Raw genomic sequence first — 57,671 nt, forward strand, 5'->3', positions numbered from 1 at the left:
GCCTTGTCCCTCACCCGCACGCCGATCGCGCAGATGGACGATCCATGCGCCGCACGATAGGCGCTGGCAAAGCCCTTGGGCTCGGCATTGACGACCAGGTTGACGCCGTCCTGACGCCATCGTGTCACCTTCTTCTGACGATGCTCGCCGGCAAGGCTGAAGCCCAGCGTCGCCAGCGTGCGGCCCAGCCGCGCGGAATCGGAGCTGGCGGCGGTGAATTCCACGAACTCGGCGCCCAGCACCGGCTCCGGCGCGGGCATGGTCGACGGGCGTCCCAACTGCCGCAGCGCCGCGTCGCGCACATAGTCGAGCGAACGATGCCCGTCCTCCGCCACCAGCGTCGCCGCATTGGAGCGGAACCGGTCGTTGAAGATTTCCAGCGACAACGGCCCGTCATAGCCAGTGGCCAATATCTCCGCGACGAAGCCGGCGACATCCAGCCCGCCCTGCCCCGGCAGGTTGCGGAAATGGCGGCTCCAATAGAGCAGGTCCATGTCGAGCAGCGGCGCATCGGCCAGCTGGACGAAGACGATCTTGTCGCCGCGTATCGCCCGGATGCTGTCGCTCGGAATCTTGCGCGACAGCGAATGGAAGCTGTCGAGGATGATGCCGATATGGGGATGGTCGACCTGCTCTACGATCGACCAGACATCGCGATGATCGAACACATGCCGGCCCCAGGCCAGCGCCTCATAGCCCACCAATATGCCGCGCCTGGCGGCCCGCTCGCCCAGGTCCCGGAAATCGTCGACGATCCGTTCCCGCTCCCCCAGCGAGGCGGGCGAGCAGTTGGAACAGACCAGGATGCGATCGGTGCCCAGTTCGCCCATCAGATCGAACTTTCGCTCGGCCCGGTCGAAGGCGCGCTGGCGCAGCGCGCCCGGCATCCCCTCGAAATCGCGGAAGGGCTGGTAGAGCATGCAGGCCAGGCCCAGATCGTCCAGCATGCGCCGCACGTCCCGCGGCGCCAGTTCCGACCCGATCAGGTCATTCTCGAATATCTCGACCCCGGCGAAGCCGGCCGCGGCAGCGGCGCGCAATTTCTCTTCGAGCGTGCCGCGCAGCGAGACGGTGGCGATGGCGTTGGACATGGGGGATCTCCTTGAAGCCCCCTTATCCCACAGCCCGGCACCGCCATTTAACCGCTCAAGACCGACTATCCCATAGCATGGAGTTATAGGATGGCCGCCCGGATCAGGACGGGATCAGTCCCTTGCCCGCCAGCCGGCCGCGCTCGGCCGCGACCTGCGCCGCGGTCTGCTTGCCGCCGGCGCGCACCTTGGCGACCTCCGCCGCGGTGAAGGGCGCGGCGGGCTTTGCCGCCTTCTTGAGCGACACCGCATGGTTCAGCACATCGGCAATATCCTGGTCGGACATGGTGCCCATGCCCGGCATCAGGCCGGTGATCTTCCTGTCGTCCACGGTGATCGGGCCATAGATGCCATAGAGCAGCACCATGGCGAGATAGCGCCGCCCCTCCGGACTGGTCGCGATCTGTGCCACCCGACCATTGAGGCGTGGAAACTGGCCCGGCAGGCCCGCGCCCGAGGGCTGATGGCACATGGAGCAGCGATTGGCGAAGGTCTGTGGACCAGTCGCCTGCGCCGCCCCCGGCAAACCTACCGCCGCAACCGCCAGCAGAGAGAATATGACGCGCTTGATACCCTGAATCATCGCCTGAAATGTCCCCGCACATATGGACGTTTGCCGCGGAAGCCGCTCCCGCCAGGGTGCCGCACCGGATTTCACGCCTCTTCCCAAGATTATGTGGATGCGCGAATACTGGACAGTCTTCAAATATTCGTCAAGCCCGCAGTTGCGAGCGATGCGCAAAGGGTGGCGAACCGCGCCGCGCCGTGGTAGGAGGACCGTCAAGGCAGATGTGATATGATACTCGCTCCCTCACGGCCCGGCATCTATGCCCGCGGGTCCGAAACGGTGGACCAGATCCTCAAGGCGGCGCTGGACGTGCTGATCGACGAGGGTGCCGATGCCTTCACGCTGCGCCGCATCGCCGCGCGCTGCGACATGAAGGTCGGCAATGTCAGCTATCATTTCCCGCGCAAGGAAATGCTGATCCAGGTGATGCTGGACGAGATGCTGGAATCCTATGACAAGCTGCTGGAGGAGATGGTGCGCAAGCCCGGCCTGACCGCCGAGGAACGGCTCAAGCTGGTCATCATCCTGTGCCTGGAGGATATCCAGACCAAGCGCACCACCCATTTGTTCACCGAACTCTGGGCGCTCGCCAACCAGAGCGAGTTCGTCGCCGACCGGGTGCGCCTGTTCTACAGCAAGGTGCATGAGGTGATCGGCGAATATGTGGCGCAGATCAATCCCGCCCTGTCCCCGGACGAGGTGCATAGCGTCGCCCTGTTCATCAGCGCGTCGATGGAAGGATCGACGCCGTTCCTGGGGCATCAGAAGCCCTGGGCGGCCAAGATGCCGGTCTTTACCGCGCTCGCCGCAATGTCGTTCGTGCATCTTGCCAAGACGGTGACTTCGCGCGATCTTGCAGGGCTGATGACAGAAGCGGCCTGACGCCGCCCCAAGGGGGAGAGATGGTCTGAACGGCAGGGGCGCCACCGGCGCTCGTTCATGCTGTGGGGGCCATCATGACGCAAAGCCGTATATTGCCCGGATGGGCGCCGGACCGGACCATCGCCTGCATCGCCGCCGCCGCGCTCGCGCTGCTGCAGCCCGGCATCGATCCCGTCTTCCTGACCCTGCTGACCGCCGCCACCGGGCTTGATCCGTCCGATCATGGCTGGATCGTCGGCGCGACCCAGGGCGGCATGGCGCTCGGCGCGATCCTGGTCTGGCGCGGCGCGCACCTGCCTGCCGGCGCGCCTGCTCTTGCTGCGCTGATCGCGCTGGCCGCCAGCCTGATCACCCCGGCGCTCGACGAACTGGCAACGCTGGTCGTCGCGCGCGGCCTGTTCGGCGTCGGCATGGGCGTCGCCTATACCCATGCGATGAGCGCCGCCGCCTCGCAGCGCCCGACCGGCGCCTATGCCGCCGTCTTCCTGGTCCAGTTGCTGCTGTCCACCCTGGTCGCGCTGGCACTACCGGCGATCGGCGACAGCGCCGGGCCGGCCGCTGCGCTGCGCCTGCTGGCGCTCGCACCGATCGGCGTGCTGCTGCTCAGCCTGCTGATGCCGGCCGCCGATCCGGCGCAGACGCCCACCGGCGACGCCAATGAACGCGCGCCCACCCCGCCGCGCGCCTGGGCACTGGCCGTTGCCCTGTTCTGCTTCATCGCCGCCACCATGATGATCTGGAGCTTTTCCGGCGCGCTGGCGCTGGCCGCCGGCATCGACGACAGCGTGATCGGCGAGGCGGTGGCGATCGGGTCGGTGATCGGCGCGCTGACTGCGATCGCGCTGATGCGCGAACAGAGCATCGTGCCGCTGCCGATGACCGGCCTGCTGTGCGCCTTCTGCCTGCTCGCCCCGCTCGCCCTCACTCGCCCTGGCGCACCGACCCTGTTCATCCTGGCGATCGGCCTGCTCAATATCGGGTCGACCGCCACCATCATCCGCTTTTCCGGCCTTGCCACGGCAGCGGGTGGCGGCAGCCCGCTGTTCCGCCGCTTCGTCGCCTGCGTCCATAGCCTGGGCATGATCGCCGGGCCGGTGGCGGGATCGCTGCTGTCCGATGGGTTAGGGCAGCAGGGGCTGGTCGATGGCGCGCTGGTCGCGCTCACCGGCGGCTGTTTCGCGCTGCTGGTCGCTGCCGCACCCGACAGGCTGCGCCTGCCCCGGATCGAGGGCGTTCACGAGATTATCGCTTAGCTTTGCTGCGGCGCAAAAATATTTTGCGGGAAGCCTCTCCACCCTCTTGACCAATCCTTGACACTTGTCCAGCCTTCATTCCAGCGGCGAAACGCGGACCAGATGAGTCCAGCGCCGCCGCACCGATCAAGGGGGATCACGCCAGATGTCGAGCGCCGCCGTCAGGGGATTTTTCGCCACCGCCGCCATGGGTTTCGCCCTGTGCGCAGCCATCACCGCCCAAGCCGCGCCCGCCGACACCACGGCCGCGCTGGAGCCGGAAACGTCCGATGTCGTGACGATGGAGCCGCCCAAGCCCAACTGGTTCTTCGTCGACGGCGGATGGGACATGCCGGGCACCAGCATCTTCGACGGCGAGACCGGCAAGATGGTGGGCATGGTCGAAACCCGGCGCCTCGCTGACATGGCGATCGATCCGGCCGGCCAATATTATTATGTCGCCGAAACCATCTGGTCGAAGGGCGATCGCGGCACGCGGCAGGACATGGTGTCGGTCTATGACACGCGCGAGCTGAAACTGGTCACCGAAATCACCATTCCCGACCGTATCCTGATCGGATCGCGCAAGAACAACTTCATCATCAGCGACGATGGCAAGACCGGCTTCGTCTATAATCTCAGCCCCGCCTCCTCGGTGAACATCGTCGACCTGGTGAAGCGCAAGTTCGTCGCCAATGTCGAACTGCCCGGCTGCGCCAGCATGATGCCCAATCCGGGCGTCGGCTTTTCCGCGCTGTGCGCCGACGGGTCACTCGCCACCGTGAAGCTGACTGGCAGCAAGGCCGATATCACCCATAGCGCGCCCTTCTTCTCGGCCACCGACGATCCGATCTTCGACAATTTCACCTATGACCGGAAGAAGAAGGAAACGACCTTCCTCAGCTACACCGGCCAGATCTGGACCGCGAAGCTTGGCCCGGCGCCGACCATCTCCGCGCCCTTCTCGATCCAGGCCGCCGCCGGCATCCGCCCCGGCGAAACCAAGCCGCTGGAGTTGAACTGGTATCCGGGCGGGCGCCAGCCGATGGCGCTGCACCGCGCGACCGGCCATTTGTTCGTGCTGATGCACATGGGCGAATATTGGTCGCACAAGGCGTCCGGCACGGAAGTCTGGGAAGTCGATCTCGCCACGCAGAAGGTGGTGAAGCGCCGCCCGCTGGAAGAGCCCATGAACAATATCGAGGTCACCCAGTCGGACAAGCCGCTGCTCATCATGGACGGCGAGAAGGGCACCGCCCTCGTCATCGACCTCGCCACCTGGGAAGAAAAGCACAAGATAGAGAAGGCCGGCGGCAGCACCATCACGGTCGCGGACCCGTCCTGACCATGGCGCAGGGCCTGGCGATCGCCGCGCTGGCGGCTGCCATCGGGATCGGCCTCATCCTGTTGCAGGCGGGCGTATCGAAGCTGCGCCACCGCATCCTGCTGCCCGGCGTGATCGCCAATTACCGGCTGCTGCCGCCCGCGCTGGTCGCGCCTGCCGCGACCCTGCTGCCACTGGCGGAGATCGCCATCGGCGCCACGCTGATCGCCGGCCTTGCCCCGGTGCCGGTGCTGCTCGCCATGCTGCTGCTTAGCCTCTTTGCCGGAGCGATGGCGATCAACATCGCGCGCGGGCGCAGCCATATCGACTGCGGCTGTGGACGTTCACAGTTACGCCATCCGATCGGCTGGCCGCTGGTGATCCGCAACCTGCTGCTGGTCGCGCTGGTCGCGCCGCGCCTGCTGCCCGCCCCGCCGCTGTCCGCGCTGGACATTGCCACCGCGGCCGCTGGCGGCATCGCCCTGTTCCTCGCCTTCCATCTGCTCGGCGCCATCCTGGCGCTGATCGCCACGCCCGCCGCCGCCTACCGGAGATAGAAGACCTATGCTGACCTCGCTCATCATCGCGCAGATCCTGTCCTGGGTCGCAATCTTCGCGCTCGGCATCGCCCTGCTGGCGGTCGCGCGGCAGGTCGGCGTGCTGCATATCCGCGTCGCGCCCGCCGGCGCGCTCGCCACCAGCGGCGGCCCAGCGGTGGGCGACGCCATCGTCAAGATCGATACCCGCACCATCGACGGCGCGCCCGTCACGATCGGCGGCCATGCCCATGGCACGGCGCTGCGCCTCTTGATGTTCGTCTCCGCCCAATGCCCACTGTGCAAGAATATCATCCCGATGGCCAAATCCTTCGCGCGGGACGAGCGGGTCGCGCTGACCTTCGTGGGCGACGATGATGTCGCCGCCCAGCGCGCGATGATCGCCCAGCACGGGCTGGAGGGCTATGCCTTCGTCAACGGGCCGGAGGCGGGCCAGGCCTATGGCGTCGCCAAGCTGCCTTTCGCCGTGCTGCTCGATGCCGAGGGCACCATCCTGTCCAAGGGGCTGGTCAACAGCCGCGAGCATCTCGAAAGCCTGGTCGTCGCCCATGAAATGGGAATCGCCACGGTGCAGGATTATATCGGTTCGCTCAAAGCCCAGGCGGCCTGATCGCAAGTTCAAAGGGGGTCCGTGACATGAAGAAGTTCGACGCCGACGCCATGGGGGAAAAGCTGCTGCGGCGCCTCGCCGGGGGGACATCCCGCCGCTCGATGCTCTCGCGCCTGGGGGCCGCCCTGGTCGCCGCGCCCGCCTTCCCGCTGCTGCCGGTCAGCCGCGCCGAAGCGGCCAAGCCCGACCGCTCGCCCGAGGCCAAGACCGCCTTTGCCCGCACTGCGCAGAGCAAGGACGAGACCAAGTGCGACTATTGGCGCTATTGCGCGATCGACGGCGCGCTGTGCACCTGCTGCGGCGGCGGCATCCACAGCTGCCCGGCGGGCGCGGAGCCCTCGCCCGTTTCCTGGGTTGGCACCTGCATCAACCCGGACGACGGCAAGGCCTATCTGATCGCCTATCGCGACTGTTGCGGCAAGCCAGCCTGCGGCCAGTGCGGCTGCGACAATACCGACCGCGAAACCCAGCTCTACATGCCCCAGCTCAACAATGACGTGATCTGGTGCTTCGGCACCAGCAGCATGGAATATCATTGTTCGACCGCCGTGCTGGTCGGCGCGGCCAGCTGAGGCCGGCAGGGCATGCGGCATGCGCTGCTGATCGGATCGCTGGCGCTGCTCGGCGCGGTCGGCATCGGCCGCGCCGCGCTGCCGCCGATGGGGCTGCTGCCCAGCGCGATCACCGATCCCGATCTCGCCCGGTCCGACTATGTCGAAAATTGCGGCGGCTGCCACGGGGTGCAGGGCAGTGCCGCGCCCGCAGCCCTGCCCGAACTGCGCGGCCGGGTCGGCTGGTTCCTCTGCACCCCCCAGACCCGCGCCTATCTCATCCGCCTGCCCAATGTCGCGCTCAGCCGGATCAAGGATAATCAGCAACTGGCCGACATGATGAACTTCGTCGTCTTCGGCCTGGGCGGCGGTAGCGTGCCGCAGGGCAGCACGCCCTTCACCGCCGAGGAAGTCGCCCATGAACGCCGCTTCGCCCTGTCCGCCGCCTCGCTGACCGCCGAACGTGCCCGCCATGTCGAAACCGCGATCCGCAAATGCCATGCACCCGCCTCGCTCCGGCAGATGTTTCCGTCGGCGGGGCGATAACGCTGCCACGGGCATCGCTGTCCTACACGCCGCTTTTTTGATCTGTCCCTCGCCATGCGACAAAGGCTGTTCCCCCTCGCCCAACCCGGCCGCCCGGCGCGTGGCAGGCGCCTATGTGGCGCGCGGCTGTCGCGTCATGGGCGCGCGACAGGGGCAAGGGCGACGCGCTTCCATGCCCCTCCCCCCATTACCCCCAGCGCGGCACAGGCGCGTTACCGACGCCTCGCAGGTGCGCGACAGGCGCAAACACCCCCAATAGGCCGTTTACACTGTGAACTTCGGCAGACGCGCGCCCGATCGCGGGCGCCACCATGCTTCAGAATTTCGCCTTCACCCCGGCATACCAGCGGCGCGGCGCCCCCGCGCCATAGGCCCTGGGATCGCTCGCTCCCGGCGCCTCCTCCAGTTCGATCTCGTCCACCTCGGTAAAGGTGCCGAAGGTCGCATAATGGCGGTCGAACAGGTTGCGAACCTCGCCAAACAGGGTGACGCCGGGGATGATGTCGATGCCGGCGCGAATATTGGCGATCAGATAGCCGGGCACTTTTGCATTCTGGTTGGCCTCGTCCCCGACCAGATATTGGCCCGACCGGGCGATCAGGTCGCCGCCGATCGACCAACGGCGCTGACCGCCCAAGGTGCCAGCATAATCCAGCGTGAGGGTCGCACTATGGCGAGGGATACCGGGCAGCCGATCGCCCTTCCCGACGTCGATCGTGCCGTCCTCATTCGCCTCCGGATTGGCCGGGCTGCTCAGTGTCAGCGCGCTGCGATAGGTCGCATCGGTAAAGGCATAGCTCAACCCCGCGCTGAAACCGCCCCGCGCCGCCTTGACCGACGCCTCGACACCCTGGCGCCGGGTCTTGCCGATATTCTGGAAATAGGCCCGACCGCGAATGTCCGACGCGATATATTGGATGTCGTCATGATTGCCGGTGCGATAGGCGGAGAGCAGCCAATCGGCGGTCCAGCCACCGACAGCGAAGCGGCCCGAACCGCCCGCCTCCCAGCTTTTCGCCACCACCTGCTTGAGCGGCGGATCGGCGATGAAGAAATTGGTCAGGCTGCACGGCGCATTCTCGTCGGCGCAGGACAGTTCGGCCGGGGTCGGCGCGCGGTTGGTCTCGGCATAGCCGACCCGCAGCGACAGCCCGTCCGAAACCCGATAGTCCAGCTCCGCGCCGGGATTGAGCCGCTGGAAATTGTGCCGCCCGTTCAGCGCCGTGCCGATCTGGTCGACCAATTCGATCCGCGCATGGTTCCAGCGCAGCCCCAGTTCCGCCGTCAGCCCCGGCGCCAGCGGCAACCGGTCCTGCACGAAGACGCCCCAATAATCGGTGTGTGCGACCAGCCCGACCGGCGCGATCGCGCCGTCCGGCTGGACGATGATCGACCCCAGCCCCTCGACGCTGCGCTCGTCCGTCATCGCCCCCAATTCGGTCGATGTGTCGAACCGGGTGCGGCTGGTGTCGTAACTCATGCCGATCGCAAAATGATTGATCCCGCCCATCAGCGCCCGATCGTCGATCAACTGCACCAGCGCGCCCATTGCATCGGTCCGCGTCCGCCCCCGGTTAAGCACGCCATAACCCTCGCCGCCCAGGCTGTCGGCAATGGCGTTGCCGTTCGCGTCGGTCAGGACCGCCTGCGCCTCGTCCCCGTCATCATCGCTCCCCACCGTCTCCAGGCAGAGCAGCCCGGCGTCATCCTCATCCTCGCACCCCTCGATATCGGCGGCGTCGCCATTGACCGTGCGCAAGGTCAGCCGCTGGGCATAGAGCGTCCCTTCGATCCGGGTCGTGTCGGACAGCGCGACCCAGGGGTGCAGGCTGATCCGGCCATAGCTGCTGCGGCTATTGTCGGGCCAGGTGAAGACGGCGCGCCGGTCCGCTGCCAGCAGTTCGACCGGCGATACGCCATTGCCGGTCAGGTCGGTCTTTGCCCCGACCAGCTTCATGTGCAGCCCGCCCTTCTCCGTGTCGAAACCCAGGTCGGCATAGCCATTATAGAGATGCGACGGGCTATGATCCCGCCAACCATCGTCATGGCTATACTGGAACGCCCCGAACGCACTGAAATTGCCACGCGCAAAACCGCCAGCGATGCTCGCCTCGGCATAGCCGAAACGGCCGCCGGTCGCGCTCGCCTCCAGCCCCGGATCGCTGCGCCCGTCCTTCGTCTCCAGCAGGATCGCCCCGCCCAGCGCATTAAGGCCATAGACCGGGCTGGCGTCGAGCAGGCTCAATTTACGGATCGCTGCCTCGGGGATCAGGTCGAACTGGACGGTATCGCCGAACGGCTGGTTGAAACGGGCGCCGTCCATATAGACGGCCAGCCCCTGCGCCTGCCCCTGCAGCGGCGAGGCAACGAAGCCGCGATAGAGAAGATTGGGCTGCCAGGGATTATTCTGCGCGTCCTGCAGCGTGATGCCGGCAATATTGCGGGTCAGCGCGCCGAGCAGATCGGGCGTGCCGCCGACGCCGATATCCCGCCTGGAAATGGACAGTGCATCATCGACATCGATCGCCCCGCCCGGCGCCGTGACGATGATCGTCTGTGCCGGGCCAGCATCGGGCTCTTCCGCCCATGCCAGCGCCGGTATCAGCGCCACGCCCGCCAGACCCGCGCAAAGCCAGCCCTTGCCCCGCATATCCCACTCCCATCTCTGTTTATGGAAAGGACGCTAGGGAGGGCCGGCGATCGCCTCCATTATACCTTGGGTCGCATGCGAAAATCAGGCGGCAACCCCGGCGCGGCTGCGCACCAGGTCCGCGACCACGCTGGGATCGGCCAGCGTGCTGACATCGCCCAGCGCCTGTGCCGACACCTCCCCCTCGGCGATCTTGCGCAGGATGCGGCGCATGATCTTGCCCGATCGCGTCTTGGGCAGGCCCGGCGCGAACTGGATCACGTCCGGCGTGGCGATCGGCCCGATCTCGCTGCGCACCCATTGGGTCAGGGCACGGCGCAGATCCTCGCTCGGTTCCTCGCCAACATTCAGCGTGACATAGGCATAGATGCCCTGCCCCTTGATGTCGTGCGGCATACCAACAACCGCCGCCTCCGCCACGGTCGCATGCAGCACCAGCGCGCTCTCGACCTCGGCCGTGCCCATGCGATGGCCCGACACGTTGATGACATCGTCGACCCGGCCGGTGATCCAATAATAGCCGTCCTCGTCCCGCCGTGCGCCGTCGCCGGTGGTATATTTCCCGGAAAAAGTGGTGAAATAGGTCTGGAAGAAACGCTCATGATCGTTCCAGACGGTGCGCATCTGGCCGGGCCAGGACCGGGCGATCACCAGATTGCCTTCGCTCGCGCCATCCTGCACCACGCCATCGCCATCGACGATCTGCGCCTCGACACCGGGCATGGGAAAGGTCGCGCTGCCGGGCTTCAGGTCCGTGGCGCCCGGCATCGGCGCGATCATCGCACCGCCGGTCTCGGTCTGCCACCAGGTGTCGATGATCGGGCAGCGCCCCTCGCCCGCGACGCCATGATACCAGCGCCAGGCTTCGGGATTGATCGGCTCGCCGACGCTGCCCAGCAATTGGAGCGACGCGCGGCTGGTCTTCGTGACATGATGGTCGCCCTCCTTCATCAGCGCGCGCAGCACGGTCGGCGCGGTGAACAGCGTATGGACCTGATGCCGGTCGACCACCTCCCAGATGCGGCTGGGCGTCGGCCAGCTCGGCAGGCCTTCATACATCAGCGTCGTCGCGCCATTGGCCAGCGGACCATAGACGATATAGCTGTGCCCCGTGACCCAGCCGACATCGGCGGCGCACCACCAGACGTCACCGGGCCGATAATCGAAGCAGAGCGCATGGGTGAGGCTGGCCCAGAGCAGATAACCGCCGCTCGAATGGACCACGCCCTTGGGCTTGCCGGTGGAGCCGGAGGTGTAGAGCAGGAACAGCGGGTCTTCCGCCTTCATCACCTCGGCCGGGCAATCGGGCGCGACGCCGGCCATCGCCTCGTCATACCAGCTGTCGCGGCCCGGCTGCATCGCCACCGCCCCGCCGGTTGCGCGCACCACCAATACGCGGCGCACGCTGGTGCAATGGTCGAGCGCCAGCGCCGCGTCGACATTGGCCTTGAGCGGCACGCGCTTGCCGCCGCGCCGGCCCTCGTCGGCAGTGACGACGATGCTGGAATCGCAATCGGTGATGCGGCCTGCCAGCGCCTCGGGCGAAAAGCCGCCGAACACGACGCTGTGGATCGCGCCGATCCGGGCGCAGGCGAGCAGCGCCACCGCCGCCTCCGGGATCATCGGCATATAGATGGTGATGCGGTCGCCCCGGCGTGCGCCAGCATCCTTGAGCACATTGGCGAACCGGCAGACCTCGGCATGCAATTCACGATAGGTCAGGCTACGCGGCGCTTCAGACGGATCATCGGGTTCCCAGAGGATCGCGGTAACGTCGCCCCGCTCGGCCAGATGCCGGTCGAGACAATTGGCCGACACGTTGAGCGTGCCGTCGGCGAACCATTGGATACCGAAATCCGCTTCGTCGAAGCTGCTGTCCGACGCGCGGGTCGGCGGCGTGATCCAGTCCAGCCGCTGCGCCTGCTCCAGCCAATAGGCATCACCGTCATCAAGCGACCGGCGATAATCGGCGGCGCGCGCCGCCTGGTTCATGCGGGCATGGGCCGCCCAGTCGGCAGGTATCGGAAACAGGTCTTCGGACATGATGGCTCCCTTCATTGGCCGATCCGCACGCCGATCCAGAGCGTCCTGGGCGTGCCCAGGTCGATCGATCCACCGGCATTGCGGGTGACGACATCCTCGTCGAACAGATTTTCCCCGCGCGCGACCAGGCTGATACCATGGCCGATCGGCAGCCGGGCAAGGGCGTCGAGCGTCAGCGCATCGGGCAGCACATCGCTCTGCAGATCATCCTCATATTGCTTGGCCGTGTAGCGCAGCGTCGCCGAAAGCTCCGGTCCGGCCTTGGGCGCCCAGGCCAGCGTCGCGCTGGCCGAGTGACGCGGCACCTGCGCCGGGGCGAAGCCATCGAACGCCATGCCCGGCGCATCGACCTTGCTGTGGCTGTAGGCATAGGAAGCGAGCAGCGAGAAATCGGCCGGCAGCTGCGCGCTGGCAGTCAGCTCCACGCCCTTCGCCACGATCGTATTCACATTCTGGCGCTGGCGGGTGTTGGTGGCGATGGTGACGTTCGCGATCGCATCGTCTAGCCGGTTGTAGAAGAGGGTGGCCGAAAGCTGCACGCCCGACGCCGGGGTCAGGTCGATGCCACCCTCCACGCCCTTGAGCTTCTCGGGCTTGAGTGCCGCATTGGCCTGGGTGGTGATCGGGAAGACGACGAAGGGGCGATACAGCTCGTTGAGCGTCGGCAGGCGGAAGCCGCTATAGGCCGCGCCGCGCAACGCCACCGCATCGCTGATATGGTAGAGCGCGCCGGCCCGGCCGGAAAATTCCCAGTCGGAGCGATTGGCATAGCTGCTGTCCTGCGTCACCGTCCCAGCCGCACTGACCGCCTTGTAGAAGCCGTTGCGGATCGACCAGCGATCGGCCCGCACCCCGCCGGTCAGGACAAGATTGCCAATCGTCCAGTCATCCTCGGCAAAGATGCCGCTGGTGATCTGGTCGCCACCGGCATGGCGGCGCGCTGTCAGCGGGTTGCTGGCGATGCCGGCATTATAGGCATCTTCAAACATGTCGCCGGTGGCAAAGCGGCTATCCACGCCGATGCGCAGCACATGATCCGCGCCCACCGGCGGGCGCAGCTCGATCTTGCCGCCGATCCCGGTCGAGGGGGTGTTGCGCTGGTCGAGCGACTTGCGGAAGCTGGTGGAGGAGATGACGATGTTCGAGAAATTGCGCGCCTGGAGATAGGCGAGCGCATCGACCTGCCAGCGGCCGCGCGAAATATAGCGGATGCTGGCGTCCTGGCCCTGGCTCATGCTGTCGGCGCCGGCAAAGCGCAGGGTGCGATTGTCCTGGAACAGGGTGCCGCGAAACTGGATTTCCGAGGTGGCGTCGATCGGCGCGACCGCGCGCAAATTGGTCGACCAGCTATCATAGGCGGCGGGCACGGTGGCGGCGACACGCTGGTCGCGGGGCGTGGTCTGGAAACCGTCGCCCCGGTCCCAGCGACCGGACAGCGACACGTAACCGCTGCCCAGATCCGGCGCGATGCTGGCGGACAATTCGGTCGCATCCCTGCTGCCGTAGAAGGCGCTGGCACCGAAGGCCGGCATCTGGTCGCGGGTGGCGCTGGCCAGTTCGATCGTGCCGGCGACCGCGCCCGCGCCGAACGCGCCACTGCCGCCGCCGCGCGTCACCCGGACCAGTGCCAGCCGGTCGGGCACCAAAGCCGAAAAGGGGATATAGCCGAAAAAGGGATCGGCCACCGGCACGCCATCAAGCAGCACCAGCGTCCGGCTCGACGCATTGCCGCCCAGCGCGCGCAGCGTGGCGCCCTGGTTCGACGGATTGGACGCGCGACTGTCAGATCGGCGGAACTGCTGGAAACCCGCGACATCGGCCAGCACGCTCTCGATCCGACCCGACGCCGCATCCTCAAGCCGATCCCGGTCTATCACCACAGACCCATAGGCCGGCGTCCCAGGCGGCAGGGCGAGGCCCGTGCCCGTCACCACGATCGACGCGGCGGCCATCGCTTCGCCAGCACCATCGGGTGTTTCCGCCTGCGCCGCGAAGGGCGCCATTGCCATGCCGAGCGCGAGCCATTTTGTTCTGCGCATATATCCTCCCCTGCCGCCCCGTCATGCGAAGGGGCGGCATCCCTTCGATAGGATGCCGCCCCTTGCCGGAACATTGGCCTTTGGGCCGATGGCCCTTCTCCCGCTCAGAAGAAGAGGATGGCGCCGGCGGCGATCGTGTCGCCCTCCGCCTCATTGCCGTTATGCGCCTTGGACGTGCTGTGGATATATTCGCCGATCAGCGTCACCCAGCTGGTCAGGCCATAACGGCCCTGCCCCACCCAGCTGCTATTCTTGCGGATAAGCGTCGGGTTGGCGAGCGCATCGGCGGCATTGGCATAATGGAGATTGCTCTCGCCATAGCTGCCGCCGACCGAGAATTTGCCGAAGGTCGCCAGCCCCTGAAGATAGAAGCCGTCGCTGTCGCGCTTGTTACCCACTGCATCCGTGTCGAACAGGTTGAGCGCCGTCGTGCCCAGCCCCGAGCCATTATAATAATAGCCGGTGAGGACGATCGGGCCGTAGCCGATCTTGGCGCCGGTATCGAAACCGCTGCCGGTATAGGAAATGCCGTCGACGCGATTATGCCGCTGGGTGATGCCTGACAGCCAGGCGCGGGCCGAGAAATCGCCGAACTTGCCATCATAGACGATCTTGCCCTGGAAGCCGGGCGACTTGTTGCTTTCACCCGGTCCCGTCAGCGATTCGAGCGGCTGGAAGACGCCGACCGAAACCTGGAAGCCCGAGAGGCTGGGCGAGGTGTAAGTGATCTGCGGCTGGAAGTCGGTATAGATATAGCCGATGCCGATGCGGCCCAGCGAAGTGTTGGACGGCGCGACATTGCCGCCGCTCGACCCGACCGACAGCAAAGTGATGTCGTTCAATATGCCTTCCGAGCCGAACAGGCCGATGTCGCGACCCAGCTTGAACTCGCCCAGGCCGGAATGGCCGATGGTCATGTAGGTCTGGCGGAAATCGATGCCGGCGGTCTGCAGCGCGACCGGCCGGCCGCCGGCATTGGCGCCGCCGCCGACCGAATAATCCGCGCTGTTGATACCGGGATACATGCCGAAATGAGCGCCGACGTCCCAGCCGCCCTGATTGGTCGTGACGTCGAACTTCAGGTAGCCGGGCAGCAGGCCGTTGCGGATCGCCGAACTATTGCCGCCAACCGGCACCACGCCGCCGACGACATCGGTATTCGGCCCGGCCGCCTGGCCATTTTCATGGGTGTAGAAACCATTGACCGATCCGGAAATCTTGACCGTGACATCGCCCACCTCAAATCCGACGCCGCTGTCGGCGACGCGCACCACGGGCCTGCCGCCCGAGGCGGCGGGCGCAGCGGCAGCGGCCGGCGCGGCGGCGTCTTCCTTTGCCAGCTGGGCATATTCCTCGTCGGTGAGGATCCCCTTCTCATGAAGCCTTTTCAGCAGTTCGCTCGTCGTCCCGGCGCTCGCCGGCGTTGCCCCTGCGACGAACAGCAACGCCATGGCGGCGCTGCCGAGGAATGTTCCCCGTGCCATCTCATCCTCCCTCTTGTGCGCCGGTCGTGCCGGCTGTCGGGAAGAGTGGGCGGCGGCGATGGCGGCCGAAATTGGACTTTGGTTCTCGTCCTCCTCCCGCGCACCTCGCTATACTTTTGGTCAGGGCGCGACGGCGATGCCCCACGGCCCGGCGCCGACCGCCACCGTGCCGACGACCTTGCCGGCGGCCAGATCGATCACCGAAACATTGTCCGAAAGGCCATTGGCGGCAAAAGCACGCGCGCCGTCCGGGCTGACTGCCACATGCCAGACCCGCTTGCCGACCGGCACATAGGCGCGGACCTTGCGGGTGGCGACATCGACCAGCGCGACATGATTGGCACGGCCGAGCGCCACGACCGCCGACTTGCCGTCCGGCGTGAAACGGATGCCGCAGGGCAATAGCTGATAATCCTGCACGCCGGGAATGGCAAAATGCAGCGTCTCGACAATCTTGCGCGTGGCCGGATCGGCAATCTGCACCGTGCCGCCTATCTCCGCCGCGATCCACAGCTCCTTGCCATCGGCGGTAAATTCCACATGGCGCGGGCGCTGATCCGTCTCGGTCGCATCGACCATCGTCTTGCTCGTCAGGTCGATCCAGTTGACGACGCCATCATCCTCCGATGTCACCACCACCCATTTGCCGTCGGGGCTCTGCGCCACGCCCTCGGGCTCCTTGCCGACGTCGACCTGGAAGGCGACCTTGCGGCTGTCGAGGTCGATCGCGGTCAGCGCGGCATTATCCTCATTGGCGACGAACAAGGTCCGGCCATCGCGCGACAGGAAGAATTGCTCGGGATCCTGCCCCGATGGCAGGTCCGCGACGACCTTGCCGGTCGCGCGGTCGATCATCTGCACCGCATGGTCGTTGCTGGCGCAGAGCAGGATATATTTGCCGTCCTTGGTGAGGGTGATGCCGCGCGGCCGTCCGCCCACCGGCCAGGTCGCGACCGTCTGCATCGTGGCGGCATCGATGACGCTGACGCTATTGCCCCGCTCGTTGGAGACATAGAGCGTCTCGGCCCGGACCGACGGGATCGCCACCGTCAGCGCAAGCCCCGCAATCACGCCCTTCATCATGCCCGCATCCTCTCGTTCTTTTGGCCTGATAGCGGATTAGCCCCCGGCCCGTCGCGGCGGGATTGTACCAATGGCCAATGGGGGCCGCCCCCGCCCTCCCCTACAGTCATCAGCGACAGGGACGACATGCGGCCAGCACAGGCACGCGGCACAGACGAGGGTTTGGGATGAGGAATTACGGACGGATCGCATTGTTCGGCGCGGCCTGCCTGGCGGGCGCATCGATCACATCGGCACTGATGGCGCATGGCAATGTCACGCCGCAGGCGGTCGACACATCGGCCCTGCCGGAAATCGGCGCCGACTGGGTGCAGCACAACCCCTATCGCGGCAATGCCACGGCGGCGAAGATCGGCGAATCCGCCTATGGCCAGAATTGCGCCCGCTGCCACGGGCTGGACGCGGAAAGCGGCGGCATCGCGCCGGACCTGCGCTATCTGGAAGTCGGCGACAGCGGCGACGAATGGTTCATCCAGCGTTACCAGCATGGCTCCAGCCATGACGGCAAGGTCTATATGCCGCCCTTCGGCGACGTGCTGGGACAGAAGGCCGGATGGGCGATCCGCGCCTGGCTCGAAACCAAGCATCAGGAGTGATCGCGATGGATCGCCGCGCCTTCTTGAGCAGCGCGGTGGCCGCCGCGCTGGTTGGCTATATTTCGAGCGGGCAGGCGGCAAAGGCCGCACCGCTCGGCAAGGTCAGGGAATTGGGTGTCCTTCGGGTCGCAGTCTATAAGGACAACCGCCCCTGGTCCTGGCGCAAGGACGGCAAGCTGACCGGGATCGACGTCGACCTGGCCCAGGCGCTGGCCAAGGGGCTGGGCGTGCGCGCCGACATTGCCGAACTGGTCGCGGACGAAAGCGCCGACGACGACCTGCGCAACGGGGTGTGGAAGGGCGGCCTTTTGGGCTTCCAGCCGGCCGACATCATGCTCCATGTGCCGTTCGACCGGACTTTCGCCGCACGCAATGATCAGGTCGCGATCATCGCGCCTTATTATCGCGAGAGCTTCCAGTTTGCGGCGGTGAAGGGCGAGATCGACGTCAACGCGCCGCCGACCCAATATCGGGGGAAGCGGCTGGCGGTCGAGATCGACTCCATTCCCGATTTCTACCTGATCGGCACATTCGGCGGCATATTGGCCAGGGATGTCGTCCATTTCCCCGGCGGGACGGAAGCCGTTACCGCGCTGACCGATGGCCGGGCCGATGGCGCGCTCGCCAGCCGGGCGCAGATCGAGGCGGTGCTGCACGACAGCGGCGCCACCAACATCGTCCGCCGCACCAGCCCCCTGCCCGCCTTCACCTCGGCCGGATGGGACATCGGCATGGCGGTGAAGGAGAATAGCCGGAACCTGGGCGATGCGGTCGAAACGATCCTGGCCGACATGACGAAAACGGGTGCGCTTAAGGCGATCTTCGAGCGCCATGGCGTCGCCTATGCGCCGGCCGTCGCGGCAGGCTGAACGGGCGACCCAAGGTCCAATTGGCACGGCCGCCGTGCCCCATAAGGTGCTGCATCGACGGCGTTGATCACGCCGGAAAACAAGGGAGGATGACTATGACGGGACGTTTCACGCGTTCGTTCCTGGGGGCAGCCGCGATCGCGCTGGTGGCCGGGGCTGCGCCACTGCTGGCGGCCGATGCGGCAGGCGGGCCGACCGATGCCGACCTGATGAACGATGCCGCATCGACCGGCGACGTGCTGACCTATGGCATGGGACCGCAGGCGCAGCGTTTCAGCACGCTCAACCAGATCAACACCGATACCGTCAGCAAGCTGGTGCCCGCCTTCGCCTCGTCGCTGGGTGGCGAGAAGCAGCGCGGCCAGGAGGCCCAGCCTCTGGTCTATGACGGCACCATCTATGTCACCGGTTCCTATTCGCGGCTCTATGCCTTCGACTCCCGCACCGGCGAGGAGAAATGGGAATATAATGCCCGCCTGCCCGATGACATCATGCCCTGCTGCGACGTCGTCAATCGCGGTGCGGCGATCCATGGCGACAAGATCATTTTCGCCACGCTCGACGCGCGGCTGGTGGCGCTCAATCGCCATACCGGCAAGGTGGTGTGGAACAAGCAGATTGCCGACTACAAGGCCGGCTACAGCGCGACCGCCGCGCCGCTGATCGTCAAGGGCATGGTCATCACTGGCAATTCGGGCGGCGAGTTCGGCATCGTCGGCGCAGTCGAGGCCCGCGACGTCGATACCGGCGAGCTGATCTGGCACCGTCCGGTGATCGAAGGCAACATGGGCACCTTGCGCGGCAAGGATAATGGCATCACCGGCAAGCTCAATGCCACCTGGCAGGGCGATCTCTACAAGACCGGCGGCGGCGCGACCTGGCTGGGTGGCACCTATGATCCGGAAACCAATCTTCTCTATTTCGGCACCGGCAACCCGGCCCCCTGGAACAGCCATTTGCGGCCCGGCGACAATCTCTACACCGCGTCGACGCTGGCGATCGATCCCGAAACCGGCGTGATCAAATGGCATTACCAGACCACCCCGCATGACGGCTGGGATTTCGACGGGGTCAACGAGTTCATCCCGTTCGACGCGACGATCAACGGCAAGCCGATGAAGCTGGGCGCCAAGGCGGACCGCAACGGCTATTTCTTCGTGCTCGACCGGACCAACGGCAAGTTCGTCAGCGCCAACCGCTTCGTCATGCAGACCACCTGGGCCAGCGGCTATGACAAGAATGGCAAGCCGATCGTGATCCCGGCCGGTCGCCCCGGCGCGCCGAGCGCGACCGAAAAGGGCACCACCGTTTTCTCGTCACCCAGCTTCCTGGGCGGCAAGAACTGGATGCCGATGGCCTATAGCAAGGACACCGGCCTGTTCTACATCCCGTCCAATGACTGGGGCATGGACATCTGGAACGAGCCGATCGCCTACAAGAAAGGCGCCGCCTATCTGGGCGCGGGCTTCACCATCAAGCCGATCGCCGAGGATCATATCGGCGCGCTGCGGGCGATGGACCCCAAGACCGGCAAGATCGTCTGGGAATATAAGAACAAGGCGCCGCTGTGGGGCGGCGTGCTGTCGACCGCCGGCAATCTGGTCTTCACCGGCACGCCCGAAGGCTATCTGAAGGCCTTCGACGCCAAGACCGGCAAGGAATTGTGGAAGTTCCAGACCGGGTCGGGCGTGGTCGGATCGCCGGTCACCTGGGAACAGGATGGCGAGCAATATGTCGCCGTCATGTCCGGCTGGGGCGGCGCGGTGCCGCTGTGGGGCGGCGAAGTGGCCAAGTCCTTCAAGGACATCAATCAGGGCGGTTCGCTCTGGGTGTTCAAGCTGGCCAAATAAGGAGGCGAGGACGATGATCGTCATGGGGCGCGGACAGACTATGCACGGCGGAAATCGCGGGCAATTTGCCGCGCCCCCGCCTATGATCCATCATCATGGCCAGGGGGCGGACATGCAGGTCGAAGATAATGACGCGATGATGGAAAGGGTGCTGATCGTCGACGATCACCCGCTGGTGCGCGACGGGCTGCGCAGCGTGATCGCGGTCAGTTTCGACGGCTGCGAGATTTTCGAGGCGGCCAGCCTGGAGGAAGCGCTGGCGACGCTGGAGAAACAGTCCAATTTCGACCTGGTGCTGCTCGACCTCAATATCCCCGACGTGAAGCGGCTCGATGGCCTGAAACTGCTGCGCAGCCGCCACCCGATCCTGCCGGTGGTGATGGTGTCAGGCGCGTTCGACCGGGGAATCGTGCGCGAGGCGCTGGGCGCCGGCGCGGCCGGATTCATCCCCAAGTCGATGAAGCGCAGCGCCATCGTCGATGCGCTGCACCGGGTGGTGTCCGGTGAAATCTACATGCCCGACGCGATCGACGAGGCGCCGCAGGAAAGCGCCGAGGAAGCCGATATCCTGACCCGGATCGGCAGCCTGACGCCGCAGCAGCGGATCGTGCTGACGCATCTGGTCCATGGCCGGCTGAACAAGCAGATCGCCCATGACCTGAGCGTGTCAATGACGACGGTCAAGGCGCATGTCTCCGCGATCCTGCAGAAGCTCAACGTCTTCAGCCGGACGCAGGCGGTGATCCTGGCCAACCGGGTCCATTTCGACGGCGACAACTGACCGCGGAAAATAGGAAATCCCGCGCTTAACTTCGCATATTTCCCGCACATTTCGACATTTTGATGCCGATGTTGGAAATCATGTTGCGCGCCCCATCCCTGTCGTCCCCTGTTCCCGACTAGCATGGAACAGGGGCTGTAGGACAGGCAGGGACGGGTCAGAAGCTGGCCTTCAGCCCGTCGATCACGAACTGCGCCGCGAGCGCGGCGAGCAGCACGCCGAGCAGGCGGGTAATCACCGCCTCGATCTTGGTGCCCAGGATCGCCATCAGCGGCCCGGCCGCCAGCAAGGCGCCCAGCATCAGCACCAAAGTCACCGCCACCGCGACCAGCACGACCAGCCGGTCGACCATGCCGTCGGCGCGCGACATCAGCAGCATGACGGTCGCGATCGAACCCGGCCCGGCGATCATCGGCATCGCCATCGGGAAGACGGAGACATCCTCCACTTCGGGCGTCTCGGCGATCTTCTGCGCCCGGTCCTCGCGCCGCTGGGTGCGCTTTTCGAACACCATGTCCATCGCGATCATGAACAGCATGATGCCGCCGGCGATGCGGAAACTGTCCAGTTCGATGCCGAGCACGCCCAGCAGCTGCTTGCCCCACAGGGCGAAGACCAGCAGGATGGCGGCGGCGATGCCGACCGCGCGGATCGCCATCGACCGGCGCTGGGCGATGCTCGCCCCGCTGGTCAGGCTGGCATAGATGGGCGCGCAGCCCGGCGGATCGATCACCACGAACAGGGTGACGAAAGCGGATATGAACAATTCCATCATGACGGCGCCCCCACCTTGTCGTCGATCACCACATCATAGCCGGTCCCGTTCCACATGCGGACGGTGACCCGGCGGCTGCCATCGGTCGCGACATCGGCGGACCAGATCAGGCTGTCATCCTGCGGCACCGGCGGCGCCTCCCCCTTTGCCGGGGGCGGGCCTTCGGGCCGCGCACCGCGCTTGCAGGTCGCAACCTTGCCGGTCAGAAATTCCGGCGCCTCCCGTTCGGTCGCCAGACGATCGCCATGATCGAGGATCCACTGCCAGCGGCCCTTCTTGTCGCGCCGCCACAGGGTGGTGAAATAGCCGACCGATCCGTCCGGCCGTTTCCAGTTGCCGGTGCTGGCGGCGAGCAGGCCGTCGCAGGAGACATAGACGATCGAGGGCGACCAGCTGACCGAGGCCGGCGGGTCCGCCTGCTTCTTCAGCCAGTCCTTCGCCACCACCCGCTGCGGCACGAACATCACCGCATCGTCCGCCGCCGTTTCGCGAAAGGCAGTCCATTGCCCCTTTTGCTGGGCAAGCCGGTTGAAGGCGATTTCGGCCGCGATCACCGAGCTGGGATCGGGCTGGTAACGCATCGGCGGCTTGGCCGCGACCAGCATCACCAGGCTGAGGGCGAGGAGCGCGCCGCGCGCCTTCACAGCCCCTCCGGCTTGGCGAGGCCCGCGCGCGCATGGGCGGCGACCAGCGTGTTGCGCAGCAGCACCGCGATCGTCATCGGGCCGACGCCGCCGGGAACCGGGGTGATGGCGCGGACATGCGACAGCGCTTCGGCCGTGGCGACATCGCCGACGATCCGGCCCTTGCCATCTTCGGTATCGACCACGCGGTTGATGCCGACGTCGATCACCGTCGCGCCCGGCTTGATCCATTCGCCCTTCACCATTTCGGCGCGGCCGACAGCGGCAACCACGATGTCGGCGCGGTGAACGATGCTGGCGATGTCGCGGGTGCGGCTATGGGCGATGGTGACGGTGCAATTTTCGGCCAGCAGCAGCGCCGCCATCGGCTTGCCGACGATGTTGGAACGACCGACCACGACCGCCTCCATGCCCGACAGGTCGCCCAGTTCATCCTTCAGCAGCATGATACAGCCCAGCGGCGTGCAGGGCACCAGCGCGTCCTGTCCCGTGGCGAGGCGCCCCGTATTGACGACATGGAAGCCGTCGACATCCTTGGCCGGGTCGATCGCGGCGATCACCGCCGCCTCGTCGATATGCTTGGGCAGCGGCAGCTGGACCAGGATGCCGTCGACCCGGTCGTCATGGTTCAGTTCCTCGATCAGGTCGAGCAGATCATCTTCGCCGATGCTGTCGGGGCGCTTGAACTCCAGGCTTTCCATGCCGGCGGCGACCGTCATCTTGCCCTTGTTGCGGACATAGACGCTGCTCGCGGGATCTTCGCCCACCAGCACCACGGCCAGGCCCGGCTTGCGGCCCGTCTGTTCCACGAAGGCGGCGACGCCATCGGCCACCTTGTCCCGCAGTCCGGCCGCAAAAGCCTTGCCGTCGATAATCTTGCCGATCGTCATGTCGCGTCTATCCATGTCTCGATGATGGCGGTCAGCCGGTCCAACGCCTGCGCCCCGCCCTGTATCCGCAATCGCTTTAGCCGGTTGGTATCACCCGATTCCAGCAAAATCGCGCCCCTGGGCCAATCCAGCCGCTTGGCCAGCAGCGCGATCAGCGCCGCATTGGCCTTTCCCTTTTCCGGCACGGCGCGCACGCGGGCGGACAGCCAGTGCGCGCCATGTTCGTCGGTCCAGCGCCCGCCGACATCCTCGCGCGTGGCGCCGGGCGTCAGGCGGACCGCCAGAATGAGGTCACCCCCGTCCCGGCGCCAGCCGGTCAGAGACTGTTTGAGAAAGCCGGTACCAGCCCGCTCCCCCGCCCAACCACCCGATCCAGTGTCATCCTGTCGGGTGGTTGGGCGGGGGAGCGGGCTGGTACCGCGCTGAAAAATCGCTCTTTCGCGATTTTTCAAACAGCCGGTCACATCAGGCTGGAGAAGAGCGGCGGCAGGATCGCCTGACGGATGATGAGGATGCCCAGCAGGACGACCATCGGCGTCAGGTCGAGCGCGCCGAGGTCGGGCATGACCCGGCGGATCGGATTATAGATGGGCGCGGTCATCCGATCGAGCGCGACCATCACGGTGCGCACGAAATCGCTGCCCATGTTGACGACGTTGAAGGCGATCAGCCAGCTCATGACGGCCTGGATGATGATGATCCACCACAGCACGTCGAGCAGGATGACGATGGTCTGATAGAGGGCGTAGGCCATGCGGTCTCCGAAAGAGCGGTTGGCGCTCGCTCTAGCCGAGGCATGGGGCCGGCCACAAGTCGAGACAGTCCCTTATTCCACCAAAGGACGCCATAGTTCTGCAAAAGCCGGTTCGGCAGGAAGGGGTAGCAGGACCAGCCTGTCGCGCTATAGCTGGGCCATGGATTTTCGTGACGCCTCCCCCGCCGACGCCCCGCTGATCGCCGCCATGCATGTGGAAAGCTGGCGCATCGCCTATGCTCATATCATGGACCCGGCCTATCTGGCGGGCGGGATCGAGGCCGAGCGGCTGGCCACCTGGACGCAGCGGCTCGAACATCCGGCGCCGGGCCAGCGCATCATCATCGCCGAACGGGACGGGCAGCCGATGGGCTTCACCTGCATCATCGGCGGGGCCGATGATCGCTGGGGCACGCTGGTCGACAATCTCCACGCCCTGCCCGCCGCGCGCGGCACGGGCCTTGGCACCGCATTGTTGGCGCGCGGGGCGCAATGGGCGATCGAGGGCTGGCCCCAGACCGGCCTGTTCCTGTGGTGCTACAGCGACAATTTGGCCGCGCGCGGCTTCTATGCCTCGCGCGGCGGGATCGAGGTCGAGGATTGGGACAAGCCCGGCCCGGACGGCCGGACCCTGCCGGAAAAGCGCATCTACTGGGCTGATCCGGCGATCCTGCTCCGGTAAATCGGCGCTTATTTGCGGATCAGCGTGCCCGCACCGCGATCGGTGAAGATTTCCAGCAGCATGGCGTGCGGCACCCGGCCATCCAGGATGACGGCGGCGTCGACGCCGCTCTCGACCGCCTTGACGCAGGTTTCCAGCTTCGGGATCATGCCGCCGGTGATGGTGCCGTCGACCTGCAGCGCATGGATCGCCGCCGGATCGAGATCGGTCAGCAACTCCTTGTCCTTGTTGAGCACGCCCGGCACGTCGGTCAGCAGGAAGAAGCGCGACGCCTGCAACTCGGCGGCGATCGCGCCGGCCATGGTGTCGGCGTTGACATTATAGGTATGGCCGTCGGCACCGATGCCCACGGGCGCGACCACCGGGATGATGCCGTCCTGGGTCAGCGTGTCGAGGATGCGGCGATCGACCGAGACCGGATCGCCGACGAAGCCCAGATCGACATGGCGCTCGATGCCCGAATTGGGATCGGGCGCGCGGCTGTGGCCGACCTTCTCGCACAGGACGAGGCCGCCATCCTTGCCCGAGATGCCGACCGCGCGGCCGCCCGCGCCGCTGATCCAGCCGACGATTTCCTTGTTGATGGAGCCGGCCAGCACCATTTCGGCGATCTGGGCGGTTTCCTTGTCGGTGACGCGCAGGCCGTTCACGAACTGCGATTCGACGCCCAGCTTCTTGAGCATCGCGCCAATCTGCGGCCCGCCGCCATGGACGACGACGACATTGATGCCGACCGCCTTCATCAGGACGACGTCCTCGGCGAAGTCGCGTGCAGCCTCCGGATCGCCCATGGCGTGGCCGCCATATTTCACGACGAAGGTCTTGCCCGCATAGCGCTGCATATAGGGCAGCGCCTCGACAAGGGTTTCGGCCTTCGCGAGGAGCGCGGGATCGGGGGCGTAGTTGCTGGTCATGCGCGCGCGCATAAGCCCATATGCGCGCTACGGCAAGTTATCGATCGAGGCGACGGCCCAATGCGACCGCCGTGGAGATGAGCGGCGGCACCAGGATGATCGACAGCAGCACCTTGGTAATCATCTGCCCGACCATCAGGTCCATGATCGGCCGCTCGCCATAAAAGGAGATGGTGATGAACAGCAGGGTGTCGACGATCTGCGACACGACGCTGGCCACCATGCCGCGCAGCCAGACCAGACGGCCCTCGCCCCCGGCCAGGCGCGAGAAGATGAAGACGTTGAGCGTCTGCGACGTGCCATAGGAAATGAGGCCCGCCAGCATCATGCGCGATCCCTGTCCCACGACGATCGGGAAGGCATCGACGGCGGGCGGATACATGCCCGGATCATGCGGCAGGGCGATGACGATATGGATCAGCGCGGCCGACACCAGCAGCGGCACGAAGCCCAGGCGCACCAGCGCGGTCGCCGTCTTCTGGCCGTGCAGTTCCGACACGGCGCTGGAAATGATGACCAGCAGCAGGAAGGCGAAGATGCCGGCCTCCACCGCGAGCGGCCCCAGCGCGACCTGTTTCACCCCCAGCACGCCGGCCATGCAGACCATGCCGCCATAAAGGATGGAAAAGACGAAGAGGGAGCGGGTCAGCGGCGCGGGCGATGAAGTCATCGCCAGCCCTTACCGGGATTCGGCCTGCGGGGGAAGATGGCGCGGCACGCCTTGTCCCGTCCCCTTTCAGGCCAGCATGGTCCGCAGCAGCGCGCGCAGCTGGGCGGGCTTTACCGGCTTGTTGAGCAGGGGAATGTTGGCGGCGGCGAGCTGGGTCTTGAGCGGTTCGCCGCGATCGGCCGAGATCATGACGGCGGGGATGCGGACGCCGAAATGATCGTGCAGGCGGGTGATGACCGTGTCGCCAGTCTCCCCGTCCTTCAGATGATAGTCGACCAGGATGATGTCGGGCCGGCGGCCATCGGCGAACAGGGCAGCCGCCTGGTCATAGCCGTCGGCGGTGACGACGCTGCACCCCCAGCCGGTGAGCAGGGTGCGCATGCCCGACTGGATCTGCTTTTCATTGTCGACCACCAGCACCGACAGGTCGCGCATCGACCGGTCGCGGGTCGGCTGGCCGGTGTCGCCATCCTCCTCGCGCTGGGGCTGGCCGATGGGCAGGGTGATGGCGAAGGTCGCCCCCTGCCCCGGCTGCGAGCGCAAGGTGATGGGGTGGCCCAGCATGTCGCTGGCCCGCTTGACGATGGCGAGGCCCAGCCCCTTGCCCTGGCTGCGGGTGTCGAGCCGGCGAAACTCCTCGAAGATCAGCGCCTGTTGCTCGGGCGCGATGCCGGGGCCACTGTCGGTCACGCTGATCTCCACCCGGTCGTCATGCTGGATACAGGCGACCGAAACCGTGCCGCGCGGCGTGTAGCGGATGGCGTTGGAGATGAAATTCTGGAGGATGCGGCGCAGCAGGCGCAGGTCGGTTTCGACCCAGAGCGGCTGCGCCTCGATCCGGAAGGAAAGGCCGGCCGATCGGGCCATGGGGGCGAATTCGACATTCAGCGTCTGGAGCAGCCGGTCGATACGGAACGGGCCGATTTCCGGCTGGATCGCACCGGCATCCAGGCGCGAAATTTCCAGCAGCGCCTCCAGCAGATCCTCGACCGAGTCGAGCGCGGTCGAGGTCTGGTTGACCAGTGCGCGGGTCGGCAGCGCCAGCCGCCGATCGCCCAGCGCCGCGACGAACAGCCGCGCGGCATTGAGCGGCTGGAGCAGATCATGGCTGGCGGCGGCGAGGAAGCGGGTCTTGGACAGGTTCGCCTTTTCCGCGACGATCTTGGCATCGATCAGCGCCGCCTCGATCGCGCGGCGCTCGGCCACTTCCCCTTCCAGCTTGCGGTTGAGGTCGACCAGTTCGCCGGTGCGTTCCGACACGCGCCGTTCCAGCGTCTCGGCGGTTTCCTGAAGGCTGGCCTGGGCGCGCAGCATGTCGGTGACGTCGGTGAAGCCGAACACCTGGCCACCATCGGCCATGGCGTTGCTGCGCAATTCGAAATGCCGTTCTCCGGCGGTGCAGAGGCAGACCATCGCCTGCTGACCCGCGCCGCCGCCGCGCCAGTCGAGACAGCCCTGATCGTCCATCGCCAGCGTCTCGCGGCACCAGCGCTGCAATTCGGCATGGCTGCCAAGCGCGCCGGCGAAATTTTCCGGCAAAGCGAGCAACCGGCGCAGCGCGTCGTTCCAGGCGGCCAGCTGTCCACTGCCGTCGAACACGCAGACCCCCTCCGACAGATTGTCGAGCGTGGATTGCAGCACGACGTTGCGTTCGGCCAGTTCGCGGGCACGGGCGCGGGCATCCTCCGCCTTCGCCTCGGTAATGTCGGTATAGATGCCGACGATGCCGCCTTCGCTGGTGCGCAGTTCGTTGATCTGTATCCAGCGGCCATCGGCCAGCCGCTGCACCTGGCCGCCATCGGCAATGCCGTGCTTGGCCAGGCGATCCGACACCCAGCGATCGGGCGCGACCTGTGCCCCGGCCGGCCCCTGACTATGGGCGGCGATGCGGGCGATGTCGTGGAAGGTCAGATTCTGGTCCAGCCGCTCGGCGACCTGCGGCCAGAAGCCGAGATAGGCTTCATTGTAGAGGATCAGCCGGTCTTCGGCATCGAACAGGACGAAGCCTTCGTTGATCGATTCGATCGCATCGCGCAGGCGCACCTGCGCGGCGTCCGCATCGGCATGGGCCTCGGCCAGATCTGCATTGGCCTTGGCGAGGCGGCCCAGCGCATCCTCCAGCTGGAGCGTCCGGTCGCGCACCTTGGCTTCGAGCGAGATGGCGGTTTCGAACATGGAAAAGGCGTTGGCCGACATGTCGGTCGAGCGTTCCACCCGGTCCATCAGCGCGCCGTTGATCTTGCGCAGCTTGCGCACCTCCTCGCGCAGGGCATCCAGCTCCGCGTCGTTTTCCAGGGCGGTGCGCAGCTCGCTCATCGGCCGATCGCCAATCCGCTGAAGGTCTGGTTGACGTGCAACGCATGATATTGCTCGCCATAGGTGTTGAAGCCGATGACCCGGTTGCCGGCATAGAGGGCTGAAACATCGCGCGAAATCTGGCGCTGTTCGGCATCGATGCGGTTGAGCACGCAGTCGAAAGCGATGATCCGGTCCACCTCGCCCACGCGGGCGTGCAGGTCGGAGAAGAGCTGCCGCATGCCGGCGATCCGATCCACCGGCTCGCCGATATTGAGGACGATCCCCTCGTCGATCGCGCAATAGAAGGTCAGGCTGCCGTCCGCATTGGCGCTCTGGATCGAGCGGACATGATATTCGCCGCCGGCCCGGACCATCGGCGGATGCGCCGCGAAAAATTCCATCCCCAGTTCCTCGCCGGCATGGCCGGCCAGGCGCAGATATTCGGCCGCGGCCGGCTCTGCATTGATCTCCGTCACGATGCGTTCGTGCGGGATCGCGCCGGTAATCACCATCTTGGCGGCGCCAGGCTGATAATGCTGCGCCTTGAAGACGTGCATCGGCCGGGTCGAGGACAGGATCGCCACCACGGCGGCGCGGGCATGGAAGCGGCCGCCATCGAAGATCGCGGTCTGGCGGAAGGCAAGATCGTCGCCGGATGATCCGCCGATCAGCGGAATATCGCCCAGCGCATCCTGGATCGTCATGGTCAGCAGCTCCTCCCGGTGCGAGAGGCCGTCGACCAGGAACAGCGCGACATGATTGACCAGCCCGCCCAGCCGGCGGCTGTCCCGTTCCGCCTGCGCCGCCAGCGCCCGCACGACTTCGCGCGCGGCGACCGGATCGAAATTGTCGATGTCGTCGAAGCAATGGGACGTCATGCAGAAATCGGCCGCAGGAAAGCCGATCACGGTCAGGCTGTCATGATCATAGCCCGCATCGGTCAGTTCGCCCGAGCTGGTGCAGCCGATCACGGTGGTGCATTCGCTATGCAGGTTGATCGCCCGCTCCAGGCTGTCCCGGTCATAATGCTGGGAACAGAAGATCACGGCGCCGGCCAGCGGCTCCGTGCCGAGTTGATCCACCAGATCCGCCATCGCCTCGAACGGATCGTCGGCATGGGAGGACGCAAATCCTATCCCTGCCCTTACCCCTGCGCCTGTCGCCATTGTCTCTCCCCATCGCCCATTTTCTTATGCTTTGGGGCATTATCATGTAGCGGGTTCCGCTGGCCTGTCACGCGAAACAAGCCGGCTTTTGGCGCCGTGGATCAGGTGGAAGACCAGCAATGCGACGAATGGCATGGCAAGACCCAGCAGCAGCGTCGCGGACAGGCGCGGCCAGTGCTTTTCCACGGCCTTGAGCGGATAGGAGAGCAGGCCAAGCGCATAATAGCTAACGGCAACCGTCGACAGCCCCTCAACCAGTTGCTGAAGCTGGAGCTGCATCCGCGCGCTGCGGTCCATCGAGGCGAGCAGGCGGCCATTCTGGTTCTCGATATGGGTTTCGATCCGGGTGCGCAGCAGGGCGGTGAACTGCGCCGCGCGGCCGTTGAGCAGCGCCAGCCGATCGGTCAGCGCCGCGCAGGTGCGCACGGCAGGCCAGAGCCGCCTTTCGGTGAAGTCGGCGAGCGAGCGATGACCGGCGATCGGCACGACATCCAGTTCAGCGAGGCGACTGGCGACGATCCGGCCATAGGCGGCGGTCGCGCTCATCCGATAGGCGCAGCCGCTGTCGATCGACAATATGTCGGCGGACAACTGGATCAGTCGGCCCAGCAGCACATCGTCGCGCACCTCGCCGGCGGCCAGCGCCCGGCCGACCTGCTCCAGCGCCTGTTCCAGCCAGTCGAGATCGGTCCAGGCCGTGCGCGCGGGCGGCAGGCCAAGCAGCGCCAGATTGCGATAATTGCCCAGTTCCTGCAGCCGCTGGACGCAGCGGGCAAGATCGCCGGGCAGCAGGCCGTTGGCGGCCACCACCATCCGGCCATAGCCATCATCATGGATACGGAAATCGGTCCAGATGCGCGCGCCGCCGCCGACATGGCAGGTGACGAGCTGGCCCGCCGGGAAACCGGCGCTGGCCACCAGTTCCGCGGCGGCGCCTTCATCCGCGACGATCGCCAGCCGCACGGCGCGGATCACCGCACCCGGCAGATATTCGGCCCAGGCGATCGCGGCGCGCGCGTCGGCCGCGTCGGGGAAATCCCAGCCGACCGGGTCGCTGCCGCCGCGCACCAGGGTGACCGTGCTGGCCTCGCTATGCTGTTCCCAGTGGAGATGGATGTCGGCGCCCAGCCGGGTTTCGCGATGGCGGCTGTCATGCCCTGGACGCAGATCGCCCGGCATGGCGGGCAAGGCCGCAAGCTCTGCCGTGCGCGCGTCCGCATCGAGCAGGCGGACAAGCTGGATCATCCGTGCCGGGACCGTCAGCGCGGGCTCGCGGCGTAGTTGCATCTCGCCCACCAGCAGCGGGCGCAGCGCATGTTCGGTGAAGCGCCGCTCAGCCACCACGCGCCGGCTCTCCAGCGGCTTCCAGCAGATCCGCCTCCGCATCGGTGAAGACGCGCGAGCGGACGATGAAGCGCTGCCCCTCCGGGCTTTCGAGCGACATGCCGGCGCCCCGCCCCGGCACCACGTCGATCGTCACTTGGGTATGGCGCCAATATTCGAACTGGGCTGCGCCGATCCACACCGGCACATCGCCCGCGACATGGCCCAGCAGCACATCCTGCGGGCCGACCCTGAACTCACCGCGCGGGAAGCACATCGGCGCGGAACCGTCGCAGCAGCCGCCCGACTGGTGGAACATCAGCGGGCCATGCTGGTCGGTCAGGCGCGCGATCAGCGCGTCGGCCGCGGGCGTGGCGAGAATGCGGGCAGGACAATCGGTCATCGATCCGATCCTTCAGAACCAAAACCGCCAAAGGCAAAACTGGCAGAAGCAAAGCTGGCGGGCATCCGGGGGAGGATGCCCGCCAAAGGTGCGGAGCGCCAAGAAAGGAGAGAGAAGGGGCGCTCCGCGGTGGATCCGTCAGAAGAAGCCCAGCGCCTTGGGGCTGTAGCTGACCAGCAGATTCTTGGTCTGCTGATAATGGTCCAGCATCATCTTGTGATTTTCGCGGCCGATGCCCGACTGCTTGTAGCCGCCAAAGGCCGCATGGGCCGGATAGGCGTGGTAGCAGTTGGTCCAGACGCGACCGGCCTGAATGCCCCGGCCCATGCGATAGGCACGGGCGCCGTCGCGGGTCCACACGCCCGCGCCCAGGCCGTAGAGCGTGTCATTGGCGATCGCGAGTGCCTCCGCCTCGTCCTTGAAGGTGGTGACGGCCAGCACCGGGCCGAAAATCTCCTCCTGGAAGATCCGCATCTTGTTATGGCCCTTGAGCACGGTGGGCGTCACATAGAAGCCATCGGCCAGTTCGCCGTCATGGGTGGCGCGATCGCCGCCGGTCAGCACTTGTGCGCCCTCTTCCTTGCCGATCGCGATGTAGGAGAGGATCTTTTCGAGCTGGTCGTTCGACGCCTGGGCGCCGATCATCGTCGAAGGATCGAGCGGACTGCCCTGCTTGATCGCCTTTACCCGCGCGATCGCCCGCTCGATGAACTTCTCGTAGATCGATTCCTGGATCAGCGCACGGCTGGGGCAGGTGCAGACCTCGCCCTGGTTGAGGGCGAACATGGCGAAGCCTTCGAGGCATTTGTCGAAATAATCATCGTCCGCATCCATCACATCCTCGAAGAAGATGTTGGGCGACTTGCCGCCCAGTTCCAGCGTGACGGGGATCAGGTTTTCCGACGCATATTGCATGATCAGGCGGCCGGTCGTGGTCTCGCCGGTGAAGGCGATCTTGGCTATCCGCTTGTTCGACGCCAGCGGCTTGCCCGCTTCCACGCCGAAACCGTTGACGATGTTGAGCACGCCCGGTGGCAGCAGGTCGCCGATGATCTCGGCCAGCACCAGCACCGACATCGGCGTCTGCTCGGCAGGCTTGAGCACGATGCAGTTGCCGGCGGCGAGCGCGGGCGCCAGCTTCCACACCGCCATCAGGATCGGGAAGTTCCAGGGAATGATCTGGCCGACGACGCCCAACGGCTCGTGGAAATGATAGGCGATGGTGTCATGGTCGATCTCGCTGATCGATCCTTCCTGGGCGCGGGCGCAGCCGGCGAAATAGCGGAAATGATCGATGGCGAGGGGAATGTCGGCATGGGTGGTCTCGCGGATCGGCTTGCCATTGTCGATCGTCTCGGCGAGCGCGATGAGGTCGAGATTGGCCTCCATGCGATCGGCCATCTTGAGCAGGATGTTGGACCGCTCGGTCGACGACATCTTGCCCCAGGCATCCTTGGCGGCATGGGCGGCGTCGAGCGCGGCCTCGATATCCTCCGCCGTGCCGCGCGCGACCTGACACACGACCTGGCCGGTGACCGGCGAGATATTGTCGAAATACTGGCCCTTGGCCGGTGCCGTCCACTGCCCGCCGATATAATTGTCGTAGCGGTCGCGGATCAGGGTCTGGCCGGCGAATTTATCCAGCGCCTGTTGCAGCATCATCTTGTCTCCTGGGTCGATTTTGTGATCGTCTTTCAGCCTTCAGAAGATGGCAAAGCAGGCCGCCGGTGCAATTGGACCTTCGGTCGGATCGCCCCGTCTGCGGGACGAGGCGGGCATGAGACGCGACCTGTGCCGCCCACTCGACAGCGACCCGACGGGCTGCTCTATCTGGCAGGCCCCTTCCCTGCCCGGAGAGATTTCCCCCATGTTCCAAGTTTCCCACCTGGTCATCGTCGGTGGCGGGTTCAGCGGCACGCTGCTGGCGATCAACCTGCTGCGCTACGGGACGATGCGGGTGACATTGGTCGAGCGGCGGCCCGAACGGCTGGGCAAGGGTGTCGCGTTCGGCAGCGCCCTGCCCGATCATATCCTCAACGTCCGCGCCGGCAACATGAGCGCCTTTCCCGACCAGCCGGGCCATTTCGCGCAATGGCTGGCGGAGACGAGCGGCGGATCGGACGCCAGCTTCGCGACACGGGCGACCTATGGCCGCTATCTTTCCGCGCTGCTGGACAAGACCCGCGCCGAGGCGGGCGACCGGCTGGACGTGATCGATGATGCGGCGGTCGATATCCGCATGACCGGCGATGGCTGTGTCGTCGAACTGGCGTCGGGCAAGACGCTGGCGGCCGATGCGGTGGCGCTGGCGCCGGGCAATCTGCCGCCGCATGACCTGCCGCCATTTCGAGACAAGGCGGCGCCGCTCTATGTGTCCGAACCCTGGGGCACGGACATTGCCGAGGGGCTGACGCCGAGCGACAAGATACTGCTATTGGGCACGGGCCTGACCGCGGTGGATTGCGCGCAGACGCTGGACAGCGCGGGTTTTCGCGGATCGATCCTGGCGCTGTCGCGGCGCGGGCTGGTGCCGCACAGCCATGCGCCGGCCATGCCCTTCCCCGCCCTGCGCGAACGGCCGGCCGCCCATTGCGCCAGGCTGGTCCGCACCATCCGCCAGCGGGCCGATGCGGTCGGCTGGCGCCGCGCGGTCGATGAGCTGCGCCCCTTCACCCAGGATATATGGCGGGCGGCCTCCCCGGTCGAACGGGCGCGCTTCCTGCGCCATGCCCGGCCCTATTGGGACGTGCATCGCCACCGCATCGCGCCGCAGGTGGCCGAGCGGATCGCCGCGATGCAGGCGAGCGGGCGGCTGCGGATCGCGGCGGGCCGGATCATCGGCGCGCACGACGCCGACCAGGGACTGATCGTGCAATGGCGGCCGCGCGGCGGCGAACAGGTGCAGGAAATCCGGGTGGCGCGGGTGGTCAATTGCACCGGGCCGCTGGCCGACCTTGGCCGGACCGACGACGTGCTGCTGCGCCGGCTGGCGGATCGCGGCGCGATCCGGCCCGATGCGCTGGCGATCGGTATCGACACCAACCGGCAGGGCCATGCCATCGCACGCGACGGCAGCGCGCAGGAACGGCTGCTGGTGGTCGGGCCGATGACGCGCGGCGCCCATTGGGAAATCGTCGCCGTGCCCGATATCCGCCGCCATAGCTGGGACATGGCGCGCGCGCTGACCGGCGCGCAATGGGTGGAGGCGGAAGGGCTCTAGAGCAAATTCCGATCCGACTGCGTCAGATCGGTTGCTCTAAGCTTTTGGTTTAACGCGTTGTCCGAGTCATCAGGTGATTCCACCTGATTAGAAAACGCTCTAAACCGGCAGCTCAACCTGCGCGCGCAGCCCGCCATCGGGAGTGCGCGCCAGCAGTACCCGGCCGTGATGCGCCTGCGCCGCCGACTGGACGATCGACAGGCCGAGGCCGACGCCGCCGGTGCTGCGGTTGCGGGAGGGTTCGCCGCGATAGAAGGGCTCGAAGGCGCGGGCGATATCGGCCTGCTCCATGCCCGGCCCGTCATCCTCGATCGTGACGATCGCCCGCCCCTCGTCGCGCATCACCCGCACCCGCGCGCGGTCGCCATATTTGATCGCATTGTCGATCAGGTTGGTGAACAACCGCTTGAGCAGGATCATGTCACCCGCGATGATGACAGGCTCCGCGCCCAGCAGGGTCACGTCGCGGCCCATATCGGCAAAATCGTCGACCAGCCCCTCGACCAGCAGGCCAAGGTCGAGCGGTTCCTTGAGGCGGGGGCGGTTTTCATTGTCGACGAAATCCAGCGTCGTGCCGATCAGCGCCTCCATCTGGCGAATTTCCTCCTCGGCCGCGATGCGCACCGGCGCGGGCGCGGCGGTGAGGTGGAAATGGAGGCGCGACAGCGGCGTGCGCAGATCATGCGCGATCGCGCCGACGACCGAGGTGCGCTCGCGCACATAGCGGGCGATGCGCGCCTGCATCTCGTTGATCGATTGCGCCGCCAGCCGGATCTCGCTCGGCCCGTCGAGCGGGATCGGCTGTTCCTCCTGCCCTGCCCCCATCCGCTCGGCCGAGGCGGCGAAGGCGCGGATCGGGCGGGTCAGCCGCGCGCTGAACCAGAGGCTGAGCGGCACCACCAGCAGGATGCCGACGAGGAAGGCATATTGGCCGAGCAGCCGCCAGAGCGACCGCCCGCCCCGCGCCTCGCGCGTGATCATCCGCCACTGACCATCGGGCTGGCGAATCGCGGCGGTGAAGGTACCCAGGATGAAGGGATCGGCGACGCCATCGGGGCCATAGAGCTGCATTTCCGCCACGAACTGACCGATGCGCTCGCGATCGCCGGGGTCGAGGCGGATGCGCACATCGGCGGCCGGCAGTGCAAGGCGTCGGGCCAGCAGCGCGGCGATCAGCCGATCGGCCGGGTCGGTCGACGCCGGCGGCGCGGCGGCCTGCCGCACCTCATGCACCACCGGCTCGTCGCGCAGCAGGGGCTGGCCATGGACGATGCGGGCAATCTCATAGACCGACAGCGGCACCCGTTCGGGCGGAATGAAATAGAGCAGCAAAGTGAGGCTGAAGGCGGTCAGCGTCAGGATCACGACCAGGGCCAGCGCCAGCAGATGGGCGTGGATCGAATTGGCCCAGCGCAGGAAGCCCGCCTTCATCCGCGCTGCACCGGCGCCTGGAAGATATAGCCTTCGGACCGGACGGTGTGGATCAGTTCGCCGCGCGCGCGGGTGCCGAGCTTGCGGCGCAAGCGGCTGACCTGGGTGTCGATCGCCCGGTCGAACACATCGGCATCCTCGCCGCGCGCCAGTTCGACCAGCGCGTCGCGGTTCAATATCTGCTGGGGATGCTCGATGAAGGCGAGCAGCAGGGCGAACTCCCCCTCCGACAGGCTGATGATGATGCCGGCGGGATCACGCAGCACCCGGCGCACCGGATCGAGCTGCCACCCTTCGAAATGATAATGGGCCAGCACCGGCTGGCGGGTGTCGGCGACCGGGCGGCGGCGGCGCTGCAGCGCGCGGATGCGGGCGAGCAGCTCGCGCGGCGACAGCGGCTTTGGCAGATAATCGTCGGCGCCCATTTCCAGGCCGGTGATCCGATCCCCCTCCGTCCCCAGCGCCGACACCATGATGATGCCGGCATCCTGCTGTCCCGCCAGCGAACGGGCGATCGACAGCCCATCCTCGCCCGGCATCATGACGTCGAGGACGATGATGTCGACCGGCTGATGGGCGAGGATGGCCCGCATCGCCGGGCCATCGGCCGCTTCGCTGACGACATAGCCTTCCTGCATCAGGAAAGCGCGGACCAGGGCGCGCAGCGACGGATCGTCATCGACGATCAGGATATGCGTGTCGCCCGGCGCGCTGTCGCCTGTCAGCTTCGCTGTCACCCTTATCTCTCCTCTTCCCATTCCGCCCCTTCTAGCCGCCGGCCCGCGCCGGATTTTGTCAGGCTCGACACAAAGGGCGGAATAAGCGCCTGCATTCTGCGCCGATTTTGTCGGCGCTGACAAATTAATCCGCCGCCCCCCTGCTAGAAGGATCGCACAAGAGGACCGGAGCAACCGGGCCGGCAGGGAAGAGGAGTGGGCCGCATGGCGGCAAGCCATCATCATGTCCGTCACTGGAGCCGCCGATCGGCGCTGGGCCTGATCGCCTGCGTACCGCTGGGGATGGCAAGCATCGCAAATGCCGCCGAATGCATCGATCCGGCCAGCCTGTCCGCCGCGCAGAAGAGCATGCGCAAGTCGCTGGGCTTTCGCACCTCGAGCGATGCGACCAAGCGCTGCGGCCTGTGCGCCTTCTTCACCGCCGCCCAGCCGGGCTGCGGCAAATGCGCGCTGCTGAGCGGCGGCATCGTGCCGGCCGAGGGCGTGTGCGACAGCTGGGCGAAGAAGAGCTGATGGCGAACCCCGCGCGCCAATATGTCTGGGATCTGCCCATCCGCCTGTTTCACTGGGCGCTGGTCGGCCTGATCGGCTTTTCCTGGTGGAGCGCGGAAACCTATCACATGGACTGGCATCGCCTGTCGGGTCAGGCCGTGCTGTTCCTGATCGCCTTTCGCCTGATCTGGGGCCTGATCGGGTCCGGGCCGGCGCGCTTTGCCCAGTTCCTGCGCGGGCCGCGCGCGATCTTCGCCTATCTGACCGGCCGTGCGCCGGCCGCGCCGGGCCATAATCCGCTCGGTGGCTGGAGCGTGGTGGCGATGCTGCTGGCGCTGTCGGTGCAGGTCGGCACCGGCCTGTTCGCGGTCGATATCGACGGCATCGAATCCGGGCCGCTGTCGCATCTGGTCGATTTCGATCAGGGCCGGCTCGCCTCCGACATGCACGGCATCAGCTTCACCATCCTGCAGGTGCTGATCGGCCTGCATGTCGCGGCGGTGCTGTTCTACCTGCTGGTGCGGCGGCGCAACCTGATCGGACCGATGGTCAGCGGCCGGGCGAAAGTGAGCGGCGAACCGGTGGCGGTGCGGCGCGCGTCGCCTGTCGCCTTTGCCGTCGCGATCCTGCTGGCGGGCACGCTTGCTTGGTGGGCCTTCGCCGATCCGATGCTGTGACAGACATGAAAGGGACGAGGATGAGGATGCACGATACAGCCCGGATGAAGCGGCCGATCGCGATGCTGGCACTGCTCTGCGCGGCACCGCTGGCGGCCGCGCCCGGCGATATCGTCACCACCCGGATCGCGGGTTTTCGCGAGGTCGGCGCGGCGTTCAAGAATATCAATGACGAGCTGAAATCGGCCACGCCGCAAACCTATGTGATTCAGATTTCGGCGCGGCAGATCCGCGACTATGCGCGCCAGCAGCAGGGCTGGTTCCCGGCCGGCAGCGGCCCGAAGCCCGGCGTCAAGACGGCGGCCAAGCCGGAAATCTGGAGCCAGCCGGCCGCATTCAAGGCGGCGCAGGACGGCTTCACCACGCAGGCCAACAGCTTTGCCACCGTGGCGGCGAGCGGCGACGTGGCGAAGATGCGGGCGGCGGCCAAGACGCTGGGCCAGAGCTGTGGCACCTGCCACCGCAGCTTCCGCGTCGAGGAGAAACGCTGATGTGGCGCCGGGCGGCCGCGATCCTGTGGCTGGCGCAGCCCGCCGCGCTCTGGGCGCAGGCCGCCGACCTGCCGCCCGAGGCAGCGAGCGGCGAGCCGCTGCCGGCGGGGGTCAGCGTCCGCAAGGTCGGCGCGCAGAGCATCTATGTCGATGCCCATGGCCGCACCCTCTATGGCATGGATATGCGCGCGGTGACGGGGCGGACCGGGCATCAGCCGCTCTGGTGTTCGGGCGATTGCCTGACCCAATGGACGCCGCTGGCCGCGCCCGCCAAGGCGGAGATCGTGCCTGCTCCGCCCGAGTTCGGCGGCGATCGCAAGGCGCCCCGGCTGAAGCAGGACGGCCCCGACTGGATCGTGATGCAGGGACCGAGCGGACCGCAATGGGTCTACAAGCGGGTCAATCTGGTCTTCACCCATGTTGGTGAGCGACCGGGCACGATCGGGCATGAGGGCGAGGACGCTCTGGTCTGGAACAGCCTGAAATATGTGCCGGCCGCGCCCAAGATCGACGCGCCGGCCGATGTGACGGCGCGGCTGGTGGACGGGCGCTATCTGCTGGTCGATGGCCAGGGCAATTTGCTGGTGACGCATAAGGGCAAGGCCTGTGGCACGACCTGCGCCGACTGGCGCGTCTTCCCGGCGGGCATGGCGCGACGGGGCATGGGCGCCTGGACCGTGCGGCCCGATGGCGACCGCGCCCAATGGGCCTATCGCGACCGGCCGGTCTTCACAATCGCGGGCGACGACCCGGCGGACATTCCGGCCGATGCCGAACCGCTGATCCCATGACATTTCGCAAGGAGAAGATGATCGTGCAGAATCATCGCAAACTGATCCTGCTGCTGGGCGCGCTGCCGCTGGCGGCGTCGGTGCCGGCATCGGTGTCAGCGCAGGGGGATGCCCCCACCAAACCCGCAGCACTGCCCGCCCCGCCGGCCAATGGCGAGATGGGTTTCGTCGTCAGCCATTTCGCGCCCGCCATCTATCAGGGGAAGGAGGATTGCCCGCAGGGCCTGGCCGCGACCCTGCGCGAAAATTACCTGCAGACCCAGCCGGTGGGGGAACGCACGCGGCTGCTGGAAAAGGCGAACGAGAAGGAGCTGACCGCGCGCTGGACCGGCTATGCCTTCGGTCCCGACAACATCAACATCTGCACCCATCCCGACAAGTTCGACCGGCCGCCCCAGCGCATGGTGCAGGGCAAGGTCGCACAGGGGCTGAACCTGGACGATGATGCGGGTGGCGCGGCGGCAGACGACAGCTGCGGCCATGCCAATTTTACCGGGCCAGCCGGCGAGCCGGGCGTCGACAACCAGATGTGGCGGGCGATGGGCTGCGTGCGGACCTGGCGCGGGGTCGACGGCACGGGCGGCGATATCGTCAAGGGCCTGACCCAGTTCCTGGTGAGCGGCGAACATAGCCAGCTGCTGTTGCTGACCGGCGTCGACAGTCTGGAAAATGACCCCGACGTGACGGTGATCTACGCCAATACCGAGGATCGGGCGGTGGTGGATTCGCGCCAGAATTTCATCCCCGGTGCCAGCTACAGCGTCACCGCCAATGCCGATCATCGCAATGTGCTGAAAGGGCGGATCGTCAACGGCGTGCTGACCACCGAACCGGCCCATATCCGTCTGAAGCAGAATTGGGGCCAGGGATCGGAGCGGGACATTCGTGGTCGGCGCAACGAATATGATTTCACCAAAGCGCGGCTGCGCTTCACCTTCCAGCCGGACGGATCGATCAAGGGCATTGTCGGCGGCTATCAGCCGATCTGGAACGTGATGGCCAGCGCCTCGGTCGGTGGCGAGGGCGCGGCGACTACGGCCGGCTACGACTGCGCCGCCATGTATGCGGCGTTGAAGGCGATGGCCGATGGCGATCGCGATCCGGCGACCGGCCAATGCCGCCGCATTTCCAGCGGTATGGAGGCCTGGGCCGTGCCCGCCTTCGTCTCCGACCGCCTGCCCCAGACCAAGGTGGCGCAGCGATGAGCGGACCATTTCGCCAGAGGGCGCGCTGGACGCTGCTCGCCGGGTTGCTGCTGAGCGCCTGCACGGTCGAGAAGACGCCGCAGACCGCCGCTACGCCCGAAACCAGCTTCGCGCCCTTGAAGACGCCGCTGGGCCAGGTGGCGGGGATGCGCCGCCTGACCGAAGCGCAATATCGCAATAGCATCGCCGATATCTTCGGCGCGGACATCAAGGTGGCAGGCCGGTTCGAGCCGATCGTGCGGCCGGTGCATGAGCTGATCGCGACCGGCGCCAGCGCATCGACCATCTCACCCGCCGGACTGGAGCAGTTCGATGCGATGGCGCGCAATATCGCCGCGCAGGTGTTTGCGCCGGATCGCCGCGCCCAGTTCATGCCCTGCGCCCCGCGCGACGCGGCCGCGCCCGACGCCGATTGCGCCGCACGGACGCTGATGCCGATCGGCCGCTACCTGTTTCGCCGGCCGATGACTCAGGAGGAGATCGGCGCCTTCGTCATGATGGCCGGCAAGGGCGCTGGCGATGGCCAGGGCTTCTATGACGGGATGCAGCTGGCGCTCGCCGCCATGCTGGTATCGCCACAATTCCTCTACATCATCGAGAGCGCAGAGCCCGACCCCGAAGCGCCCGGCAGCCTGCGGCTCGACAACCATGCCCGCGCCGCGCGGCTGAGCTATCTGCTGTGGAACACGACGCCCAATGAGGCGCTGCTGCGCGCGGCCGACGAGGGCAAGCTGACCGATCCGGCCCAGCTTGCGGCGATCGCGCAGAAGATGGTGCGTTCGCCCCGGCTGGAGGATGGCGTGCGCGCCTTCTTCGCCGACATGCTGTTGTTCGAGAAGTTCGACGAAATGGCCAAGGACCAGATCGTCTACCCCCGCTTCAACCCCGATGTTGCGTCGGCCCTGTCCGAACAGATGCTGCGCATGATCGTCGACCAGCTGGTGACGCGGCAGGGCGATTATCGCGACCTGTTCACCACCCGGCGGACCTTCATCAACCGGGCGCTGGGGCCGCTCTATCAGGCCAAGGTATCCAGCATGCAGGGCTGGGTGCCCTATGAATTTGCCGATGGCGACGATCGTGCCGGACTGCTGGGCCAGGCCGGTTTCCTGGCGCTCTATTCCCACTCGGGCCGCAGTTCGCCGACCCTGCGCGGCCGGGCGATCCGCGAACTGCTGCTGTGCCAGCCGGTGCCCAATCCGCCTGGCAACGTCAATTTCACCGCCGTGCAGGATGTCGGCAACAAGGCGATGCCGACCGCGCGCATTCGCCTGAACGCCCATAACAGCGACCCGGTCTGTGCCGCCTGCCACAAGATCACCGACCCGCTGGGCCTGCCGCTGGAGCGGTTCGACGGCATCGGCGCCTTCCGCCGGACCGAGAATGACGCGCCGATCGATACCGCCGGCGTGTTCGAGGGCACGGCCTTCCAGGGCAATGTCGGCCTGGGCCAGGCGCTGGCGGCGAGCAAGTCGACCACCGAATGCGTTGCCGGCCGCGCCTACCAATATGCGACGGGGCGCATGCCGGAGGATGAGGAGGCGACGGCCATGGCGCTGGAACAGGGCTTCGCCGCCGACGGCTATCGCATCCAGGCGCTGTTCCTGCGCGTCGCGACCATGGCCGATGCCTATCGCGTCAGCACGCCGCCGCTGGCCAAGCCGCAGGTCGCGATGATGACCAGCCCGCATATCCGTGAAGGAGACCGTCCATGAGCTTCACCCTCGATCGCCGCACCGCGCTGCGCGGCATGGTCAACGGCATGGCCGTGGCCGTCGGCCTGCCGCTGCTCGACATCTTCCTCGACGGCAACGGCACCGCCATGGCGGCGACCGGCGCGCCGATGCCGATCCGTTTCGGCACCTGGTTCTGGGGGTTGGGCGTCAATCCGCCGCGCTGGTTCCCCAGCGCCGCCGGCAAGGATTATGAGTTGAAGGTCGAGCTGGCCTCGATCGAGGCGCTCAAGCACAAGGTCAATATCCTGGGCGATTTCACCCTGCCGCTCGACGGCAAGCCCAACCTGCCGCACATCAGCGGCGGCATCGGCATCCGCACCGGCATGGCGATCGATTCCGACCGGGGCCTGCCGGGACCGTCCTTCGACGTGTCGATCGGCGATGTGATCGGCACCCGCACCCGCTTCCGCTCGATCGAGCTGTCGGCGACCGGCGATCCGCGCAATTCGCTGTCGGGGCGCGGCAATGGCAATCTCAACCCGGCGGAAGTGTCGCCCGCCGCCCTGTATACAAGGCTGTTCGGCGCGGGCTTCCATGATCCCAACAGCGCGACCTTCACCCCCGATCCGGCGGTCATGGCGCGGCGCAGTGTCCTGTCCGGCGTGTCCGACCAGCGTCAGGCACTGGAGGCGCGGCTGGGCGCGGCCGACAGGCAGCGGCTCGACCAATATTTCACCTCGCTGCGGCAGCTCGAAAACCAGCTCGACGTGCAACTGACCAAGCCGGCGCCGATGCAGGCCTGTGTCGTGCCGCCCAAGGTGCCCGACCTGCCGGTCAATGCCGAGATCGAGAATGTCATGCGCAATCACGAGATCATGACCGACCTGCTGGTAATGGCGATGGCGTGCGACAATGTCCGGCTGTTCAACATGAACTTCAACAATGGCGCATCGTCGCTGACGCGGGTGGGCAGCACCATCACCCATCATCAGCTGACCCATGAAGAAGTGCTGGACAATCGGCTGGGCTATCAGCCCGAAGTCACCTTCTATGTCGACAAGTGCATGGAAGCCTGGACCTATTTCATCAAGGCGATGGACGCGGTGAAGGAAGGCGACCGCACCCTGCTGGATAACAGCCTGGTCTTTGCCCATAGCGAGACCGAGTTCGCCAAATTCCACACCATCGACAATATCCCGATGATGACGGCGGGGTCGGCCGGCGGACGCATCCATACCGGCCAATATATCACCGGCGACGGATCGCCGGTCAGCCGGGTCGGCCTGACCCTGCAACAGGCGATGGGCGTGCCGGTCGACCGTTGGGGCACGGGCAGTCTGGAGACGAACAAGATCATCCCCGGACTGATAGTTTGATCCCCTATTCCACCCGCGCCGCGTAAAGGCCGTGGTGCGACAGCATGAACAGGGTCTTGCCGTCCGGGCCGCCGAACAGCAGCTGTAGCGGCCGTTCGGGCACGTCGATCCGGCCGATCGACTTGCCGTCGGGCGCGTAGACGAAGACCTGGCCATTGGCGACATAGACCCGGCCCTGCGCGTCGCTCACCACGCCCTCGCCACCACGATCGGCGAAGGGCTTGAGGTCGATCAGCGTACCGTTGCCGGCGACCAGCGCGCTGTAAGTGCGGTTTTCCGATCCGTTGGTGACATAGATGCGCTGGCCCGGCTTGCCCTGAACGAAGCCATAGCTGTCGAGCGTGTGGGAGAAGCGCAGGCCGCGATGGTCGACCGGTCCCTGGGCAAAGACGCGCCAAGCCGGCAGCGCGATGCTGCCGTCGGGCGAGACATATTGCTGGGCCTTGGGCTGCGCCACATCCTGCGCAAACATCTCGGCCAAAGTGGTGAACGCATAGGTCTTGGGATCGATCTGGTCCCTGAATTCGCCATTCACCCACCAGTTGACCGGGAAGATGGTGGCGGCAGCGCCCTGTGCCGCAGGCGTCGCCGGGATGACGCTGACCTGCGTGTCCGGCGCGCCGGGGGTGACGCTGTAGACCGTGCCGTTGCGGCCATAGGAGGAGAGGACGAGCAGATTGCCCGACTTGTCGATGGTCAGGTTCACCGGATCGAGCGCGGCGTCGCGGATCATCTCCAGCCGGCCCGCGTCGGACCAGCGCCAGATGCGCTGGAAGAAACGGTCGATGAAATAGAGCCGGCCCTGTGCGTCCACCGCGCCGCCGCCCAAGCCATAGAAGCCGTCAGCGAGCTTCCGAACGCTGGCGCCGCCGAAGGTCGAGGGGGCGACCGGATCGGGTTTCGCCGGCACATCCAGCACGGCGAACTCGCGTTCGCGCACTTCCAGGCCATGGGTGATATCCTGAATGGCGTTTTCGAACGGATATTTGGTGAGGCGCAGGAAGGTGCCACAGCCATTTTCGTCGCAGGTGCCGACCCCGCTTTCCGCGTTCACATGGACGTTGCGGAAGCGGATATCGTGCGAATTGTAGAGCGACACGGCGGTCGGTGCCGGCTTGCGCGTGCGGGTGACGCGATAGCCGTGGAAATTGGCGACCAGAATGTTGCGGGAGTCGCGGATTTCGAGCGCGACGGCATCGCCGCTCTCGCCCGCCTCCCCCTCGGTCTGGGGCGCCAGCAATTCCCAGTTGGCGACGCGGTTGAGGCCGATTTCGGTGCGGACATGATGTTCGACCGAGGCCTGGATCAACCGGCCCGGCGTGTCCGTATCGGAGATCAAAATGCCCGGATGGCCGAAGGTGCTGGGGCTCCAGATATTAGCGAAGGTGCCCCCGCCCCCCTGCGTCACCCAGAGGCTGGCATATTGGCCGGCCCAGCGGCGCGATGCGTCGGGATCGGCGGTGGCGTTGTTGTTATAGGGGCTGCGCCGGCTGCCATCGAAGGCATCGGTGCCATGGCCGCCCTGGAACTTGACGTCGTTGACCATGGAATTGGCGCCGGCCTTCCACAACAGGCCGGTCGCGCGCGGATTGGCGCCATTGGTGTCGAGCGCCAGGCCGGCGACGATCGCGTCACCGCCCTGCGCGCTTTCGACCAGCGCCTTGGGCGCGCCGACGCCCTGAAAGGCGGGCGTGCCATCGGGCAGGACGATCTGGGTCAGGCTGGGGTGCAGGCCGAGCAGCACCGTGTCGGCGCGCAGCCGCAGCGTGTCGCTGACCTTGTAGAAGCCGGCGGGGAGGTAAACGACACGATGGCTGTCGATCGCCTTCTGCAGCACGGCGGTGTCGTCCGTGCTATTGTCGCCTTTCGCCCCCAATGTGCGGACATTCACCCATTCGGACACAGGCGGCAGCGGGCGAATGGCGGGCGCGCCGGGCGCCGACAGGCTGGCGATCGGCTGCGCCTGCATGTCGGTCTTGTAGTCGCCGATCCGGCCAAGGCCCGGCAGGGTCAGGCCATGGGTGAAGGAGGAGACCTTGTAAGCCTTCCCCTGCCCCGCCACCGTCCGGCCGCTTTCGCGGAAGCGGGCAAAGGTGGGCGTGTTGGCGGCCAGCACATTCTGGAAGCCGATCTGGGTATAGACATTCTTCTCGTTGGAGATGATGACGCCAGCCTTCGACACATTTTCGAAGCGGACATCCTGGCCCCAGAGCCAGTCGCCATAGCCCCGGTCGATCTCGATCCCGACCGGCACGTTGCGGAAAGCGACATTGAGCAGGGTCAGCCCCGCCTCATGCTCGCGAATGGCGGCGTCGCGCTGTCCCTCGAACGTGGCATCGACCAGGGCGAAGGGCCAGGCCGGCGAGGTCTTTTCCGCGAGGATGCCATAGCGGCCGCCTTTGAAGTGCAGATCCTCCGCCTCGTTGGCGACATGATAGAGGCCGGCAAGGCCCGAACCGATGTCGAAATCGACATGGCTGACGAAGCTGTGCTGGGCGGAATGGAAGCGGATCGCGGTCGCCGCCGGATTGCCGTCCATGATACGAAAGTCGATATTGCCGAGCGCAGAATAGAAGGTGCCCGGATTGGCGTCGGCAATTGTCTTGTCGAACGGCACGCTGCCGGCCGGGGGGAAGGCGGCGGGCCAGCTTTCCTTGTCGGTCTGACGCTTGCCGCCAGTGAAGATCAGCATATGGGCGACACCGCGCTGGAAACCGGGCGTGTTGGCGCCGAGCAGGATCACTGGGCGCTGCGCGCCGATGCCGAAGATGCGCACGCCCGGCCACAGGAACAGGGTGCGGCTGATGCGATAGGTGCCCTGGGGCAGGAAGACGATGCCGCCGCCGGGCGTCGCGGCGGCGGCATCGAGCGCCTGCTGGATCGCGGCGCTGTCATCGGCGCGGCCATCGCCCACGCCCTTCACCGTCACGGCGCGCGCATCGTCGGGCATGGCGGTATAGACGGACGGGGAAGCGGCGGCGGGCTGTGCTGCGGCCAGGCACAGCAGGACGGATGCGCAGGCTCCGCTCAATCCACGATAGGTCAGGCCACGATACATCTATCAGGCTCCGTAAAAAGAAGATGTCCCGGCCGTGCAGGACCGGGACAAGTTTGGGGGGAGAGATGTTATGTTTTATCAGAAATTGAAGCGGACACCGGCGCGGTAGATGCGGCCCAGCGTGTCGTAGAGCGCCGGGTTGATATCGAGACCGGTGTTGGTCTGGGGCGAGGCGACCGGATCCTTGTCGAACAGATTGTCGACCTTGCCATAGAGGGACACACGGTCGCTGAACTTGAAGGTGGCGCCGATGTCGACATAGAAGGCCCCCTTCATCTTGTTGTAATCGATGGTCGGGTGGTTCGCGGTCGAGGCCGGGCAGGACGACTGGCAGACCACATATTGATTGCCGAAGGTGCCGTCGCTGATCCAGCGTTCCTGCACCGTCAGGCTGAACTTGCCGCTGTCATAGGTCTGCACCGCCAGCCATTTCCAGTCGGGGGTGTTGCCGTTGTTGGCGCCGGCCTGATCGACCGGATCGACACCGGCAATGCCCGCTTCCACAATGAACTTGCGGATATGGGTGCCCAGCGCGCGGACGGTGAAGTTGCCCGGCAGGCCGAGCGGCTGCTGCCACTGATAGCTCGCCTCGATATCGAAGCCGCTGGTCCGCCAGGAGGCCAGGTTGAACGGCTGGACATTGATATAGTTGAGGCTGGGATTGGCATTGTCGAGGCTGAAGCCGCCACAGAAGGCCTGATTGCCGTCATAGCAGAACTGGACGATCTGCTGTGCCGACAGGCTGGAGACGACGCCCTTCAGCTTGATGTCATAATAGTCGAACGACAGGCTGAGGCCCGGCAGCCAGGAGGGACGCGCCAGCACGATGCCGATTTCGGTGTTGCGGGCGATTTCCGGCTTCAGGTTCGGATTGCCGATGGTGTTCTGGAATGCCTGAACCGCTGCGCCCTGGAAGGGATCGCTGAAGTTCGGCAGGGTCGTGACGGTCGGCGCGGCGAACAGTTCCGACAGGTTGGGCGCCCGGACGTCGCGCGAGGTGACGGCGCGCAGGCGGATGCCGTCGAGCGGCGTATCCCAGGTGCCGCCGACCTTCCACGCCCAGACCGTGCCCGACGTGCTGTAATGGGTGCCACGGCCCGCGGCGTTCAGGTTGGCGCGACCGACCGCTTCGCTGTCGAACAGCGGCATGTCGATTTCCACGAAGCCTTCATAGACTTCATATTTGCCGCGACCATTCTTGTAATTGCCGGCTGCCCAGTTGCTGCCCTGCGCACCGTTGAGCAGCGGGTCGGCCGGATAATCGGCGCTGTTCGGGCTGAGATCGGACACGCCCGCGCCATAGGGGTCGGCGTTCACGCGGTAGAATTCGCGGCGATATTCGGCACCGAAGGCGACCGAGAGCGGGCCTGCCCACAATTCCACCGGATTGCCCGAGAAGTTGAGGCTGGCGACGTCCTGGGTCAGCTTGGTGTGCTGGAACGGGCCATTGTCGTGCGGCGCGACATAGGCGAGCGCGGCGGCCGAGGGAGTGAAGCCGCCGAAGATGTTGATCGGCTGGCAACCGAGCGCGCGGGCGGCCGGATCGGCGCAGACGATCGCACCGTTCAGTTCGATCGCATTGGCCGCTGCGGCATAGCGGTTCTGCAGCACGATATCCTTCACCCGGATGTCCGAGATGGTGATGCCATGCTCATAATAGGCGTCATAATTCCAGTCGGTGCCGGCCGCGCCGAACTTGCCCTTGGCACCGGCGACGAAGCGATATTGCTTGCGATCGGTATAGACCTGCGGATCGGGGAAGGCGGCGTTGGACGAGCCGAAGCCGAAGGAGGTGATGCCGGCCGTGGCGCACTGGTCGCGCACCGACTGGGGCAGATAGGGGTTGGAACATTGGACGGTCAGGTTGGCGCGGCCATAGCCGGGGCTGGGCTGGTTGTTGGTCTTCACCTGCGCGACATTGACCGTGACATAGGCTTCGTTGTTGTCGGCGAAATCATAGCCGATCCGGCCATAGCCGTTGATGCGTTCCAGCGAGGATTTGAGCGAGGCGCCCGAGCCGGGTGCGCCCGACAGATCGCCGCCCTCGCAGAAGCTGTTGCCGCGATAGCAGTTGGTGACCGCGCCGGTGCCGGTCGGCGTGCCGTTCGATCCATAGTTGAACTGATAGGGATTGCCATTCTGGTCGAAGGCGATGCCCTGCAGCGGGCCATTGTTGATCAGGCCGTAGCGGGCATATTGATAGGGCTGGGCATAATCGCGGTAATTATATTGCGGCAGGCCATTGTTGGTCTGGCCGGTATTCATCAGCGTGGTGGCGCGATACCAGTTGCGGCTGCCGGCCAGGTCGGTGCCGAAGTCGCCGGCGCCCACGCCGCCTTCATGGTCATATTCGCCGCTGACCACGACATGCAGACGATCGTCCATGAAGGATTTGCCATAGGCAGCCTGGACCAGCGCGGTCTCGTCATCGCCATATTTGGTGATGCTGCCCAGGATATTGCCCTTGAAGCCTTCGAAATGAGTGTCGGTGATGAAGTTGACCACGCCGCCGACCGCATCTGAGCCGTAGGAGGCCGAGGCACCGCCGGTGACGACATCGACGCGCTTCACCAGCAGCTGCGGAAACATCGAGATGTCGGGCACGCCGGTGACATTGGCGCCGACGACGCGCTGGCCGTCGAGCAGGGTCAGGGTGCGGATCGCGCCCAGGCCACGCAGCGAGAAGGAGCTGAGGCCCTGCTGGCCGCTGGAGGTGGAGAAGGTGCCGGTGGCAGCGCCGGTCGACCCCTGGAGCGAGGGCAACTGGGCGATGGTGTTGAAGATGTTGGGCTGGGCATTGTTGGCGATCTGCTCCTCACCGATGACGGTGGTGGGCGTCGGCGCATTGAAGCCGCTGGTGGTGATGCGCGATCCGGTGACGATGATGTCGGCGCTCTGTGCGGCAGGCGCATCGCTCGTCTGGGCCTGCGGCGCGGGTTCGGCCGCCGGTTCGGTCTGGGCCTGGGCGGTGCCGGCCAGCGCCATGATGGCGACGGCGGCCAGGCTGACGCCCGCCATATGCCGGTGGATTGCGATCTGCACGTTCATTCCTCTTCCCCTCTTGTCACCAAGCGCCCTCCCGGCGTCGGCGCGCCCATGGCGGGCTATTGTGTGAGTATTAATCCCGAGCGGTCGCCACCGCACTTACGACATAGGTCGTAGATGCGCCGGAACGGCGGATTTTCAGGGCTTTGCGGCGTAAAGCGCGTGGTGCGTCAGGATGAAAAGCGTGCGCTTGTCGGGGCCGCCGAACAGGATCTGGAGCGGCCGGTCGGGCACGTCGACGCGGCCAGCTTCCTTGCCGTCCGCGCCGTAGACGAAGATCTGGCCATTGGCGACGAACACCCTGCCCTGCCCGTCCACCGCGACGCTCTCGCCACCGCGATTGGCGAAGGGTTTGAGGCCGGTCAGCGTGCCGCCCGGCCCCACCGTGCCGCTATAGGTGATATTCTCCGACCCGTTGGTGACGAACAGCCGATCCCCGATCTTGCCGGAGACGAAGCCATTGGCGTTGAGGCCATCGGACCAGCGCCAGCCGGTATGATCGATCGGCCCCTGCTGCCAGACGCGGAAGGCGGGCAAGGACAGGCTGCCATCGGGCGAGACATATTCGCGCGCCTTGGGCGTGCCGGCATCGCGGGCGAACATCTCAGCCAGCGTCGTGAACTCGTAGGTCTTGGGGTCGAGCTGGTCGCGAAACTCGCCATTATTCCACCAGTTGACCGGCAGCAGCGTCTTGCCCGCGCCAGTGCTGCGCACCGGAGTCGGCTGGATCAGCGTCAGCGCGTCCTTGGGGCCAGCCGGGTCGAAAGAATAGGCGCCGCCCTTCGCGCCGAGCGAGGACAGGACCATGACATGACCCGAAGCGTCGATGGCGAGATTGACCGGATCGAGCGCATGGTCGCGGACGATTTCCAGCCCCTTGCCCTCGCTCCAACGGTGGATGCGCTGGAAGCGGCGATCGATGAAATAGAGCGCCCCCTGTGCATCGACTGCCGCGCCGGAGATGGACCAGAAGCCATCCTCCAGCTTCTCGACCTTCGTGCCGGACGGTGCGACCGCCGGGACCGCGCTACCGGCCGGGCCGATATCCAGAGCAGCGAACTCGCGTTCGCGCACCAGCAGCTTGCGGCTGACATCCTCGATCGCATTGTCGAACGGATATTTGCTGGCGCGCAGGAAGGTGCCGCAGCCTTCATCGTCGCAGGTGGCATAGCCGCTCTCGCCATTCACATGGACGTTGCGGAAGCGGATATTACCCGAATTGGTGATCTTCACCGCGCTCTTTTCCGGCGCATAGGTACGGGTCACGCGATAGCCATGATAATTGGCGAACAGCAGGTTGCTGGAGTTGCGGATGTCGAGCGAGATGGCGTCGGGGCCGTCATCGACCTCCTGCTCGGTCTGGGGCGCCAGGAACTCCCAATTATGGACGTTATCGAGCACGAATTCATTGCGGGCATGATGTTCGACCGACATTTCATAGACATGACCGGGCGTGTCGGTGTCGGTGATGTAGAAGCCCGCCTGGGCGAAGCTGTTGGGACTCCAGACGTCGGCGAAGGTGCCGCCGCCGCCGTCCGTCACCCAGATGCTGGGATATTGGGCATCAAGCCGGCTGTCGGTGACCGGATCGCCGGTGTTGACGCGCAGCGTGCCGAGCATCTTGCCGTCGGCGGTGGGCGTGCCGCCGCCGCCCATGATCTTGACGTCCTCGACCAGGCTCTGCTCGCCAGACCGCCAGAGCAGGGCCGAGGCGCGCGGGTTCACCCGGCCGGTGAAGAGGCCGAGGCCCGAGAGGATATTGTCGCCGCCCTTGCGGCTTTCGAGGATCGGCAGGACGGCGCCGAGGCCGGCATGATTGGGGTTGTTATCGGGAATGAAGAGCTGCGTGATGGCAGGGTGCAGGCCGATGAGGATGCTGTCCGGGCGCAGGGTCAGCCTGTCCGTCACCTTGTAGAAGCCGGTCGGGAAATAGAGGATGCGATTGGCGTCGATCGCCTTTTGCAGGGCGGCGGTGTCGTCCGCCTTGCCGTCGCCGACCGCGCCCAGGGTGCGGACATTGACCCACTGCTCCATCGGCGGCAGGTCGCGGATCGCGGACGCACGCGGCGCCGGCATGGCGGAGAGCGGCTGGATGTCGGCGGTGGTGGCATAGTCGCCCGTGTGGCCGAGTGCGGGCACGGCGAGGCCATAGGAGAAATTGGCGATCCTATAGGCCTTGCCCTTGCCGTCGACCGTCCTGCCGCTGTCGCGGAAGCGGGCGAAGACCGGGCTGTTGACCGCCAGCGCATTGTCAAACCCGATCTGGGTGAAGACATTCTTCTCGTTCGAGATGACGACCCCGGCCTTCGACACATTTTCGAACCGGACATCCTTGCCCCAGAGGCTGTCGCTATAGCCGCGGTCGATCTCGATCCCGACCGGCGTGTTCTTGATCGCGACATTGACGAGGGTGAGGTCGACCTCATGCTCGCGGATCGCCGCGTCGCGCTGGCCGTCGAATGTCGAATCGAGCAGGGTAAACTGCCAGGCGGGCGAGGTCTTTTCGGTGACGATGCCGTATCGGCCGCCCTGAAAATGGACATTCTCGATCACGTTGCCGGCCTGATAGACGCCGGCAAAGGCGGTGCCGAGACGGAATTCCATATGGCTAAGGAAGGCATGCTGGGCCATGCGGAAGCGCACGCCGGCCGCGGCCGGATTGCCCGCGCCGATCTCGATATCGACATTGCTCATCGACGAATAGAAGGTGCCCGAATTGGCATCCCGAACCACTTTGTCGCGGGGCACGACGGTCGGCACCGGGACCGGCACCTTGCCGACCTGATATTGATCGCCGCCCGCGAAGATCACCATGGTCGACACGCCCTGCTGAAAGCCCGGCGTGTTGGCGCCGAGCAACAGCACCGGCCGGGTCGGGCCGACGCCATAGACGCGCACGCCCGCCGGCACGATCAGCGAGCGGGTGATGCGATAGGTGCCCGACGGCAGGAAGACGATGCCATGGCCGGTCGTATCGCGGGCCTGGTCGAGCGCCTGCTGGATGGCGGCGCTGTCGTCGGCACGGCCATCGCCGACGGCCTTCACCGTCACCGCATGGGGCTCGGCCGGCGCGACCGGGAAGACCGAGGTCGTCGCGGCGAAGGCCGGTGCCCCAAGGGTTGTTGCCGCCAGCAAAGCCGCGATCATGCTGCGTCCGATCATGTCCGCCTCCCATCCTCATTTTTATAGATGGTGCATGGCTAGGGGAGCGGTCGCGGCTTGGCACTTGCGACAAAGGTCGTAGTTTTCCTGTGGGGTGGCGCGGCCTTATAGCGGGAAGGCCAATCCCCCTGCCCCAGCGACCAAGGACACCCGCTTGCCGATTTCCGCCGACCCTGCCCCCGTTTCGCCCAAAGCCGTGGGACGCGCCGTCATCGTCATGGGGGTCAGCGGCTGTGGCAAGTCGACGCTGGGCGCGATGCTGGCGCAGGCGCTGGACTGCCCGTTCCTGGAGGGCGACAGCTATCATTCGGCGGCGGCGGTGGAGAAGATGCGCGGCGGGCAGGCGCTGACCGACGATGATCGCTGGCCCTGGCTCGACCGGTTGGGCGCGGCGATCGCCGATACGGTGGCGGCGCAGGGCGTGGCGGTCGCCGCCTGCTCGGCATTGAAGCGCACCTATCGCGACCGGCTGCGCGCAGCGATCGGCGTGCCGGTGCATTTCATACTGCTCGACAATGACCGCGAGGAACTGCTGGCGCGGCTGGGCAACCGGCCGGGCCATTATATGCCCGCCAGCCTGCTCGACAGCCAGCTCGCCACGCTGGAGCCGCCGCTGCCCGAAGAAGGGGCGATGATCCTGACCACCAATGTCCCCGCGAACGAGCTGCGCGACCGGGCCCTGACCTGGCTGGGATCTGGCCTGGCTGGGCTAGGGTCACACCGACGCGACAGTTGAAAGTTCATAGTGTCGATAGCCAGCAATGGCGGGCCGAAAATGGGCGCAATGCGCCTGTTACGCGCCGACGAAGCGACAGTGGCGCTACACTGACGCGCTTTCCAAGCGACAGTCAGGCAACAGGGAAGCGACAGCAAGGCGACAGTCGGACCGGCGCCGGGCGGCGCGCGCGACGCCGAACAGCGAACCGGCGAAAGGCGTGATGTCGGAAGAATGGCCTGTTCCATCCGGCAGGATAGATCAGAGAAAGACCGAATAGGAAAGCGCCGCCAGACGAGCGCAGGCGACCAATGTCGGACATTCCTCCCCGGAACGGGGAGGTGGCAGCGCGAAGCGCTGACGGAGGGGCAGGAGCCTATTAGTGCTGCGCTATTGGGCTTGTGCCCCTCCACCGCCTGCGGCGGTCCCCCTCCCCAAGCAAGCTTGGGGAGGAATTGGGTCGCGTGCGGCTCAACGATAGCGGCCCATCGTCACCTTGAGCCAGACCGGCTTGTCGATGAGGTTGAGGCCATAATCGGTCTGGTCGCCATTCCAGATCCGGTCGAAGACCCAGTTGTCGCCTTCGAAATGGCCTTCCTCGACCTTGACGATCATGCCGTTGGCCGGGGCGCCTTCGCGCGCGCCGAACTGGACGCGGACATGGTCGCCGGTGAAGAGAAATTCATTGGCCGAAAGCTGGGCCACGACCATGCCGCCGACCATCGCCTTGTCCCAGGCCGGGGTGTCGGCATTGGGGAACCATTCGCGCTGGCCGAACTGCCACTGGCCGAAGCTGGCCGTCACCGTCCAGTCGCCCATAGTGGTGCTGAGCGGCGTGCCGTCGTCCGGCCGCGCCGCGCCCCAGGTCGGGTGGGCGAAGGCGATCTTGGCCCAGGGACGCATCGCCGCGCCGAGCACGCCGAATTTCGAGGCGAAGGCGTGGATGGTCGCATCGTCGAAGCTCTTGGCGCCGAGCGGATAGTTGAAATAGTCGGCATCATCCATGCCGAAGGGCGCGAAGCCGATCGCCCCGCGCCCGAGCGCCGACCAGAAATAGCGCGCATATTCGGCGGCATTGCCGATTTCGGGCACCATCAGCGCATTGTCGGGACGGGTGTAGAGATCGAGATGCTTGAAGACGTTGCGGCTGCCCCGGTCGTAAATGTCGGGCGCGGCGAGATCGAGCGAGGGGGCCGCAGCCTTCCAGATGTCGATCACGTCGCCCTGCGGGCCGCCGCTCGACACGCTCATCGGATCGACCGGCTTGTAGGGATCGGTCAGCGAGGCGTTCACATACATGGGCAGCGGCTTGATCGCCTTGCCGGCCTTGGCCAGTTCCTCGATATAGCGGGCGGTGTACCAGGTATTGAAAGTGCGATCGGCGGTGTCGCCGAACACGCTCTTCCAGTTGCCTGCCGGCTTCTTGAGCGCACGGGTGAGTTCGGCCGGGACCGGGCCGTCGAACAGCTTTTGCGCGGTGGCGCTGAAGTCGCGGGGATTCTGGTAGCTGCCGACCTCATTTTCGGGCTGCACCATGATGACCGTATTCTGCGCATCATGATCGCGCACATAGGTCATGAGCTTGAGGAACGCGCGCTTGTCCGCCGCCAGCGTGGCCGCGCCATGGGGCGAAAGCACGCCATGATCCTTGCCATCGGCGGTCTTCATGCGCGGGAAGCGGCGATTGTCGAGCTTCACCCAGTCGGGGGTATAGGCAAGGCCGGTATTCTTCCAGGCGCCGAACCAGAGGAGGACGATGCGCTTGTCATGGGCGCGCGCCTCGTCGAGCAGGGTCTGGACGAAGCTATAGTCGAACTCGCCTTCCTTGGGCTCCAACTGCTCCCAGGCAACCGGTACTTCGACCGTATTGGCGTGGATGCTGTCGAGCCGGTCCCAGACCTGTTTCAGCGGGGCGGCATAATTGCTGCTGTTATTGACCTGGCCACCCAGCATCAGGAAGGGCGCGCCATCGACGATCAGGGCGTGGCGGCCATTCTTGCTTTCGATATGCGGCACTTGTCCGCCATTCTGGGCCAGCGCGGGGGTTGCGAGCAGCATGGCGCCCGTGAGCAGGGGAAGAAGATTGCGCATCAGATCGGGTCTCTCAGGGCTGTTCGTCTAGGGAAAATATGCGGGTGGCGGCGGTCCATTTGGCGCCGGGAACGGACCAGGGCAATGGCCGCTGAACGCCATCCATCTGCGCTTCCCAGGCCTGCACCGCCGGATCGGCGGCGTCGGCCGCCGCCTTGGCCGCCGGGTCGAAATCCGGGCCGGTCTCCATCAGCATGACCAGCCGGTTGCCGCTGCGATAGATGTCCATCGCCCGGACATCGGCAGCGCGGATGCTGGCGCCGATGGCCGGCGGCAGCGCGCCGGATGCATGCCATGCCTCATATTGGGCGATGGCGGCCGCATCGTCGGCCAGGTCGATCAGCAACACATGACGCATCACATCACCCAGCCGCCGTCGATCACATGGACCGCACCGGTGGTGAAGGCGGCGTCGTCGCTGGCGAGATAGAGGACCAGGCCGGCAATCTCCTCCGCCTTGCCCAGGCGTCCCATCGGCTGGCGCGCGACGAAGGCGGTCTGGGCGGCTTCATAATCGCCGGTATCGTGCAGACGTTGTTGCAGTGAAGGCGTGTCGACGGTGCCGGGGCAGATGCAGTTGCAGCGAATGCCCTGCCCGACGAAATCGGCGGCGACCGCCTTGGTCAGGCCGATCACGCCCGCCTTGGTCGCGCCATAGGCGAAGCGGTTGGGGATGCCCTTCACCGAGCTGGCGATGGAGGACATGTTGACGATCGCGCCCGCGCCCCTTTCCACCATGCCCGGCAGGAAGGCCGAGATGGTGTGATATTGGGCGGTCATGTTGAGCGCGACGGCAAAGTCCCAGTCGGACTGGCTGCATTCCAGGATATTGCCGGCATGGACGACGCCGGCAATGTTGGCGAGGATGTCGATCGGGCCGATTTCCGCGGCCAGTGCGCGCACGGAAGCGCCGTCAGTGACGTCGAGAGCAAGGCGCTCGCAGCCCTCCAGCCCGTCAAGCGCGTCGAGATCGCGGTCGGTGGCGAAGACGCGGGCCCCCTCCGCCACGAAACGCTCGACCGAAGCCCGGCCGATGCCGCGAGCGGCGGCGGTGATGAGCGCGGTCTTGCCGGCGAGGCGGCCGTTCTGCGGGGCGCTCATGCGCGCGCCACCATCGGCAGACATTCGGGACCGATGGGATCGAAAGCCTTGTAGGTCAAAATAAACTCCTGATGGCCCAGTTGTTCGGAAAGGCTGCGCTCGCCCGCCGCGACGGCGAGGATGGCATCATAGATTTCCTGGCCGACCTGATCGAGGGTCGCTTCCCCCTCCAGGATGCGGCCGGCATTGACGTCCATGTCGGCGGCCAGGCGGCGGCCGGTTTCGGGATTGGCGCAGATCTTGATGACCGGCGAGATCGCCGATCCGACCACCGATCCGCGCCCGGTGGTGAACAAGGTGACATGCGCGCCGCAGGCGATCAGCTCGACGATCTCGGCATTGTCGGAGATGTTGGGGAAGCCGAAGCGCGGCTCGCCGTCGGGCACGACGTCGAGCAGATAGAGGCCGCCCATCGGGGGAATATCGCCCGGCTTCAATATGCCGTCGATCCGCGAGCTGCCCGACTTGCTGTAGGCGCCCATGGATTTTTCCTCCTGGGTGGTGAGGCCGCCTTCGGCATTGCCCGGCGCGAAGCTGCCAAAGCCCATGACGGTATAATAGGCCTCCGCCTTCTGCACGCAGGCCTCGATCGCGGCGGCGAGTTCGGGCGTGGCAGCGCGGTCGGCCATGATCTTCTCGCAGCCGACCAGTTCGCCCGTCTCCTCGAAGATGCAGGCCGCCCCTTCCGCCACCAGCCGGTCGAAGGCGCGGCCGACCGCCGGATTGGCGGTGATGCCGCTGGTGCCGTCCGACCCGCCGCAGATGGTGGCGACGACCAGTTCCTCAACGCCCATCGGCACGCGCTCGACCGACGCGATCTGCGCCCGCACCCGATCGACCGCTTCCAGACCGGCGGCGATGGTGGCGGCGGTGCCGCCCTTTTCCTGAATCACCAGCAGTTCGGCCGGACGGCCGCTGGCCTCCACGACGGCGCGCAATTTCTCACGATTGAAGCTTTCGCAACCGAGCGAGACGATGACGAGGCCGCCGACATTGGGATGGGTGGCGATCGCCTCCATCACCTTGGCCGCATAGGCATTGGGATAGCAGCCGGGGAAGCCGATCAGCTGGACATCGGGATCATCGGCCTTGTCGACGATGCGGCGCGCGACATGGTGCGCGCATTCG

The 57,671-nt window shown here is 66.1% G+C and carries 49 protein-coding genes (2 of these 49 cut by a window edge); 21 read left to right on the forward strand and 28 right to left on the reverse strand.

Going from position 1 to position 57,671, the window contains the following annotated elements:
* Positions 1-1,091, reverse strand: the 5' portion of a protein-coding gene (locus AC13EK_RS20400) for a bifunctional sugar phosphate isomerase/epimerase/4-hydroxyphenylpyruvate dioxygenase family protein (RefSeq protein WP_069337359.1). Its footprint begins 781 nt before the window's first position; 1,091 of the gene's 1,872 nt are visible here — the first part of the coding sequence; its start codon is at positions 1,089-1,091; the stop codon falls past the left edge of the window.
* 103 nt (positions 1,092-1,194) lie between these two features.
* Positions 1,195-1,674 (reverse strand): c-type cytochrome, encoded by a 480-nt coding sequence (locus AC13EK_RS20405; RefSeq protein WP_048938458.1) that lies wholly within the window; start codon positions 1,672-1,674, stop codon positions 1,195-1,197.
* Between the two features lie 213 nt (positions 1,675-1,887).
* On the opposite strand from AC13EK_RS20405, the gene AC13EK_RS20410 reads away from it, so the two are divergent.
* The 7 genes from AC13EK_RS20410 to AC13EK_RS20440 all read left to right on the forward strand — a co-directional run bounded on the left by AC13EK_RS20410 (position 1,888) and on the right by AC13EK_RS20440 (position 7,361).
* Positions 1,888-2,541 (forward strand): TetR/AcrR family transcriptional regulator, encoded by a 654-nt coding sequence (locus AC13EK_RS20410; RefSeq protein ID WP_004208329.1) that lies wholly within the window; start codon positions 1,888-1,890, stop codon positions 2,539-2,541.
* A gap of 74 nt (positions 2,542-2,615) precedes the next feature.
* Entirely contained in the window at positions 2,616-3,794 is a 1,179-nt protein-coding gene (locus tag AC13EK_RS20415) for an MFS transporter (protein ID WP_069337360.1), read from the forward strand.
* A gap of 145 nt (positions 3,795-3,939) precedes the next feature.
* Entirely contained in the window at positions 3,940-5,118 is a 1,179-nt protein-coding gene (locus AC13EK_RS20420; protein WP_069337361.1) for an amine dehydrogenase large subunit, read from the forward strand.
* Between the two features lie 2 nt (positions 5,119-5,120).
* Entirely contained in the window at positions 5,121-5,654 is a 534-nt protein-coding gene (locus AC13EK_RS20425) for a MauE/DoxX family redox-associated membrane protein (protein WP_069337362.1), read from the forward strand.
* 7 nt (positions 5,655-5,661) lie between these two features.
* A complete protein-coding gene (locus AC13EK_RS20430; protein ID WP_069337363.1) occupies positions 5,662-6,264 on the forward strand; it encodes a thioredoxin domain-containing protein in 603 nt (200 codons plus the stop codon).
* A gap of 26 nt (positions 6,265-6,290) precedes the next feature.
* Positions 6,291-6,836: a methylamine dehydrogenase light chain gene (locus AC13EK_RS20435; protein ID WP_017498892.1), complete on the forward strand. Its 546-nt coding sequence runs from the start codon at positions 6,291-6,293 to the stop codon at positions 6,834-6,836.
* Positions 6,837-6,848: 12 nt separating this feature from the next.
* The gene (locus AC13EK_RS20440) at positions 6,849-7,361 is read left to right on the forward strand and encodes a c-type cytochrome (protein WP_010338486.1); all 513 of its coding nucleotides are present in this window, start codon (positions 6,849-6,851) and stop codon (positions 7,359-7,361) included.
* Positions 7,362-7,677: 316 nt separating this feature from the next.
* On the opposite strand, the gene AC13EK_RS20445 is transcribed toward AC13EK_RS20440, so the two are convergent.
* The 5 genes from AC13EK_RS20445 to AC13EK_RS20465 all read right to left on the reverse strand — a co-directional run bounded on the left by AC13EK_RS20445 (position 7,678) and on the right by AC13EK_RS20465 (position 16,660).
* Complete coding sequence (locus tag AC13EK_RS20445) at positions 7,678-10,011, reverse strand: TonB-dependent receptor (RefSeq protein WP_069337364.1); 2,334 nt, start codon at positions 10,009-10,011, stop codon at positions 7,678-7,680.
* A gap of 84 nt (positions 10,012-10,095) precedes the next feature.
* Positions 10,096-12,054, reverse strand: a complete 1,959-nt coding sequence (gene acs / locus AC13EK_RS20450) for an acetate--CoA ligase (RefSeq protein WP_277788377.1) — start codon at positions 12,052-12,054, stop codon at positions 10,096-10,098.
* Between the two features lie 11 nt (positions 12,055-12,065).
* Entirely contained in the window at positions 12,066-14,093 is a 2,028-nt protein-coding gene (locus tag AC13EK_RS20455; protein WP_277788378.1) for a TonB-dependent receptor, read from the reverse strand.
* Between the two features lie 104 nt (positions 14,094-14,197).
* Positions 14,198-15,577, reverse strand: coding sequence for a hypothetical protein (locus tag AC13EK_RS20460; protein WP_069337366.1), 1,380 nt, complete (start codon positions 15,575-15,577; stop codon positions 14,198-14,200).
* A 120-nt stretch (positions 15,578-15,697) separates the two neighbouring features.
* Entirely contained in the window at positions 15,698-16,660 is a 963-nt protein-coding gene (locus AC13EK_RS20465) for a PQQ-dependent catabolism-associated beta-propeller protein (protein ID WP_069337367.1), read from the reverse strand.
* Between the two features lie 167 nt (positions 16,661-16,827).
* Between AC13EK_RS20465 and pedF the strand changes: the two genes are divergently transcribed.
* The 4 genes from pedF (at position 16,828) to AC13EK_RS20485 (ending at position 20,756) form a co-directional block, all read left to right on the forward strand.
* Positions 16,828-17,256 carry a cytochrome c-550 PedF gene (gene pedF / locus AC13EK_RS20470; protein WP_004208341.1) on the forward strand — a complete coding sequence of 143 codons (429 nt, stop codon included), beginning with the start codon at positions 16,828-16,830 and terminating at the stop codon, positions 17,254-17,256.
* A gap of 5 nt (positions 17,257-17,261) precedes the next feature.
* Positions 17,262-18,125 carry a substrate-binding periplasmic protein gene (locus AC13EK_RS20475; RefSeq protein ID WP_069337373.1) on the forward strand — a complete coding sequence of 288 codons (864 nt, stop codon included), beginning with the start codon at positions 17,262-17,264 and terminating at the stop codon, positions 18,123-18,125.
* Positions 18,126-18,220: 95 nt separating this feature from the next.
* Entirely contained in the window at positions 18,221-19,975 is a 1,755-nt protein-coding gene (locus tag AC13EK_RS20480; protein WP_069337368.1) for a methanol/ethanol family PQQ-dependent dehydrogenase, read from the forward strand.
* A 13-nt stretch (positions 19,976-19,988) separates the two neighbouring features.
* On the forward strand, positions 19,989-20,756 hold the full coding sequence (locus AC13EK_RS20485) for a response regulator (protein ID WP_069337369.1): 768 nt from the start codon (positions 19,989-19,991) through the stop codon (positions 20,754-20,756).
* Positions 20,757-20,913: 157 nt separating this feature from the next.
* Here AC13EK_RS20485 and AC13EK_RS20490 read toward each other — a convergent pair whose 3' ends face one another.
* The 5 genes from AC13EK_RS20490 to AC13EK_RS20510 form a co-directional block, all read right to left on the reverse strand.
* Positions 20,914-21,531 (reverse strand): MarC family protein, encoded by a 618-nt coding sequence (locus tag AC13EK_RS20490; RefSeq protein ID WP_004208345.1) that lies wholly within the window; start codon positions 21,529-21,531, stop codon positions 20,914-20,916.
* Entirely contained in the window at positions 21,528-22,175 is a 648-nt protein-coding gene (locus tag AC13EK_RS20495) for a Cif family virulence factor (RefSeq protein WP_069337370.1), read from the reverse strand. Before AC13EK_RS20495 ends, AC13EK_RS20490 begins: the two co-directional genes overlap by 4 nt.
* Positions 22,172-23,065, reverse strand: a complete 894-nt coding sequence (gene folD, locus AC13EK_RS20500; RefSeq protein WP_069337371.1) for a bifunctional methylenetetrahydrofolate dehydrogenase/methenyltetrahydrofolate cyclohydrolase FolD — start codon at positions 23,063-23,065, stop codon at positions 22,172-22,174. The genes AC13EK_RS20495 and folD overlap by 4 nt, the downstream gene beginning before the upstream one ends.
* The gene (locus AC13EK_RS20505; protein WP_214868578.1) at positions 23,062-23,385 is read right to left on the reverse strand and encodes a DUF167 family protein; all 324 of its coding nucleotides are present in this window, start codon (positions 23,383-23,385) and stop codon (positions 23,062-23,064) included. Before AC13EK_RS20505 ends, folD begins: the two co-directional genes overlap by 4 nt.
* Positions 23,386-23,525: 140 nt before the next feature.
* Positions 23,526-23,819, reverse strand: a complete 294-nt coding sequence (locus AC13EK_RS20510) for a YggT family protein (protein ID WP_004208349.1) — start codon at positions 23,817-23,819, stop codon at positions 23,526-23,528.
* Positions 23,820-23,979: 160 nt separating this feature from the next.
* Here AC13EK_RS20510 and AC13EK_RS20515 point away from each other — a divergent pair, with 160 nt between their 5' ends.
* Positions 23,980-24,501 carry a GNAT family N-acetyltransferase gene (locus tag AC13EK_RS20515; RefSeq protein ID WP_048937582.1) on the forward strand — a complete coding sequence of 174 codons (522 nt, stop codon included), beginning with the start codon at positions 23,980-23,982 and terminating at the stop codon, positions 24,499-24,501.
* A gap of 8 nt (positions 24,502-24,509) precedes the next feature.
* Here the strand turns inward: AC13EK_RS20515 and argB are convergent, their stop codons facing one another.
* The 7 genes from argB to adh all read right to left on the reverse strand — a co-directional run bounded on the left by argB (position 24,510) and on the right by adh (position 32,934).
* Positions 24,510-25,427, reverse strand: a complete 918-nt coding sequence (gene argB, locus AC13EK_RS20520) for an acetylglutamate kinase (RefSeq protein WP_004208351.1) — start codon at positions 25,425-25,427, stop codon at positions 24,510-24,512.
* 25 nt (positions 25,428-25,452) lie between these two features.
* A complete protein-coding gene (locus AC13EK_RS20525) occupies positions 25,453-26,085 on the reverse strand; it encodes a queuosine precursor transporter (RefSeq protein WP_069337375.1) in 633 nt (210 codons plus the stop codon).
* Positions 26,086-26,151: 66 nt separating this feature from the next.
* Positions 26,152-28,401 carry a hybrid sensor histidine kinase/response regulator gene (locus tag AC13EK_RS20530; protein ID WP_069337376.1) on the reverse strand — a complete coding sequence of 750 codons (2,250 nt, stop codon included), beginning with the start codon at positions 28,399-28,401 and terminating at the stop codon, positions 26,152-26,154.
* The gene (locus AC13EK_RS20535) at positions 28,398-29,549 is read right to left on the reverse strand and encodes an FIST N-terminal domain-containing protein (RefSeq protein ID WP_483022373.1); all 1,152 of its coding nucleotides are present in this window, start codon (positions 29,547-29,549) and stop codon (positions 28,398-28,400) included. Before AC13EK_RS20535 ends, AC13EK_RS20530 begins: the two co-directional genes overlap by 4 nt.
* A 42-nt stretch (positions 29,550-29,591) precedes the next feature.
* Positions 29,592-30,893, reverse strand: a complete 1,302-nt coding sequence (locus AC13EK_RS20540) for a DUF3422 domain-containing protein (RefSeq protein WP_069337377.1) — start codon at positions 30,891-30,893, stop codon at positions 29,592-29,594.
* The gene (locus AC13EK_RS20545; protein WP_010338463.1) at positions 30,883-31,275 is read right to left on the reverse strand and encodes a DUF779 domain-containing protein; all 393 of its coding nucleotides are present in this window, start codon (positions 31,273-31,275) and stop codon (positions 30,883-30,885) included. Before AC13EK_RS20545 ends, AC13EK_RS20540 begins: the two co-directional genes overlap by 11 nt.
* Positions 31,276-31,413: 138 nt before the next feature.
* Complete coding sequence (gene adh / locus AC13EK_RS20550; protein WP_069337388.1) at positions 31,414-32,934, reverse strand: aldehyde dehydrogenase; 1,521 nt, start codon at positions 32,932-32,934, stop codon at positions 31,414-31,416.
* Positions 32,935-33,142: 208 nt separating this feature from the next.
* On the opposite strand from adh, the gene AC13EK_RS20555 reads away from it, so the two are divergent.
* Complete coding sequence (locus AC13EK_RS20555) at positions 33,143-34,495, forward strand: FAD/NAD(P)-binding protein (protein WP_069337378.1); 1,353 nt, start codon at positions 33,143-33,145, stop codon at positions 34,493-34,495.
* Between the two features lie 99 nt (positions 34,496-34,594).
* Here the strand turns inward: AC13EK_RS20555 and AC13EK_RS20560 are convergent, their stop codons facing one another.
* Together AC13EK_RS20560 and AC13EK_RS20565 are read right to left on the reverse strand one after the other, a co-directional pair.
* Positions 34,595-35,926 (reverse strand): sensor histidine kinase, encoded by a 1,332-nt coding sequence (locus AC13EK_RS20560; protein ID WP_069337379.1) that lies wholly within the window; start codon positions 35,924-35,926, stop codon positions 34,595-34,597.
* Complete coding sequence (locus tag AC13EK_RS20565; RefSeq protein WP_004208361.1) at positions 35,923-36,663, reverse strand: response regulator; 741 nt, start codon at positions 36,661-36,663, stop codon at positions 35,923-35,925. Before AC13EK_RS20565 ends, AC13EK_RS20560 begins: the two co-directional genes overlap by 4 nt.
* Positions 36,664-36,867: 204 nt before the next feature.
* On the opposite strand from AC13EK_RS20565, the gene AC13EK_RS20570 reads away from it, so the two are divergent.
* From AC13EK_RS20570 to AC13EK_RS20600, 7 genes are read left to right on the forward strand one after another with little or no spacing between them, the layout of a single operon-like run.
* Positions 36,868-37,176 (forward strand): high-potential iron-sulfur protein, encoded by a 309-nt coding sequence (locus tag AC13EK_RS20570; RefSeq protein ID WP_026108692.1) that lies wholly within the window; start codon positions 36,868-36,870, stop codon positions 37,174-37,176.
* Entirely contained in the window at positions 37,176-37,832 is a 657-nt protein-coding gene (locus AC13EK_RS20575) for a cytochrome b/b6 domain-containing protein (protein ID WP_081331711.1), read from the forward strand. Before AC13EK_RS20570 ends, AC13EK_RS20575 begins: the two co-directional genes overlap by 1 nt.
* 26 nt (positions 37,833-37,858) lie before the next feature.
* Complete coding sequence (locus AC13EK_RS20580; RefSeq protein WP_139150008.1) at positions 37,859-38,323, forward strand: c-type cytochrome; 465 nt, start codon at positions 37,859-37,861, stop codon at positions 38,321-38,323.
* Positions 38,323-39,114 (forward strand): COG4315 family predicted lipoprotein, encoded by a 792-nt coding sequence (locus tag AC13EK_RS20585; RefSeq protein ID WP_069337382.1) that lies wholly within the window; start codon positions 38,323-38,325, stop codon positions 39,112-39,114. The genes AC13EK_RS20580 and AC13EK_RS20585 overlap by 1 nt, the downstream gene beginning before the upstream one ends.
* Positions 39,111-40,319, forward strand: a complete 1,209-nt coding sequence (locus AC13EK_RS20590) for a hypothetical protein (protein ID WP_483022374.1) — start codon at positions 39,111-39,113, stop codon at positions 40,317-40,319. Before AC13EK_RS20585 ends, AC13EK_RS20590 begins: the two co-directional genes overlap by 4 nt.
* Positions 40,316-42,034, forward strand: a complete 1,719-nt coding sequence (locus tag AC13EK_RS20595; RefSeq protein WP_069337383.1) for a DUF1592 domain-containing protein — start codon at positions 40,316-40,318, stop codon at positions 42,032-42,034. Before AC13EK_RS20590 ends, AC13EK_RS20595 begins: the two co-directional genes overlap by 4 nt.
* A complete protein-coding gene (locus AC13EK_RS20600; RefSeq protein ID WP_010338474.1) occupies positions 42,031-43,371 on the forward strand; it encodes a DUF1552 domain-containing protein in 1,341 nt (446 codons plus the stop codon). Before AC13EK_RS20595 ends, AC13EK_RS20600 begins: the two co-directional genes overlap by 4 nt.
* Positions 43,372-43,375: 4 nt before the next feature.
* Here AC13EK_RS20600 and AC13EK_RS20605 read toward each other — a convergent pair whose 3' ends face one another.
* The 3 genes from AC13EK_RS20605 to AC13EK_RS20615 form a co-directional block, all read right to left on the reverse strand.
* Positions 43,376-46,429 (reverse strand): glycosyl hydrolase family 28-related protein, encoded by a 3,054-nt coding sequence (locus AC13EK_RS20605; RefSeq protein WP_069337384.1) that lies wholly within the window; start codon positions 46,427-46,429, stop codon positions 43,376-43,378.
* Between the two features lie 78 nt (positions 46,430-46,507).
* Positions 46,508-49,477 carry a TonB-dependent receptor plug domain-containing protein gene (locus AC13EK_RS20610; RefSeq protein ID WP_069337385.1) on the reverse strand — a complete coding sequence of 990 codons (2,970 nt, stop codon included), beginning with the start codon at positions 49,475-49,477 and terminating at the stop codon, positions 46,508-46,510.
* 135 nt (positions 49,478-49,612) lie between these two features.
* Complete coding sequence (locus AC13EK_RS20615) at positions 49,613-52,636, reverse strand: glycosyl hydrolase family 28-related protein (protein ID WP_069337386.1); 3,024 nt, start codon at positions 52,634-52,636, stop codon at positions 49,613-49,615.
* A 154-nt stretch (positions 52,637-52,790) separates the two neighbouring features.
* On the opposite strand from AC13EK_RS20615, the gene AC13EK_RS20620 reads away from it, so the two are divergent.
* Positions 52,791-53,372 carry a gluconokinase gene (locus tag AC13EK_RS20620; RefSeq protein WP_069337387.1) on the forward strand — a complete coding sequence of 194 codons (582 nt, stop codon included), beginning with the start codon at positions 52,791-52,793 and terminating at the stop codon, positions 53,370-53,372.
* A 450-nt stretch (positions 53,373-53,822) separates the two neighbouring features.
* Here the strand turns inward: AC13EK_RS20620 and AC13EK_RS20625 are convergent, their stop codons facing one another.
* The 4 genes in view from AC13EK_RS20625 to AC13EK_RS20640 are tightly spaced (at most 13 nt apart) and all read right to left on the reverse strand, a layout consistent with a single transcriptional unit that may run on beyond the window.
* Positions 53,823-55,442, reverse strand: coding sequence for a DUF5597 domain-containing protein (locus AC13EK_RS20625; RefSeq protein ID WP_069337391.1), 1,620 nt, complete (start codon positions 55,440-55,442; stop codon positions 53,823-53,825).
* A 13-nt stretch (positions 55,443-55,455) separates the two neighbouring features.
* On the reverse strand, positions 55,456-55,800 hold the full coding sequence (locus tag AC13EK_RS20630) for an L-rhamnose mutarotase (protein ID WP_007712318.1): 345 nt from the start codon (positions 55,798-55,800) through the stop codon (positions 55,456-55,458).
* Positions 55,800-56,567 carry an SDR family oxidoreductase gene (locus AC13EK_RS20635; RefSeq protein WP_069337392.1) on the reverse strand — a complete coding sequence of 256 codons (768 nt, stop codon included), beginning with the start codon at positions 56,565-56,567 and terminating at the stop codon, positions 55,800-55,802. The genes AC13EK_RS20630 and AC13EK_RS20635 overlap by 1 nt, the downstream gene beginning before the upstream one ends.
* A protein-coding gene (locus AC13EK_RS20640; protein WP_069337393.1) for a UxaA family hydrolase crosses the window boundary here: on the reverse strand, positions 56,540-57,671 show its 3' portion. 71 nt of this gene lie beyond the right edge of the window; 1,132 of the gene's 1,203 nt are visible here — the last part of the coding sequence; the start codon falls outside the window, past its right edge; its stop codon occupies positions 56,540-56,542. Before AC13EK_RS20640 ends, AC13EK_RS20635 begins: the two co-directional genes overlap by 28 nt.

The organism is Sphingobium sp. L-44 (assembly GCF_056859495.1).

What these genes read in the sequence shown, in the direction of transcription:
- AC13EK_RS20405 (WP_048938458.1), bottom strand. Translation starts at nt 1,674, where the DNA reads ATGATTCAGGGTATCAAGCGCGTCATATTCTCTCTGCTGGCGGTTGCG.
- AC13EK_RS20410 (WP_004208329.1), top strand. Translation starts at nt 1,888, where the DNA reads ATGATACTCGCTCCCTCACGGCCCGGCATCTATGCCCGCGGGTCCGAA.
- AC13EK_RS20415 (WP_069337360.1), top strand. Translation starts at nt 2,616, where the DNA reads ATGACGCAAAGCCGTATATTGCCCGGATGGGCGCCGGACCGGACCATC.
- AC13EK_RS20420 (WP_069337361.1), top strand. Translation starts at nt 3,940, where the DNA reads ATGTCGAGCGCCGCCGTCAGGGGATTTTTCGCCACCGCCGCCATGGGT.
- AC13EK_RS20425 (WP_069337362.1), top strand. Translation starts at nt 5,121, where the DNA reads ATGGCGCAGGGCCTGGCGATCGCCGCGCTGGCGGCTGCCATCGGGATC.
- AC13EK_RS20430 (WP_069337363.1), top strand. Translation starts at nt 5,662, where the DNA reads ATGCTGACCTCGCTCATCATCGCGCAGATCCTGTCCTGGGTCGCAATC.
- AC13EK_RS20435 (WP_017498892.1), top strand. Translation starts at nt 6,291, where the DNA reads ATGAAGAAGTTCGACGCCGACGCCATGGGGGAAAAGCTGCTGCGGCGC.
- AC13EK_RS20440 (WP_010338486.1), top strand. Translation starts at nt 6,849, where the DNA reads ATGCGGCATGCGCTGCTGATCGGATCGCTGGCGCTGCTCGGCGCGGTC.
- AC13EK_RS20445 (WP_069337364.1), bottom strand. Translation starts at nt 10,011, where the DNA reads ATGCGGGGCAAGGGCTGGCTTTGCGCGGGTCTGGCGGGCGTGGCGCTG.
- acs (WP_277788377.1), bottom strand. Translation starts at nt 12,054, where the DNA reads ATGTCCGAAGACCTGTTTCCGATACCTGCCGACTGGGCGGCCCATGCC.
- AC13EK_RS20455 (WP_277788378.1), bottom strand. Translation starts at nt 14,093, where the DNA reads ATGCGCAGAACAAAATGGCTCGCGCTCGGCATGGCAATGGCGCCCTTC.
- AC13EK_RS20460 (WP_069337366.1), bottom strand. Translation starts at nt 15,577, where the DNA reads ATGGCACGGGGAACATTCCTCGGCAGCGCCGCCATGGCGTTGCTGTTC.
- AC13EK_RS20465 (WP_069337367.1), bottom strand. Translation starts at nt 16,660, where the DNA reads ATGATGAAGGGCGTGATTGCGGGGCTTGCGCTGACGGTGGCGATCCCG.
- pedF (WP_004208341.1), top strand. Translation starts at nt 16,828, where the DNA reads ATGAGGAATTACGGACGGATCGCATTGTTCGGCGCGGCCTGCCTGGCG.
- AC13EK_RS20475 (WP_069337373.1), top strand. Translation starts at nt 17,262, where the DNA reads ATGGATCGCCGCGCCTTCTTGAGCAGCGCGGTGGCCGCCGCGCTGGTT.
- AC13EK_RS20480 (WP_069337368.1), top strand. Translation starts at nt 18,221, where the DNA reads ATGACGGGACGTTTCACGCGTTCGTTCCTGGGGGCAGCCGCGATCGCG.
- AC13EK_RS20485 (WP_069337369.1), top strand. Translation starts at nt 19,989, where the DNA reads ATGATCGTCATGGGGCGCGGACAGACTATGCACGGCGGAAATCGCGGG.
- AC13EK_RS20490 (WP_004208345.1), bottom strand. Translation starts at nt 21,531, where the DNA reads ATGATGGAATTGTTCATATCCGCTTTCGTCACCCTGTTCGTGGTGATC.
- folD (WP_069337371.1), bottom strand. Translation starts at nt 23,065, where the DNA reads ATGACGATCGGCAAGATTATCGACGGCAAGGCTTTTGCGGCCGGACTG.
- AC13EK_RS20510 (WP_004208349.1), bottom strand. Translation starts at nt 23,819, where the DNA reads ATGGCCTACGCCCTCTATCAGACCATCGTCATCCTGCTCGACGTGCTG.
- AC13EK_RS20515 (WP_048937582.1), top strand. Translation starts at nt 23,980, where the DNA reads ATGGATTTTCGTGACGCCTCCCCCGCCGACGCCCCGCTGATCGCCGCC.
- argB (WP_004208351.1), bottom strand. Translation starts at nt 25,427, where the DNA reads ATGCGCGCGCGCATGACCAGCAACTACGCCCCCGATCCCGCGCTCCTC.
- AC13EK_RS20525 (WP_069337375.1), bottom strand. Translation starts at nt 26,085, where the DNA reads ATGACTTCATCGCCCGCGCCGCTGACCCGCTCCCTCTTCGTCTTTTCC.
- AC13EK_RS20530 (WP_069337376.1), bottom strand. Translation starts at nt 28,401, where the DNA reads ATGAGCGAGCTGCGCACCGCCCTGGAAAACGACGCGGAGCTGGATGCC.
- AC13EK_RS20535 (WP_483022373.1), bottom strand. Translation starts at nt 29,549, where the DNA reads ATGGCGACAGGCGCAGGGGTAAGGGCAGGGATAGGATTTGCGTCCTCC.
- AC13EK_RS20545 (WP_010338463.1), bottom strand. Translation starts at nt 31,275, where the DNA reads ATGACCGATTGTCCTGCCCGCATTCTCGCCACGCCCGCGGCCGACGCG.
- adh (WP_069337388.1), bottom strand. Translation starts at nt 32,934, where the DNA reads ATGCTGCAACAGGCGCTGGATAAATTCGCCGGCCAGACCCTGATCCGC.
- AC13EK_RS20555 (WP_069337378.1), top strand. Translation starts at nt 33,143, where the DNA reads ATGTTCCAAGTTTCCCACCTGGTCATCGTCGGTGGCGGGTTCAGCGGC.
- AC13EK_RS20560 (WP_069337379.1), bottom strand. Translation starts at nt 35,926, where the DNA reads ATGAAGGCGGGCTTCCTGCGCTGGGCCAATTCGATCCACGCCCATCTG.
- AC13EK_RS20570 (WP_026108692.1), top strand. Translation starts at nt 36,868, where the DNA reads ATGGCGGCAAGCCATCATCATGTCCGTCACTGGAGCCGCCGATCGGCG.
- AC13EK_RS20575 (WP_081331711.1), top strand. Translation starts at nt 37,176, where the DNA reads ATGGCGAACCCCGCGCGCCAATATGTCTGGGATCTGCCCATCCGCCTG.
- AC13EK_RS20580 (WP_139150008.1), top strand. Translation starts at nt 37,859, where the DNA reads ATGCACGATACAGCCCGGATGAAGCGGCCGATCGCGATGCTGGCACTG.
- AC13EK_RS20585 (WP_069337382.1), top strand. Translation starts at nt 38,323, where the DNA reads ATGTGGCGCCGGGCGGCCGCGATCCTGTGGCTGGCGCAGCCCGCCGCG.
- AC13EK_RS20590 (WP_483022374.1), top strand. Translation starts at nt 39,111, where the DNA reads ATGACATTTCGCAAGGAGAAGATGATCGTGCAGAATCATCGCAAACTG.
- AC13EK_RS20595 (WP_069337383.1), top strand. Translation starts at nt 40,316, where the DNA reads ATGAGCGGACCATTTCGCCAGAGGGCGCGCTGGACGCTGCTCGCCGGG.
- AC13EK_RS20600 (WP_010338474.1), top strand. Translation starts at nt 42,031, where the DNA reads ATGAGCTTCACCCTCGATCGCCGCACCGCGCTGCGCGGCATGGTCAAC.
- AC13EK_RS20605 (WP_069337384.1), bottom strand. Translation starts at nt 46,429, where the DNA reads ATGTATCGTGGCCTGACCTATCGTGGATTGAGCGGAGCCTGCGCATCC.
- AC13EK_RS20610 (WP_069337385.1), bottom strand. Translation starts at nt 49,477, where the DNA reads ATGAACGTGCAGATCGCAATCCACCGGCATATGGCGGGCGTCAGCCTG.
- AC13EK_RS20615 (WP_069337386.1), bottom strand. Translation starts at nt 52,636, where the DNA reads ATGATCGGACGCAGCATGATCGCGGCTTTGCTGGCGGCAACAACCCTT.
- AC13EK_RS20625 (WP_069337391.1), bottom strand. Translation starts at nt 55,442, where the DNA reads ATGCGCAATCTTCTTCCCCTGCTCACGGGCGCCATGCTGCTCGCAACC.
- AC13EK_RS20630 (WP_007712318.1), bottom strand. Translation starts at nt 55,800, where the DNA reads ATGCGTCATGTGTTGCTGATCGACCTGGCCGACGATGCGGCCGCCATC.
- AC13EK_RS20635 (WP_069337392.1), bottom strand. Translation starts at nt 56,567, where the DNA reads ATGTCTGCCGATGGTGGCGCGCGCATGAGCGCCCCGCAGAACGGCCGC.